Source organism: Rhizobium sp. WSM409, from assembly GCF_057653825.1.
The window spans coordinates 3,251,733-3,307,833 of the sequence record NZ_CM172794.1 but is presented as its reverse complement, the minus strand read 5'-3'; the positions used below and the strand labels follow the sequence as shown (position 1 = coordinate 3,307,833).

Below are 56,101 nucleotides of genomic sequence, written 5' to 3'. Positions count from 1 at the left end.
CGAGACCGAAACGACCATCCAGCAGGAAATCATTCCCGAAGAAGTGCAGCCTGACACGATCCAGCCGACGCAAACGGCGGAAGTTCAACCGGAAACCGTGCAGCCGACCGAAGTTTCGCCCTTCGAAGCGCAGGATCCTATTCAGCAGGCGCCGGCACCGGAAGTGACGCGCGTTTCGCCCGAAACGGCCGCGGCCGTCGAGCCGGAGATTCTGGTGTCCGAGGTGCCGGCGGAGGAGTCCGTCGCGCAGCCAATGTCGACGGTTGTTCCCGAACAGCAGCAGGTGCCGCTCGACGCAGTGCCGCCATCCGAGGTACAGCCGACTGCGGTCCAGCCGAGCGAGGTGCAGCCTGCGGAAACCCCGGCGGAAGTCGCGGAGGAGACTCCACAGGGGGTGAAGCCCATAGAAACGGCAGAAATCCAGCCGAAACCGGAACAGCCGCCCGAGGTTGTAACGCCGACGCCAAAGCCGAAAGTGGCACAGGAGAAGCCCAAGCCGGTCGAGAAGAAGCGTCCGCCGCAGAAGGCCGCTGGCGACAAGGGGGAGGGGCAGCAGACTTCAACGCGTGGCGTTGCCGAAGGCAATTCATCGGCGCAATCCGACAACAGTTCGCAGGCCGCCAACGGCAATAACGGGGTGGGGACGGCCGCGACCGCAAACTATAAAGGCAAGGTCCGTAGCCGTATTCGGCGTGCGATCAGGAAGCCCCGAGGTGTCGAAGGCAGCGTTGTTGTCACCTTCTCAGTCAACGGCGGCGGCGGCCTGACCTCCGCTCGTGTCTCGCGTGGGTCCGGCGTTCCGGAGATCGATCAGCTTGCTCTCGATGCGGTGCGTCGTGCGGCACCCTTCAGCCCCCCGCCCGGTGGGCAGGCGATGACCATGTCAGCGCCTATCGAGATCGTGCCATGATAATATGATAAAAATAATCAACTTTATACTTTACTCTAAAAATCAAGTTTAATAAGGTCCACCCGCACACGCAGGAATCGTGTGACGATCAACGAGCGAACGGGTGGCATATGGCTCGCAAGGGCAAGAAGGGTTCGAACCGGGATGTCCGCGATAGCGTGGGCGAGGACGCTGGTCAGGCATCCCTCGGACGGTCCAAACTGGATGGCCGCAGTTTCCTCTATGTCGGTGGCCGTGACTGCCAGGTGGCGCATCTTCGCCAGATCTGCAGCAATTTCGGCGCTGAGCTCATCCACCATGATGGCGGTCTGCGCGAAGCGGTTTCCCGCATTGATACTCTGCTTCCCTCGGTCGACTGCGTCTTCTGCCCCATCGACTGTATCAGCCACGATGCCTGCCTGCGTGTGAAGACCGGCTGCAAGAAGTTCAGCAAGACCTTCATCCCGCTTCGCAACGGCAGCAAGTCCAGCCTGGAGCGTGCGCTGCAGACGATGAACGAACGAGACAATTCCCGATGAACGACCAGCGCCCCGACGGCTTCACCATGATCGGCCTGCATAAGCTCGCCGCGCAGACAGGCGAGGGCCTCGTGCCCGAACTCTACGAACTTTTCCAGCAGCATGCCGAACGCCAGCAGATCTACCAGAATGTGACGCTGTTCCCGACCTGGGAAGCGCGCATGCCCGGGGAAGCGACAACAAGACCGCTTGGCCCAGCAGCGGCAAACGGCGATAATGTTCTCGCCTTTCCCTTGCGTTCTGCAAGGGCGGGCAAGAGGAAGGCGTAGGGAGATTCCATGTATATCGCAATCAACCGCTTCAAGGTTGCAACCCGGAGCGAAGGCGATTTCGAGACGGTCTGGCGCAACCGCGATTCCAGCCTGCCCGAGGTGCCCGGTTTCGTCGAATTCCGCCTGTTGCGCGGCAAGGTCAACGACGAGGAAGGCTATACGCTCTATTCCTCGCACACGGTCTGGAAGAGCGAAGCTGATTTTCAGAACTGGACGAAGTCCGAGAGCTTTCGCGCGGCGCACCGCAATGCCGGCGATCACAAGGCGATCTACAAGGGGCCGCCGGTCTTCGAGGGCTTCAATGTGGTCGATGGGATTTGAGTTCTGTTGATGCGTTTTTCGCCCTCCTGTTTGGTGTGAAGGACAGGTGAGGCTTGCTCCCTCTTCTCCCCAGCGGGGAGAAGGTGGCCCGAAGGGCCGGATGAGGGGGCCACACGGCACAACATTCATGTTGCCCTTCACTCGCGGTCCGTGCATTCGCGGCTTTGCCGCTCACTCCCTCATCGCCTGCCGGCACCGACCGGGGTCGAGCCACGGGTCTCGACCCGTCCTTCGGACCCCCGCTGGGGAGAAGAGATGCGTGGTAACGTCTTCGCCCTCCTTCTCCGTCGAGTGAGAAGATCGGAGCTGTTCGTTGAGCAACGCTCCGAACCGTCGTCTCAAGTCCTGACGCGGAAGACAGCGCCTGCCGCAACGGCCAGCCAGCCAAGCATCATCGCCCAGCCGCCGGTCGGCGCGGCATAGGGGAAGAGGCCGGAGCCGGAAAAGCGCAGGGTGACGAGATCGCCCGCAAAAAGCAGCGTTCCGACAATCATCAGCAAACCGGCCAGCCAGGCGGTTCTGAGCCTGACGTTGCCGAGAGCCAATGCCAGCAGGGCAGGGGCGTGGGCAAGGCACATGGCAGATGCGGATGCCGCAAGATTGGCCTCGCCGCCGCCATGGGCAGCAAGGGCGGCAAGCGCCACGCCGGCTACGCCAAACAGGCCGGCAAAGAGATAGAGCACCGGCTCCAGACGCGCGTTCAAGCTCATGGTTGTTCCTTGTCGTCAGGGGCCTTGTTCTGCATGTGATAGGCGAGCCGTTCGACCGGTGCCCAGATGAGATCGCGCAGCTCCTGGCTCGATATCGTCTCGTCCAGGGCGCGGCGAAAACAGAGCAGCCACTCGTTGCGCTCGACAGGGCCGATCTCGGCGACGAAATGGCGGCTGCGCAGACGCGGATGGCCGCGCTTGTCGGTATAGAGCGGCGGGCCGCCGAGATAACCGGTCATATATTCGTAGAATTTCTCTTCGCTGCCCTCAAGGCTCGGCGGGTGCACGGCCCGCACGTTGCTCGCCTCCGGCAGCCTGTCCATCAGTTCGTAGAAGCGGTGCGTCAGTGCCCGCACGACAGGATCGCCGCCGATCGCCTGATATAAGGTGGTGACCTTCTCCGTCACGAAACCATCCCCATTGCCTCAACCATTCCCCGGCCTCTTCATGCACCGGTCGGAAAATGATCGCAACTGTCATCAAGTTGCCGCGGCATTTCGCGCATAATGCCGGCACGGCAGGGGTTGCGGCCGATTCTCCTTGACAAAACCGTCCGGACGGTATCTTTTATCTGCATGTCGAACGCTCATCATCGCAAGAAACAGCCCGTGCTCGTGCGCCAGCAGTTGCTGGAGGTCGCCGCGCGCCTTGCTGCCAGCGACGGCATGGCCGCCGTCACGCTCGATGCGGTTTCCGCTGCGTCCAGCGTCAGCAAGGGCGGGCTGCTGCATCACTTCCCGACGAAGAATGCGCTGCTCGATGCGCTGTTCGAGAGCCTGCTCGAAAAGTTCGACGCCGATATAGAGGAACTGATGCGCGGCGATCCGCTGCCGCAGGGGCGCTTCACCCGCGCTTATCTGAGGGCGGTATCCGGTCTCAAGGAGCGTCCCGACGATTCCAGGAGTTGGACGCAGGTGACGATCGCGCTTCTTGCCGAACCCCGGCTGCGTCTTCGTTGGCGCCAATGGGTGCAGGCGCGGGCGGAGGAATATATCGGCACAGACTCCTCCCTCGACGCGCAAGTCGTGCGTTTCGCCGCCGACGGTCTTTGGTTCGCAGATACGTTGGAAAGCCATGATATCAACGGCGTTGTGAGGCGGGATCTTATCGATCGCCTTGTCGAACTGACCGGCAAGTAATTCGAAAAGGAATTCGCCATGAGCCAGGCCGCCGTCTACGGGCTGCTGTTTGCAGCCATCGTGCTCGAGGTCATCGGCACGACCGCACTGCAGCTGTCGCAGCAGTTTACCCGCATCGGGCCGACGGCACTCGTCGTCGCCTGTTATGCGGCCGCCTTCTATTGCCTGTCGCTGACTCTGAAAAGCATCCCGGTCGGTATCGCCTATGCGATTTGGAGCGCTTTGGGAATCGTGCTGATTTCCTCGGTCGGCCTGGTGTTCTTCAAGCAGCGCCTCGACCTGCCGGCGATCGTCGGCCTTGGGCTGATCATATCGGGCGTTATGGTCGTCAATCTGTTCTCGAAGTCCGTTTCGCATTGATATTGCTGTGATATTGGCAGGCGGCTTCTCCGCCTTCGGCCGATAAATTTTCCCCTTTGTCAAAATACTGACAAAGGTCTATGTGTTCCTTGGACGTGGAGGAGACGAGGCGCAGCCAGCGCCGTTTTCCAAAGCGCTTTGAATCCTGCCTTCCCGCCTATCGATATTTCCAGGTTCTACAGGAGCACATCATGGCCATTCGCACCGTCGTCTGGGGAGAGAATATTCACGAGACTACCAATGAGATCGTCCGGGGGATCTATCCCGAGGGCATGCACACGACGATCGCCAATGCGCTGAACACCGATCCAAGTATCTCGGCGACGACAGCGACGCTGCAGGAGCCGGAGCACGGCCTCAGCGAAGCACGTCTTACTGAGACCGACGTCTTGACCTGGTGGGGCCACAAGGATCACGGCGCGGTCTCCGATGTGGTTGTCGAGCGTGTCGCCAAGCGCGTCTGGGAAGGCATGGGCCTGCTTGTGCTGCATTCCGGCCATTTCTCCAAGATCTTCAAGCGGCTGATGGGCACGCCCTGCGCGCTGAAGTGGCGCGAGGCGGGTGAGCGCGAGCGACTGTGGACGATCAACCAGCGCCATCCGATCGCCGCCGGTATCGGCGAGCATTTCGAGCTTGAGAACGAGGAAATGTATGGCGAGCAGTTCTCTGTGCCGGAACCGCTCGAAACGGTGTTCATCTCCTGGTTCCAGGGCGGCGAAGTGTTCCGCTCAGGCCTGACCTGGCGCCGCGGCGCCGGCAACATCTTCTATTTCCGCCCCGGCCACGAGACCTATCCGACCTATCATGACGTCAATGTCCAGAAGGTGCTGATCAACGGCGTGAAGTGGGCCTATAATCCCGAGGGTGCATTGAAGAGCATTACCGATGCTCCAAATGTGCCGGTAGAAAAAGCACTGGAGCCGATCGTCGAACGCGGCCCAAGACTGCACCAGGCCGGCGAAGCCGGTTACCGCTGAGGAGCATCCATGCGACTACTCGTTCTTGGCACGGGGGTGATGGCGAAAAACCAGCTCGCCCGCTTCCCCCTCATCGACGGCGTGACGGTGGTCGGCGCCGTCGACACCGATCCCGAGCGGCTTTCGGCCTTTGCCGACAAGTTCAACATCGAAAAGCGATTTCTTTCGCTGGAGGAGGCGATCGCCTGGGGTGAATTCGATGCGGCGACAAATGTCACGCCCGACCGCATCCATCACCCGACGACGATGGCGCTGATTGCTGCGGGCAAGCATGTGTTCTGCGAAAAGCCGCTGGCGGAGAACTATGCGAAGGCGCTGGAGATGACGGAGGCGGCCGAAAAGGCCGGCGTCATCAACATGGTCAACCTCACCTATCGCAACGTCGCGCCGCTGCAGCGCGCCCGCGAGATGGTGCTCGCCGGCGAGCTCGGCACGATCAGACACGTGGAAGCCTCCTATCTCCAGAGCTGGCTGGTGTCGCGCGCCTGGGGTGACTGGCGCACGGAATCGACCTGGCTGTGGCGGCTTTCCACCGGCCACGGTTCGAACGGCGTGCTTGGCGACGTCGGCATCCATATTCTCGATTTCGCCGCCTATGGCGCGGCGACCGACATCGATCACGTCTTTGCCCGGTTGAAGACGTTCAACAAGGCGCCGGGCGGCCAGATCGGCGAATATCTGCTCGATGCCAATGACAGCTTCACCATGTCCGTCGATTTTGCCAACGGTGCGCTCGGCGTCATCCATGCCAGCCGCTGGGCGACAGGGCATCTGAACGAGTTGAAGCTGCGCATTTATGGCGAGAGGGGCAGCCTTGAGGTCATCCATCGTCCCAGCGGTTCCGAGCTGCATGGCTGCCTCGGCGAGGATGTCGAAACCGCCACCTGGACGAAGATCGAGGTTGAACCGGTGGCGACCAACTACCAGCGTTTTGCCGAGGCCGTGGCAAGCGGCATCCAGCCGGACCCGAACTTCCGCCACGCCGCCAACCTGCAGAAGGTGCTCGACCTCGCGATGGTGACCGAACGCGAGCGCCGCGAGCTGAAGGTCTGATCCTGCGTCACTGACAAGCCGCCGTTCCGACGGCGGCTTTTGCAACGCATCAGCGCGTCATCGGCTTTCAGTTTGCGAGAGTTTCACGCTATGCTTCTGCATGGGCAGCTCGAGGCTCTCCTTCGGTCCGTTCGTTTACGATCCCGTGACAGGAAGCCTGTGGCGGGAAGGGAAGTCCGTTGCGACGGGACCACGGCCGGCGGCTCTGCTCGGCATGCTGCTGGAGGCTGAGGGCCGCGTCGTCACCAAGGCGGACCTGATGGATCGGGCCTGGCAGGGGCTTGCCGTGGAGGAAGGCAACCTCACGGTTCAGATTGCAACGCTCAGGAAGATTCTCGGTGCAAGGCCCGATGGCACGGAGTGGATCGTCACGGTTCCCAGGGTTGGTTATCGCCTGCCGCGCCAGGAGGATGGCGGGATGGCGCCTGCGGCGTCGCGCCCGCCTTCCGTCGCGGTTCTTCCCTTCGTCAATCTCGGCGGTGACGCCGACCAGGATTATTTGCCGATGGCGTGGTGACGGAGATCATCACCGCCCTTGCGCGTTTCCGCTCCTTTTCCGTTGTCTCGCGCCATTCCGCCTTCGTCTACAAGGGACGCAGCATCGATGTGCGACAAGTGGCTGGGGAACTCGGAGTGCGCTACGTGCTCGAAGGCAGCATCCGGCGGGAGGGCGGGCAGGTGCGTATCAATGTGCAACTAGTCGACGGTGTGACGGCGACCAATCTCTGGGCCGATCATTTTGAAGACGGCATAAGCCACATCTTCGCCTTCCAGGACCGTATCACTGAACGCGTCGCCTCGATCGTCGAGCCGGCGATCGAGATCGCCGAGATCCAGAGGTCACGACGCGACAGGCCGAACAGTCCTGCTGTCTACGATCTCTATCTGCGTGCCCTTGCCGCGATCATCGACGAGTCGATCGAAAACAATGCCGTCGCCTATGCCTTGCTGCAGGAGGCTCTCGCCATGGAGCCGGAAAATGCGATGCTGCTTTCGCATGCCGCCTGGGCGCTCGAACATCGCATGACCATGGGTTGGCCGCGGCTCGGGAAGGACGACAAGGCGGAATGCATCAGTCTTGCCCGTCGCGGGCTTCAGCATTCGGCAGGTGATCCCCGCGTAATGGCCCATTGCGGCATGGCATTGCTGCAGACTGGCAAGGATTATGAAGGCGGCATGGCTGTGCTGGAGGCCGCCGCTGCCGCCAATCCCAACGATCTTCTGGTCGCGGCCTGCTCCGGCATTGCGGCCTTGCACTGCGGCGATATCGAACATGCGCTCGAGCGCCTGCATCGCGCCGTGAAATTGGGACCCCGCGATCCGGATGCACGTTTCTCGCTGACCGGCATCGCCATGGCCGAAATCTTCCGCGGCAATTACGAGGCTGCAATTTCACACGCGTCACGTTCGCTGGCACTGAACGCCCATTTCGACCCGACCTACTGGATGCTGATCGCCGCACACGCGCATCTCGGCAATATGGAGCAGGCGCGCCAGTTCCTGCATGCGCTCGAGGCGATTGCACCTGATGTGACACTGGAAGGCATTCTGGCGGGTCAGCCGGCAAAGGATCCACAGCGTTTTGCGCCGGTTCTGGAAGGGCTGGCGCGCGCCGGGATGCGTCCGCGGCCATAGGCTTTTTGCAAGTTTTTGCAGCTTTTAACCGGAGCTTTAAGGACCCAGCCTCGTCGCTTCGGCCACGCTGATACCATCAATCAGGATGGAGGATCGGCTCATGCTTTCCAGCATGCATATTCTATCGCTCAAACAGGGCAAGCTTTACGGCGACCGAATTCCGATAGAGGCGCTGCCGCAGGGGGTCAAGCTGCCACAGCCCCTTGTCGTTCTGTTCTCGCTGATCGGCAGGTGGCGCGAGCGCACGAAAAAAGGCCCCGCCGAAGCGGGGCCGGAAGTTGCCGAGCCGCAACAGGCGGCTTCGGTTGCCTGATTATTCTATGACCTGCACCACACGGTGGGTGCGGGGTTCGACAATCACGCGTTGATTGTTGATGACCGTATAGGCATATTTCGGATTGTCAGGCACCGGTGTTACGACGACGTCTGCCGGAAGCGGCTTGCCGACGACGATCGGTTCCTCGACCACCACGGAGGCGGTCGGGGCCGGCTGCTGCTGGACATAGGTGACGACCTCGCGCGGCGGCGGATCCACAACGGCACCGGCGACACCGCCGGCCACGCCGCCAATGGCAGCACCCACGGGGCCGCCGACGATTGCGCCGGTGATGGCGCCACCGGCTGCACCGGTCACGGCTCCATCAGCGAGCGCATTGGTTGCAAGTGACGACAGCGCAAGGGCGCTGGAGACAAGTAGGACCTTGTACATTTTGCTTCTCCTCTGCTGGGGTTGCGTTTGGGTAACGACCACGCCAATCCGAGGTTCCAGCAGGAGAGAGTCACGCTTTGGAAGGCCGGTTCACATTATGTGAGGCGGCTGAAGCCTGAGTCGGGAGGCATTATTCCAGCCGCCGGCGGAAGAGCCAGGCGGCGGCGCTGAGCGTAACAGTGGCGATCAGCGCCAGCGGGATCGTCTGGTTCACCACCTCGCTCAGCGGAATATCCTTCAGGAAGACGCCTTTGACGATCACCAGGAAATAGCGCAGCGGATTGATCAGGGTCACCGGCTGCAACCATCCCGGCATGTTCTCGATCGGCGTCGCAAAGCCTGAGAGCAGCATGGCCGGAACCATGAAAAGGAAGGCGCCGAGGATCGCCTGCTGTTGCGTCATCGACAGCGCCGAGATGAAGAGGCCAAGGCCGGCGACCGAGCCGAGATAGAAGATCGCGCTGCCGTAAAGCAGGAAGAGCGAGCCGCGCAGCGGCACCTCGAAGAGGAAGACGGCGGCCAGGATATAGACGGTGATGTGGAAGAGGCCGATCATCATCGGTGGGATCAGTTTGCCGATCAGGATCTCGTGGATGCGCAGCGGCGAGACCATCAACTGGTCGAAGGTGCCGAGTTCGCGCTCGCGGGCGATCGACAGCGCCGTGACGATGAGACCGATCAGCAGCGCGATGCTGGCGATCAGGTTCGGCACCATGAACCATTGATAGGTCAGGTTCGGGTTGAACCAGTTGCGCGGCACTGTCGAGACGATGTCGGCGCCGGCACGTTTGCCGGCCGGCGTCTCGGCGGCAAGCGCCGCCCCGATCTGCGAGAGATAGCCCGCGACGATCTGCGAGGCGTTGGAGCGGCGGCCGTCGAGCACCACCTGCAGGTCGGCCGGCGCTCCCGCCTCAATATTGCGGGAAAAGTCCGGGCCGATCTCAACGGCCGCAATGGCCGTCTGGTTGTCGATCGCCACCCGGACCTCCGCCTGGCTTCCTGCAATCTCGATTTTCCGGAAGGTTGGCGAGCCATCGATGCGCTCGATCAGTTCCTGGCCCCAGTGACCGTTGTCGCGGTTGAGGATCATCACGTCGACATTGCGGACTTCGAGCGTCGCCGCATAGGAGAAGACGAGAAGCTGGACGATCGGCGGGCCGATCAGGATGGCGCGGCCCTTGGGATCACGCAGGACGGCGAGCAGTTCCTTGACGATCAGGGCGTAGAGCCTTGTCCACATCTCAACCGATCCTCTTTCTGGTGCTGCGGGCTGCAAGCACGAACATGATGGCGCCGATCGTCAGCATCACGCCGATCGCCTGCAGAAACATCGGCCAGATATCGCCGGCCAGGAACACCGTCTGCAGGCTGGGGATCAGGTAGCGCGCCGGCACGATGAAGGTGATCCACTGGATCACGGTCGGCATGGAATTGATCTCGAAGAGGAAGCCAGACAGCAGGAAAGCAGGCAGGAAGGCCGAGATCAGCGCCAACTGCGAGGCGAGGAACTGGTTCTTCGTTGCCGTCGAGATCAACAGGCCCTGGCCGAGCGCCGGAATCAGGAAGGCGGCCGACAGTGCATAGAGGGCTGCGACGGAGCCGCGGAACGGCACGCCGAAGAGGAAGACCGCAAGCAGCACGCAGAGCGTCATCGAGGTGAGGCCGAGCAGGAAATAGGGCAGGATCTTGCCGGCGAGCAGTTCGACCGCCGTCACCGGTGTCGCCATCATCGCTTCCATCGTACCCCGCTCCCATTCGCGGGCGACGACGAGCGAGGTCAAAAGCGTGCCGACCAGCGTCATGACGATGGCGATCGAGCCGGGCACGAGGAAATTGCGGCTGGTCAGTTCAGGATTGAACCAGAAGCGCTGTTCGACCGAAATGGCGGGACTGTGGGAGGCGACGTCCGCCTGCCTCTGCCGCTCCCAGTTGGCAACGGTGCCTTGGGCATAGTTCTGCACGAAATTCGCCGTGTTCGGTTCGGAGCCATCGACGATCACCTGGATATCGGGGCGGTTGCCGGCGGTGTAGCGCGTGGTGAAGTCGGCGGGGATGACGACGATGCCGCGCAGCTTGCCGAGCACGAGGTCTTCCTCGAACAGACGCCGGTCGCGGCCGATGGCCACATCGAAATAGCGCGAGGCCTGGAAACTGGCCGAGAGATCCTGCGTCAGCGGCGTCATCTCCTCGGTCACGAGGCCGATGCGGGTGCGGGTGGTATCGAGCGAGACGCCGTAGCCGAAGAGAAAGAGCAGGATCAGCGGCAGCACGAAGGCGATGAGGATGCTGCTCGGATCGCGGATCGCCTGGAAGCTTTCCTTGCGCACGAGGGCCAAGAGACGTCGCATCCGGCCGGAAGAGGTGCTCATGCTGCATCCTCCTTCTCGGATTGCTGCACCAGGGCGATGAAGGCATCCTCCATTGTCGGGTCAGGCAGCTCCTTGGTCGCGACGCGGGCCTTCAATTCATCGGGCGAACCAAGCGCGATCGAGCGGCCGCGATAGATCAGCGAGATGCGGTCGCAATATTCCGCCTCGTCCATGAAATGGGTGGTGACGAGCACGGTAACGCCCTTTTCGACCAGCGCGTTGATATGCGTCCAGAATTCGCGCCGGGTGATCGGATCGACGCCGGAGGTCGGTTCGTCGAGGAAGAGGGCGCGTGGCTCGTGCATGACGGCGCAGGCAAGCGCCAGGCGCTGCTTCAGGCCAAGCGGCAGGTCCTTGGCCGGCTGGCTGATATGGCGGCCGAAATCGAAGATGCCGGCCATCAGGTCAATGCGCTCGCGCCGGTGTCTTCCGCGAAGGCCATAGACGCCGGAGAAGAATTCGAGGTTCTGCATGACGGTCAGATCGCCATAGAGCGAGAATTTCTGCGCCATATAGCCAAGCTGGTTGCGGGCTTCGGCGGCATCGCGACGAAGGTCGAAACCGGCGACGCGGCCTTCGCCACCGGTCGGCTTCAGCAGGCCGCAGAGCATCTTGAAGGTGGTGGATTTGCCGGCGCCGTTCGGGCCGAGCAGGCCGAAGATTTCGCCGCGACGGATATCGAAGCTGATATTGTCGGCAGCGGTGAAATCGCCGAAGCGCTTGGTCAGCCCCTTGGCCTCGATCACCGGCCGGTCGTCATCGCCTTTCGTCGGCCCTTGGGCCTCGGCCAGTCTCGATCGGCCGCCAGGACCACCACCCAGCATGTCGATAAAGGCATCCTCAAAGCGCGGCGGGGCAGGGGTGAGCGTCGCGCCATCGCCGGCCGCGCCGATATCCGGTTTCTTGTCCCTGGCGGCGACGAGGCGGATCGCTTCGCCCTGGATCACGCCGTCGATGACGCCATCGGCCTGCAGAAGCCCGGCGAGCACCTGCCGGCGGCGCCCTGTCATGCCCGAGACGCGGAAAACCCGGTCGCTAACACGGCCGGTCATGTCATCAGGTTTTCCCGAAAACAGCAGCTTTCCCTGGTTCAAGAGCAGCACATGGTCGCAGGCTTCAGCCTCGTCGAGATAGGCGGTCGACCAAAGCACGCCGATGCCTTCCTTCGTCAGGTTCTCGACCATCTTCCGGAGGTCGCGGCGCGAGATCGGATCGACGCCGACGCCCGGCTCGTCGAGCAGCAGCAGGCGCGGCTTCTTCAGAAGCGCGCAGGCAAGACCAAGCTTTTGCTTCATGCCGCCGGAGAGCTTTCCGGCGAGCCTGCCGGTGAAACGCTTGAGGTCGGTAAAAGTGAGCAGTTCGTCGAAGGCGCTTGCGCGTTCGCTTTTCGGCAGGCCCCGCAGATCGGCATAGAGATCGAGGTTTTCCTGCACCGAAAGGTCCTCATAGAGACCGAAGCGCTGCGGCATGTAGCCGATCGCCGCCTGGATGCCGGCGGGGTTCTTGCGCGTGTCGAAGCCGAGAACCTCCATCGTTCCCGTGTCGGGCAGCATCAGGCCGGTCATCAGGCGGATCAGCGTCGTCTTGCCGGCGCCGTCAGGGCCGACGAGACCGGTGATTGCGCCGCTGCCAATCGTGCCGGAGACGGCGTCAAGGGCGGCTGGCGCATCGCCGAAGCGCTTGGTGACACCGTCGATCCGGACGAGCGGCTTGTCGCCCCGGCCGGTCTCGGCGGCGGTCATTGTCCGCCCGCCGTCGGCGTGGGAAAACGCACGGTAACCGGCATGCCCTGGCGCAGATCCGGGCCGGGCTTGTCGATGACGATCCTGAGGCGATAGACGAGGTCTGTCCTCAGTTCCGGCGTTTCCACCGATTTCGGAGTGAATTCGGCAACCGGCGAGATGAAGCCGATCGTGCCTTCATAGGGTTTGTCGGGCGCCGTATCGGAGGTGACCGCAACCTTCATGCCGGGATGGATGAGGCCGAGATCGGGTTCGGCAACATAAGTGCGCACCCAGACGGGTTCCGTCAGCGACAACACGAAGACGGTGTCGGCGGGGGAAACGATAGCGCCGTTCTCCCGCACACGGGAGAGCATGACGCCGTCGTTTGGCGCGCGCAGTTCGGTATCATCAAGCGAGGTGCGGGCCGAAGCGAGCGTTGCCTCCGCCGCCTTCAGCTGGGCGTCGGCAGCGGCGATATCCTCGACGCGGGAGCCTTCCAGCAGTAGTTTCAACGCCTCGTTGGCGGAGTCGGAGCGTGCGGCGGCCATCGCCCTTGCAGCGGTCGCCTGATCAAGGCTCGCCTCGGAAATCGTGCCCTGCGGGCGCAACTGGCGGGCGCGGTCATAGGCGAGGTTGGCATTGCGGAGATCGGCAATACTTTCGTCATAGGCGGCGCGCGCCTGGGCGATCTCGGTCGGCCGCGGACCGGCCTTCAGCTTGTCGAGCGTTGCCTGAAGGGCTGCGACATTGGCTTCGCCCGAGCGGACCGCGAATTCATAGGGTGCGGCATCGAGCTTTGCCAGAACCGTTCCAGTTTTGACGAGGTCGCCTTCGTCGGCATGGAGTTCGGCGAGGCGGCCGCTGACGCGGAAGCCGAGCGAGACCTGGCGGATATCGACATTGCCGTAAAGGACGAATTCGCGGCTGGCCTCAGGCAACCAGCCGAGCTTTTGGGGCAGCGCGTACCACCAGGCGGCGGCACCCGCAGCAACGAGAAGAAGGATGACGAGGGGAAGGACGCGTTTCATGCTGCACTTCCTTTCGGCGGGCCGATGGCATCGACCAGCTCTGCGGCAAGGCCCCGCACGGTTTCCACCTGTTCCGGGCCGACGCCGTCCCATTCCATCTGGGCGAGCACGGCTGCATGGGCGACACGAAAGACGAGGATGCTGCCGAGAAGGGTAAAGGTGCGCAGGCGCACATGTTCCGAGGCGGGATCCTCATGAAGGATGGCGCCGATCAGCCGCCGGCCCATCTCGATCATCGGCCGCATGAGGCCCTGATAGACCCGTGTGAAGGCTTCGGTCGGTTCCATCTGCTCGCGGATCAGGAAGCGCGCCCAGGATTCGGATTCCTTGCCGACGAACAGCGTCACCATGGTCTGCAAAATCTCGGTCAGGAAATGGCGAGCCTCCGCTTCACCGAGCGATTTTCCCGCCGCGTCGAGCGCCAGCAAATGCGCGCCCACGCGCGCCCTCATGTCACCGACATGCGTATTGATCCTCATCATCAGATATTCGGCGGTGGCGATGTAGAGACCTTCCTTGCTGCCGAAATAATAGGGGATTGCCTGCAGGTTGACGCCGGCCGCTTCTGTGAGCTGGCGTGTCGAGGCGCCGTCGAAACCATAGCGGCCGAAGACGTCGAGGGCGGCGGACAGCATCTTCTGGCGCGCGATATCGGCACGGGCGGAGGCCGGTGACTGGCTGTCGTGTTCTTTGATCATGACAGCTTTATAACATTGACGACAAAATAAGTCAATCGATTGATATATTCTGAGAGCAGATGTTGTCGACCGATGCCTTTGCTGATGCGAAGGTGACATCGCTCATGGCTGGATGCTTTGCCTGATTGGGGATCGAGATGTGCCGTTCAGCGGTTCAGCGTCAATTCGGACCAGGCGGTCTCAGCTGTTCTGCAATGTCCGGAAAGAAGGCAAAGAGGCCCGTGGGAACGGGCCTCTCAGGGTTCTAGGGGTAGGGAAGATGAACCAAGCCTCGGGGTCGGCTGCTAAACAGGTAGCGATACAGTATCGCTAATTTTCACGACACTAATGTGTCTGGCGCCAACCGACTGCGAAACAAAAAGCCCGCCACTTTTTCGTGATTCCTGTGACCATGTTTTGACACAAAACTGCCTTGCTCGTTCCGTATCGCCGGTTCGATGCGTATTCAGATTTATATCATCGCGCTACTGCTCAGCGCCATCATGTGGTCGATCTCGTTCGATGCGGCCCGCGAATCCTATCATGCCGCGCAAAGCGCGGGAGTGATGCCGAACCTTCATATAAACAAGAAGCTGGATCGCATTTTGTAGACTGCGATACAGCGTCCAGGTCATTGCCGATGTTGCATTCCCGGCTCGCGGCCGGGATCTATTTCCTTATGCGTTCCGAGCCCTTCCGGACAGAAAATCAAATTTCGTAAAATTTGACCGATCCGCTTAAAAGCCCTGAAAATACTGATGTGTAGAGTGGTCTCATGAAAGCGACCGAAGCGTGGACAGACGCGTCGATCGTTTGGAGCCGGGCAAACCGAACGCCCGCCGATCCGCAAACGGGGACTTCGACATGCACAGAACTTTTGCCGCCATCGCCTTGAGCCTGACCATCACTGCCGCTGCCGAGCCGGCATTCGCCATCGGCCCAGCCAGCCTTGCCCGTGACCTGATGTACACCTCCGCCATCGGCCATTCGCCCGAGGTTCCGTTGACGACCCGCGCCGGTTTCGTACGCCCCGGCGTTCCGTTCGTCCTGCGCAGCCCGGCCGAGATCGAAGGCGAGGGTTACCGGCTCAAGACCTATTCGCAGAGCCTGACCGTTGTTGTCGACTACGTGTTTTCGACGGCGGTCGAGGCGGTACAAGCGGTTGCGTTTCTGCGCTGACACCTGACTAGATTCTAGGCCGATCCGGCCTAGAATCATCCTGATCTAGGCGTCGAGTTCGCTGCGTACGTCGAGATACCAGTCGACGAAGGCCTTGACGCCGACATCCAAGGTCGTATCCGGCTTGTATCCGGTCAGCGCGACCAGCAGATCCGGGGCTGCGAAGGTGCGCGGCACGTCACCCTTCTGCATTGCCAGCATCTTGCGAATGGCAGGACGGCCGAGCGCCTTTTCCACCGTTTCGACGAAATCCATCAGGCTGACCGGCTGGCCTCCGCCAATATTGACGACACGGAAGGGCGCCTGGCGCGAGAGCGTTTCGACAGCCGTGTTTTCGAGGCGATTTTCCTCGGACGGGACGACCGCCGATAGCCTGACGATCGCCTCGATGAGATCGTCTATATAGGTGAAGTCACGGCTCATGTTGCCTTCGCCGTAGATCTCGATCGGCTGGCCTTCAAGCATGTTCTTGGTGAATTTGAACAGCGCCATGTCGGGCCGGCCCCATGGGCCATAAACGGTGAAAAAGCGAAAAGCCGTGGTCGGAATCTTGTGAAGATGGGCATAACTGTGCGCCATCAGTTCCATCGATTTCTTCGTCGCCGCATAGATGGTCAGCGGCTCGTCGGCGCGATCGGTCTCGTGAAAGGGGACGGTCGCATTGGCGCCATAGATCGATGATGTGGAGGCCAGCATCAGATGGCGGATTTCGACGCGCCGCGCAATTTCCATGATGTTCCACGAGCCTTCGACATTCGAGCGAAGATAGGCCTCTGGATTTTCCAGGCTGTAGCGCACGCCGGCCTGCGCGGCGAGATGAATCAGGATATCGGGCTTGGCCGCCAGAACCGCCGCTTCCAGCGCTGGCCGGTCCTCAAGCATTGATATGACGGGTCTGAAGGCCGGAAACTGGGAGAGTGCGGCATGGCGCATCTCCTTGAGCTTGACGTTGTAATAGGGAGTGAGTCCATCAAAGCCTGTGACGTCATGCCCTTCCTGCAGCAGGCGCCTGGCCAGATGAAAACCGATAAAGCCGGCAGTCCCTGTAATGAAGTAGCGCATTCCCACCTTTTCTCGGCTCCCTGCCGACGGCAAAGAGCCGATTCCGTATCAAGTGACCCCACTTACAAGATAAAAAGAGGCCGAGTCGATAGGCCTTTGAAAGAGAAGGCCACAGCACTGTCCCTACTGCCGGCCGCCTGTCCGCCGCTGCCTTGCCGGATGAGGACGAGACTATCGATATCGTCTGCCGGTCAGCCGCAACTCTCTGCCGTTATGCTGCGTTGCAACATGATTGCTGGCATGTTATGGCCGGCCGGTCGTCTGCAAGCAGGTCAGGATCGATGAGAGATATAGTTTATTGGATTCTCTGCGCCTTTCTGACCGTTGCCATCGCCATCGTGTCGTTACGCTATGTCACGAACTTCTGGCTTCTGTCCTTCGTCTACAGCTTTCAGGTTCACCTCGGCGTCGTGTTCGTCGCCGCCAGCCTCGTCATTCTGGCCATCAAGAGACAGATTTACGGCTTCATCCTTCTGCTTGCCTCGCTTCTTCTCGTCGCTCACGGCGTCATCATGCTGCGCGAGTTCTCGGAGGGCGACAGAGGCACCGACAGGCTGCCGCTTTTTCGTCTGATGTCGTTCAACATCGCGATCGACAACTGGAAAAACTCGACTGAAATCACCCATATGGTGATCGCGTCGAATGCCGACGTCGTCAATCTGCTCGAAGCCAAGCCGCTGACGTTCCACCTGCAGCAATTGTTCAAGGCCTATCCCTACCATATCGGTTGCGATGCCGGGAAGGATACATGCGATACGCTGGTGCTCTCCAAACGCCCATTCGTCAGCCGTCAGGTCGCAAGTATGGGTAGTCTTCGAAAAAACAGGCTTGTTATAGCAAGCGTCGACTTCGGCGGCGAAACTATCAATCTGGTTTCGGCGCACCTGACCAAACCATATTTCGACGATTTCCAGATGGCTGAATTGGAAGATCTCGGCAAAGCGCTTGGCTCGATCGACGGCCCTCTGGTGCTGTCAGGTGATTTCAACTCTTCGGCGATCGCCCCGAGCATCCAGGTTTTCCTGCGCGAGCAAAAGCTGAAAACGATCACGCCAGAACCAGCAACATGGCCGATCGGCGCCGGCGCGCTCGGGATCGCCATCGACCACATATTTGCGCGCGCGCCGCTTCAGCTGACATCGCTGAAACGTCTCGATGATAATCTCGGCTCGAACCATTCGGGCCTGGTCGCCGACTTCGTTCTCGACAAGGACGGCGAAACTTCACCGGCAAAATGATGTTGCCTGGGCACGGAAATCTTGCCGGGGCCACAAATCAGAATCTGGTTCGGCCGCCTTTTTTGTCGATCATCTGAAACCTCTTGCCGTCGGTCTTCACGTTGACGCAATCGGTCTTCTTGCTGGGGAACAGGACGCACACCTGGCCATTGGTTATCTTGTAGCCATTCTTATTGCCGTCGCGATATTCGTAGCCGTTCTTGGCTTCTTTCAGTTCGGACGTACCGGGCAGGTGCTGGCGAATTTCCGACTCGTTTGCGGTTCGCATGCTTGCCGTTTCGGCAAACGCCATTCCCGGCACCATGATTGCAAGGAATCCGGCGAGGACGGGCAAGGTACGCATCAGGGGGATATCTCCGGTCATGTCTGTCGGTACATCCATTCTACGAGAACCCCAAGAGGAAATTCAACAGTGAGGAAGGTCGCGCCGGAAAAGGCCCGACCATCGCTCCGGCTGCGATTTACGTTCTTCCAAACTCATCGACGATACGGATGATGTCGTCCTCGCCGAGATAGGAGCCCGTCTGAACCTCGATGAGCTCGAGAAGAATCTTGCCGGGGTTGGCGAGGCGGTGGACTTCGCCGAGCGGGATGTAGACGCTTTCGTTCTCGCGCAGCATCCGCACGTTCTCGCCGACCGTCACCTCAGCCGTTCCCTTGACGACGATCCAGTGTTCGGAACGATGGTGGTGTTTTTGCAGCGAGAGCTTCTTGCCCGGCGTGACGAAGATACGCTTCACCTGGAAGCGGTCGCCGTTGAAGATCGAGGTATAGCCGCCCCAGGGTCGATAGGATGTCGGATGGGTTTCGGTGAATTTCGCGGTAATGGAAGAAGACGCCAGCATCTTGACCAATTGTCCGACATTCTGGCTGTCTTTGAGCGGTCCGACATAGACGGCGTCCTCGCTGGCGATAACGGCGACATCCTCCATGCCCTGGACGGCAAGATGCACACCACGGGTCATGACGAGCGAATTGCGGGTATTGACGACGGTGGTGTTTGCGGCGGCGACATTGCCGTTGTCGTCGCGGGCGCCTGATTTCCAGACAGAATCCCAGCTGCCCATGTCCGACCATTTGAACGGCGAGGGGACGACGGCTGCCTTGGAGGTCTTTTCCATGATCGCATAATCGATGGAGATATCGGGGCTCTTGGCGAAATGGTCGGCGTCGAGACGGGTGAAATCAAGGTCGCGGCTCGCCTTCGAAACGGCCTTGCTGGCCGCCTTCAGCACATCGGGTGCATATTCCTGCAGTTCGGCGATAAGTTCCGTCACCGGGAACATGAAGATGCCCGAGTTCCAGTAGAAGCCGCCGTCGGCGAGCATCTGCTCGGCCTTCTCAAGTGCCGGCTTTTCGACAAAGCGCTTGACCTTGTGCGCACCGTTTTTGAGGGCATCGCCGATCTCGATATAGCCGTAGCCTGTCGCCGGCTCAGTCGGGTTGATGCCGAAAGTGACGAGGCTGCCGTCGGCAGCGGCATCGCGGGCGATGCGGATGCAATCGAAATAGCTCTTGTCGGCGAGAATTTCGTGATCAGAGGCGAGCATCTGGATGATGGTGCCCTTGCCGAACAGCTCGCCAGCGAGCGTTGCAGCGGCGGCCACTGCTGCGGCTGTGTTGCGGGCGACCGGTTCGAGCAGTACGGCAGCGAGCGGGATGGCAAGCTCGCGTGCCTGCTCGGCGACCAGGAAGCGGAATTCCTCATTGGTGACGACGATCGGGGCTTCATAGAGCTCGGGATCGGAAACGCGTTCAAGAGTTTCCTGAAACAACGTCTTGTCGCCGACGAACTGGATGAATTGTTTCGGTGCGGTGGCACGGGAAAGCGGCCAGAGCCGCGTGCCTTTGCCGCCGGCCATGATCACGGGAACGATTTTCTGCGTCATAGGCGGGTTCCTTGAAGTAAACGGCTTGTTGGTCGCATGTTACCGGGCGCCTGCCCAGTCTGTTATTCGATTGAGCCCTGTATTCAGCAGCTCCAGGGCTGCAGCTTCGCTGCCGGCCTCCGTGTAGCAGCGCATTTCCGGGGCATTGCCGGACGGGCGGAAATGAATGATGCCGCCATCTCTCAGCGTCACCCGAAGTCCGTCGATGTCGGATTTCGTCGCTACCTCGCCGATCGGCTGCAGGAAAGCCGAGAGATTTTCGTCCGAAGCACGCAGATGTTCCATCAGTGCGGCACTCGTCTCCAGCGGAAAATTCTCCAGGCGGTCGGCGGCGGCAAAGGGCAGCTGATAGGAGGCGGCAACGGCCGAAAGCGGCTGCTTGCGGATGGCTGCGAGCGACAGGATCGCGAGCATCGGGATAAAACAATCGCGTGTCGGCAAGGCACGCACGTTCCGGCCGTTGATATCAAAGGCGGTTGCGGTCAGCAGCCCGCCATTGGCTTCAAAGCCCATGACATGATCCTTGCCAGCCGCCACGGCCTCTTCCATGCCTGAAATGACGAAGGGTGAGCCGACGCGGGTGCGCCGCACGGCGAAAGAGCCCGCGGCCTCGATGCCGGAATTGGAGGTAACCGGTGTCACCACCGTGCCGGCGTCGAGGAAATTGGCTGCCACAAGGCCGAGAAGGTCGCCGCGCAACGGCGTGCCGGTTTCGTCTGCGACCAGCGGACGGTCGCCGTCGCCATCGGTCGAGACGATCGCATCGAACTTGTGCTCGGACACCCAGCGCTTCATCAGCGTGATCGTCTCGTCTGAAACGGCTTCGGTGTCGACGGGAATGAAACTCTCCGAACGTCCAAGAGCGGTGATCTCGGCGCCGTAATGGGCGAGAACATCAACCAGCAGGTCGCGGGCGACGCTGCTGTGCTGGTAGACACCGATCTTCATGTCGGACAGCGCGCCCTGCGGAAGCAGGGCTGCATTGCGTTCGAAAAAGAGCTGCCGGCAGATCGCTTCATGCTCCTCCGTCTCGGCTGGCGCCTGCGCCACCGTTTCACCGGTTCGCTCGATCTCGGCCGCCAATGCGGTGATAGCAACCTCGTCCGATTTGTCGATCTCACCATCCGGGCGATAAAACTTGATGCCGTTGCGGTCCGCCGGAATATGCGAGCCCGTCACCATCAGGCATGCGGCCTTGCTCTCGAGACCATAGAGGGCAAGGGCGGGTGTGGGGACGGTGCCACAGTCGAAGATCCGGAAGCCGAGGGCGGCAAGCGCACCGGCACAATTTCCCGAGATTTCAGGGCTTGAATCGCGAAAATCGCGGCCGATCAGAATGACGTCGCCGGCCCGCGCCTTGCCGGTCTGCAGCAGATATTTGCCGAACGCGGTGGCGTAGAGGGCAGAGGCGCGTCCCTTGAGGTCGACGGAAAGTCCGCGAAGGCCGCTCGTGCCGAATTTCATGGGAAGACATGGCTCCGATTTCACCATCAAAGTTCTACTCAGGCCGCCTGCCGGCGTAAATACCAAAGCCATCATATAGTTAAATACGGACGACGATGCCTCGGACAGCCTCGCAATCTTCTCTCACCGAATTCTGAGGGTGTAGACCATTGCCGAGCCGGCAGGCATTGCAGCGTAGATCGATTTTGTTAGAACCGTGTGTCCGTTGTTTCGTCATATGCGAAGGATTTTCCTAGATGAGCGATACATCCATCAGTCTCGAGGGGAGCTGGAAGGCCGCGCTGGAGGGGGAGTTTTCGAGCCCCTACATGCAACAGCTCAAATCCTTCCTCGTCACGCAGAAAGAGGTCGGCAAGCGGATTTTCCCCAAGGGCAGCGAATATTTCCGCGCCCTCGATCTGACGCCGATCTCCAACGTCAAGGCCGTCATCCTCGGCCAGGATCCCTATCATGGACTTGGGCAGGCCCATGGGCTGTGTTTCAGTGTCCGGCCGGGCGTGCGCATACCGCCCTCCCTGGTCAATATCTACAAGGAGATGGAGACGGATCTTGGCATAGCGCCGGCACGTCACGGTTTTCTCGAACATTGGGCAAAGCAGGGCGTACTCCTGCTGAACAGCGTGCTGACCGTCGAGGAAGGGCAGGCGGCTGCTCATCAGGGCAAGGGGTGGGAACGCTTCACCGACGCCGTCATCCGCAAGGTCAACGATGAATGCGAATCCGTCGTCTTCATGCTCTGGGGTTCCTATGCCCAACGCAAGGCCGCCTTCGTCGACACGACGCGGCATCTCGTGCTCAGAGCGCCGCATCCCTCGCCACTTTCGGCCCATAACGGGTTTTTCGGCTGTGGGCATTTTTCGAAGGCGAATGCCTTCCTGCAGTCGCGCGGCCGTGCGCCGATCGACTGGCAATTGCCGGCCGATCCCCATGGGGCCTAAGCGGGACGCAATCTTTCAGATTCGCTGCTGCACACTTTTGCGCGACATGCTTTAGTGTGAACACAAGTCGATGTTCGTTCACTAAAAGAAGACAATGCGTTTTGCTCTGCGGGTCTGTTATACGGGCGCTTCAGCGCGCATCTTAGCCTCATCGAAAGCCCGCAACGGCGGGCATGAAAGGGGTTTGACATGCTCGATCAGATCAAGGGTCTGCACCACGTCACGTCGATGGCGCAGGACGCCCGCACCAACAACCAGTTTTTCACCCATGCGCTCGGCCTGCGCCGCGTCAAGAAGACTGTCAATTTCGACGCGCCTGATGTCTATCACCTCTATTATGGTGACGAGACCGGTGCGCCCGGCACGGTCATGACCTATTTCCCGTTCCCGAAGATGGCGCAGGGCCGTCCCGGCACCGGAGAGGTCGGCACGACGGTGTTTTCCGTTCCCAAGGGTTCGCTCGGCTTCTGGAGCGATCGCCTTGCCGCGCTTGGTGTCGGCGGCCTGAAGGCCGAGGAAAGTTTCGGCGAAATGCGGCTGAATTTTTCCGGCCCCGATGGCGATGGCTTCGCCCTCGTCGAGGTCGAGGATGATACCCGCCAGTCCTGGACACATGGCGGCATCAGCGAGGACCATGCCATTCGTGGCTTCCACTCCGTCGCCATGCGGCTGAGGGACGAGGGCGCAACGGCCGAACTCCTGAAGTTCATGGGCTATGAGGTCGCCGAGGAAAGGGACGGCGTCAGGCGGCTGATCATGCCCTCCGGCAATGGCGCGCATCTCATCGATCTCGAGACCATGCCGAACATTGCCCGCGCGCTTCCCGGCGCCGGCTCCGTCCACCATGTCGCCTTCGCCGTCGAAAACCGCGAGAAGCAGCTCGAAGTGCGCAAGGCACTGATGGACACCGGCTATCAGGTCACGCCGGTGATCGACCGCGATTATTTCTGGGCGATCTATTTCCGCACGCCGGGCGGCGTGCTGTTCGAGGTCGCGACCAATGAACCTGGCTTCGACCGCGACGAGGATACGGCTCATCTCGGCGAAGCCCTGAAACTGCCGCAGCAGCACGCCCATCTTCGCGCGCTGCTCGAGCAGCACCTGCAGCCGCTCGAAGCGTAAGGAGAGGCGATATGACCGAAACCGGATATGTGCACCGGCTGCATGCCGGTGCACCTGATAAACCCATCCTGCTGGTGCTGCACGGCACGGGTGGCGACGAGAACCAGTTTTTCGACTTCGGTCGGCACCTGCTGCCCGAAGCGACGATTCTCTCGCCGCGCGGCGATGTTTCCGAACACGGCGCGGCGCGGTTCTTTCGCCGCACCGGGGAGGGGGTCTACGACATGCCCGACCTTTCCCGGGTGACGGAGAAGATGGCCGCCTACGTCAAGGCATTCGCGGACGAGTACCAGGCTTCCAATATTCTCGGCCTGGGTTTTTCGAATGGCGCAAATATTCTTGCCAATGTCCTGATCGAGAAGGGTATCTTCGATGCCGCGGTTCTGATGCACCCGCTCATTCCGTTTCAACCCGAAGCCCAGTCGCCGCTGGCGGGAAGAAAGGTGCTGATGACGGCCGGGCAGCGAGACCCGATTGCGCCTGTCTCCATGACCGAGGCGCTGTCCGAACATCTGAAAAACCGAGGGGCGGAGGTCAGGACGGTCTGGCATCCCGGCGGTCACGAGATTGCGCCGCTCGAGATCGATGCGGTCCGCGATTTTCTCGGCCGTTATTGACGTGTGCACCGCCGCTCGGCGGGAAAATGATTGCGGGACCGGGAATGCCGGTCCCGCATCTTTGCTGGAACAATGATCCTATCGTCGTGATCGATAGGACATTAGGGGCGAGGAGGATATTTGCCCCTGATTGCCTTCATGTAGAAATTTCCCGGTGATTCCGCCATCGTCAACCCGACGACGACGCCCTTGGGAACGCCTTCATATTCTCGCCTCTGACCGTTGGTCAGATAGACCCGTAGATGCCGGCTGTCTTCGTCGTAGGTGATCGCCTCGATAAGTTTCGAATCAACCGCAGTTTCCACTTTGCACCCCGCAGTTTTGGATCTGAGATTCCTGATCAAGAAATGTCATTCACACTCGCAACGCGCCATCATCATGCTGCGCCGCGGGGGCGTCAAGCATCATCTTCTTTAACGTTTATTTTTCCCTGATGGCTCTCGTTATGGTTGATTTTTGCAGCTTTTCCGAAGGTCTCGCCTGTGGATATCCGATACCCGTGGCTCCTCCATTTGGGGAATATTAGCCGATAACGTCGCGAGAAACGCAATAATCGCCGGTTTAACGTCGGATTAACCATCATATAGCAAACTATAGCGTAATATTAACCGCAGCACCCTCCCAAGTATGAATGATTACATCCGCAAGACCTCGCCGCTGCAACGACCAATATCGGTGTTGCCGAGTCGCAGGCGCTGCGCGCTCAAATGAAGACCACGCAGGAGACTCTTGCGCTTTCAATCGGGAGCCACAAGGATGGACGATCATCCTTGCTTGATGTGCTTGATGTGCTTGATGTGCTGGATGCGCAGCGTTCGGCCGCGACCAGTCAGACCAACCTGCCGCAGGCGGTGCAGCAAATGGCGAAGGACTATGTCACTCTGAATGTGGCAATTGGTTCCGGTTACAACTTCGGTGGGCCGCGATCAGGCCAAATTCTTATGAACACTGAGCCTCATGCCGTTGCAGCGATGATAAGAGATGGATTATTTCCGACAACCCGCCATTCGGTCGGGTCTCATAAATGGGTTCCATGTTTAACTATCTAGGGCCATGGCGACAACAGATACAGATACTGGCTGGCAACCGTAAAAAACGCGCTCGGCTGACGTTTGCCGAAGGCGAATTCGCTGCGGTCTACGCGATGAGCGATGTTCACGGCTGTTATAATGAACTCGTTGAGGCACATCGCCGCATCGAGCAGGATGCCGCGCGCATTCCGGGACCGAAACTCATCGTCATGCTCGGCGATTATGTCGATCGCGGGCCCGATTCGAGCGCGGTGCTGGAGTTCCTGAGCAAGACCCCGCCGCCGGGGTTTCAACGTCTCGTCCTGTGCGGCAATCATGACGCGGAACTGGTGAAGCTCTATCGCAAACCGGCGAGCATTCTCGAATGGCTCGGCTTTGCCGGAACGGAGACGCTGCACTCATACGGTATCGATATCGAGCATCTGCTGCAGTCGGCGGCTGGAAGCGAAACAATCGCCCGCGTCATTCGCAACATGATACCCGAACGGCATATCCAATTCCTTGAATCATTGCCGATCATGGTGCGGATGGGAAGGGTCGTCTTTGTTCATGCGGGCATCAAGCCGGGCATCGACCTCAAGAAGCAGAAGGACAGTGACCTCATGTGGATCCGTCAGCCCTTCCTGAATGAAGGGCCGCAGCTTCCTGTCCTGGTGATCCATGGGCACACCCCGGCGCGAATCCCGACATTCGGTCCGCAACGCATCGGCATCGACACTGCGGTTTCGGCGACGGGCCGGCTGACCGTGCTGACGATAAAGGGAACGCGGGTCGGAATTCTTTAAGTCGGCGAGCATGGTGTCGTCCGAAACGCTTGCACTTTCGGCATCATGCTCAAAACCAAACGCCGCGGTTTATGCTCCGCGGCGTCAGGACGATCAGATATTCAGCAGGCTATCTCAGGCGCCGGTCACGTCCTGATAAAGGTTGGTGCCGATGCCGGTATAGGTAAAGCCGTGTTTGCGGACCTCGTCGCTGCGGTAGATATTGCGCAGATCGACCAGGATCGGAGCGCGCATCGACTGCTTCAAGCGATTGAAATCGAGCGCGCGGAACTGGTTCCATTCGGTGACGATGACAAGCGCATCCGCACCAGCGGCTGCTTCATAAGGGCCGCTCGCATATTCGATGTTCTCGATCACCTTACGGGCGTTTTCCATGCCCTCGGGATCGTAGCCAACCACTTCGGCTCCGTTGTCCTGCAGGGTCTGGATGACTGCGATCGCCGGGCTGTCGCGCATATCGTCGGTGTTCGGCTTGAAGGTCAGGCCGAGGATCGCGATCTTCTTGCCGCGAATGTCTCCGCCGACGGCCGAAATGACTTTGCGTCCCATTGCCCGCTTGCGGTTGTCATTGATCGAGATCGTCGTCTCGATGAGACGCATCGGCGCGTCGTAATCCTGCGCCGTCTTGGCAAGGGCAAGCGTATCCTTGGGGAAGCACGAACCGCCGTAACCCGGGCCGGCATGCAGGAACTTGGAGCCGATACGGCCGTCGAGACCGATTCCGCGCGAAACGTCCTGGACGTTTGCGTCGACCCGTTCGCAGAGATCGGCGATCTCGTTGATGAAGGTGATCTTCATTGCGAGGAAGGCATTGGCCGCATATTTGATCAGTTCCGAGGTGCGGCGGGTGGTGAAGACCAAGGGGGCCTGGTTGAGATAGAGCGGGCGGTAGACCTCGGTCATGGTTTCGCGCGCCCGGTCGTCGTTCAGCCCGATGACGATACGGTCGGGCCGCTTGAAGTCTTCGATCGCCGCACCTTCACGCAGGAATTCCGGATTGGAAACGACGGCGACATCCGCCGCAGGATTGGTTTCGCGCATGATGCGCTCGACCTCGTCTCCCGTGCCGACCGGCACGGTCGACTTGGTGACGATGACCGTGAAGCCTTCCACATAGGTGGCAATCTCGCGTGCAGCGGCATAGACATAGGAAAGGTCTGCGTGGCCGTCGCCGCGCCGGGACGGCGTGCCGACTGCGATGAACACGACATCGGCGCTGCGGACACTTTCGCCGACATCCGTCGAAAACGACAGTCGGCCGGTGCTGGTATTTTCGGCGACCAATTGTTCCAGACCTGGCTCGTAGATCGGAATGCGGCCTTCGCGAAGGGCTTCGATCTTACTCAGATCCTTGTCGACGCAGATGACGTCGTGGCCGAAATCCGCAAAGCAAACGCCTGAAACGAGGCCGACATAGCCTGATCCAATCATCGTGATGCGCATATTTCCCTCAAATCATTAGAGTAGAACGTCATGCTGCGTCGCAGCATGAGTTCGTCATAGTTAATCTGGACGAAAAGACAATACCGAAGATCGCCTGGTACCCATATCGGAAATCGAACTCCGGGCACCGCAGCTTACCGCGCGCTGCCCCGTCGATAGCCAAAACATAGGTTTGTGTGGGCGATATGACAAGTCGAGCGGCTCGTCAGAGCAGGCTCGACTTCAATCCGGAAACTGGATCAATCAGTCTATGTCGCTGCCTCGGCTGTTATAGCCGATACCAGACGTAGGGGTCTGTTCCCGATTGAATCTTGTCCCAGCGCAGATCGGTATCGCGCCAGTTCTTGATGCTACTTTTCCGGTTGTCGAGGACGAGATCGCCCCTGTCGGTCCTGACGACGAGGACCGCATGTCCTTCACCGGAGGGCGTATATGCCGTCGCGATCCGCAAAGCGCGCGACGACCAGCCCATCGCGATTAGCCGGCTGCGCTTGGTCAACGCGAAATCTTCGCAGTCGCCGCTGCGTACATTTACCTTCCAGACGTCGCCATTCAGTTCGTTGCGGGAGTCGTTCCGGCCGACCATCGTGCGATTGACGGCGGTGTTGACGTCATTCAGTTGCAGCATTTGCTTGTCGGTCATCGCAACGACCGCCAAACCGTTGTTGTCGCGGCATTCGGTCGGGTTCTGGGCGCAGAACAGCACCTGGGCGAAAGGCGGAATGATCTTGCCTTTTTCAGAGATATAACTGACCGCCGAATTACCGGTCAGACCGCGGGCAAAACCTGCGGGACCGGCGGCAAATGCCGAGCACGCATTGCCTGCTGTAAGGGCCAGTGCCAGAAGTGTAACGAATGTTTTCTTCATCTCTTAAATCCCTGTCAGGACAACCGATTGAGATCAGGCTTGCCTTTTTTCTCGGTCAATGGCATGGCGATCTGATGATCTGCCAAGTATTGGGCGCAGAATATCTGTCCCGTTTCTGCTGCTTGGAAGGAGCATAGCCGGGCCTTGTCTCGATTGGCTTAAACCTTTCGCGACAATTTTAAACGATGTGGAATTCTGTTACACTTTAGCACGCAAGTGCTTGATGTTCAACTTATGTTAGTACGAGTAAATTAATCTCTTTGGTTGCAATGGCTTTGGTCGCTGCCTACTCTGGTAAACGAATTCACATGTTCTCCAACCTCATCAATAAGCGGGTCTTGCGAGAGGTTTTGCTTTTTGCCTTCATCGGCCTCGTTATATTGACGCTCATACCGTTCGGGAGCGTTACACCCTTTCCCTTCGCCTTCGCCGCGATCGGGATGTTTGTCCTCGCCATCATTTCGGGATTGCTGTTTAGAGAGCCGAGACAAAGCAGATGGGTTTTCAGTATCGCTTTGTTTCTACTCGTCGTCCTGGCGGGCTGGGCGTTCATCCAAACCACCGAACTGCCCGCCAATTGGTTGGCGAATCCCGCCTGGAATGCTGCGCGTGACCTTGCAGGTGCCCAGTCCGCGGCGATCTCGGTCGAACCGGCCGACACGCTCGCGTCGATCCTCTGGGTCGCGCTGCCTTTCGTCACGTTCCTGACCGGGCTTCTCTTATGCGATACCGATCAGCGCGCGAGGAAAGTGCTCACCGGGCTCGGGCTTACGGCGGGTATCATCGCTGTTTTCGGCCTGATGCAGTTTTTGCTGTTTCCCAAAATTTTGATCGTCGTCGAAAAACACGCCTACCTCGACAGCCTGACTGCGGTCTTCGTCAACCGTAATACTGCTGCGACCTTCCTCGGGCTTGGAACGCTGCTGATGCTGACCTTGGTCAGGGATATTACCCGAGCCTATTCGAAGTATCCGCCCGGCGAGCCGGGCCGAAACGCTCTCCTCTTGAGATCGTGGATCTATATCCTGTTCTTATGCGCATGCTTCACCGCGCTGATGCTGAGCCGCTCGCGCGCCGGGATATTTGCGACCTTTGTTGCCGCTCTCGTCTATTTTCCATGGCTTGTCATTAATTGGAACGGCTCGAGGCGTCATCTGAGACCGGCGCCAAGATGGCGTTCGCTGCTGAAGCTCCTCTCGGCGATTGCTTTCGTCGTACTGTTGCTGACCGTGTTTGCGGGCCAGGCGATTTTGCGTGCGCAAGAGCGGCGACTCGAGGATGACGATCGGTTTTGCATTCTGCCGGGCATATGGCGTGCCGTCTCGGATCATTGGTTGACGGGAACGGGGCTCGGAACCTTCCGGACCGTGTTTTCCGCCTACCGCGATCCGGCTTGCGGTATTTTTGGAGTCTTCGACCGTGCGCATAATTTCTATCTCGAAGGATTTCTGGGCCTCGGAATATTGTTCCCGATTGCGACAGTCCTTGCCTTGTCGGTGCTTGCCAGAGTGTTCTGGCACGGGCTCGCCCAAAGACGGCGTCTCAGGCACTATGTTCTTCTTGGCCTAGCGGCGACCGTTTTGGTCGCCCTTCATGCGGCGGTCGATTTTTCGCTGCAGATACCGGGTTTTGCTGTGTTTTACTCCGCCTTCCTGAGTGCGGTTGTCGCGATATGTCTCGGGCGTAGCAACGGAGAGGCGGACATGGCATATGAGCGGCCGTTAACCACGTAAAGTTTAAATGGATGGATTTTAATAAGATTTTCGGAAAAGATCGATTGTGCAGGTGCGAACGGTTGACTCTGAAACCCAAGAAATTTTATAGCGGGTGCAGCCTTCGGATTGTTGCGACGCAAGAAAAGTCGGGCCGAAGTCGTTTTTCGCTTCCTAAGGGGCTCGGCGTTGCCAGCCTGCCACAGTTAGGGGATTGTTAATCGGCTTTCAGTGTTATTGATCGGGGATTGTCTTGTATTTTGTCAGATCGCGGGGCAGTAGCTTCAAGGGCGTCAACACAGGGTATTCTATGGGTTGTTCTCGTATCGGTAGTACACGCGTCGCCATTGTTGTAGCGCTGACGACTATATTGGCAAGCTGCACGTCGTTACCAAGATCCGGTCCCGATCACAAAGACGTTGATCGAGATGCAGCGGTGAAAGTGACGACGAAGGAACGTCGTGTCGGTATCGACTACGCCCTGGTTGATCTCAGCAAGAACGTTCTGTCGTATTTTACCGCTCCCCAGCCGACCTCGTTCAAAGGGTTTGGTGGTGGCCGAGGCGGGGCGCCCGAAATTCCACTCGGTTACGGCGATGTCGTTTCGGTTGCCATCTTCGAAGCTCAGTCCGGCGGTCTCTTCATTCCGTCCGATGCAGGTAGCCGACCCGGCAATTACATCTCGCTGCCAGAGCAGACCATCGATAGAAACGGAACGATCACAATTCCCTATGCGGGTCGGGTTCCGGCTGCCGGTCGCCTGAAGGAGACCGTAGAGCAGGACGTCGAGGATCGCCTGGCGAGCCGCGCGATCGAACCGCAGGTAGTTATTACGACAACGACAAGCCGCTCCAGTCAGGTTGCCATCCTCGGCGATGTCAACAATCCGCAGCGCGTTGAGATCAGCCCGGCGGGTGAGCGTGTTCTCGATGTCATTTCCGCCGCGGGCGGTTTGACGACCAACAATATCGAAACGAATGTGACGCTGCAGCGCCGCGGCAAGACGGCAACCGTCGCCTACACCACGCTGTTGAAGAACCCGGCCGAAAATATCTATGTCGCACCGGATGATACGATCTCGATCGATCATGAGCGCCGTACCTTTCTTATGCTCGGCGCCGCAGGCACCAGTGGCCGCTTCGATTTCGAAGAGTCTAACCTGACCCTTGGAGAGGCAATCGCCAAGGCGGGCGGCCTGCGCGACGACCGCGCCGATCCGGCTCAGGTCTTGCTCTATCGTCTTGTCCCGAAGAAAACGGTTCAAGCGATGCACGTGGACACGACGAGATTTGCGAGTGAAATGGTTCCAGTGATCATCCGTGCGAACATGCGTGACCCGGCAACCTTGTTTGCTGTTCAGCAGTTCAAGATGGAAGACAAGGATATTATCTATATTTCCAATTCGGACTCTGTTGAACTGGTCAAGTTCCTTGACATCGTGAACTCGGTATCATCCACTGTTTCCGGAGTGACCGACGATGCGAATGATACCCGTAACGCGGTACAGGATCTTGGAAATTGATTGAAATAGGTCGCCGGCATCGGTCTGAATGATCGATGCCGGAGGCTTATAGCGGATTTGATGAAGGAAATTGTGGTTATGGCAAGATCGGCTGTTTATCGTAAGCTTGCATATAGCGGAATTGCCGTCGCGATGTATGTCGGCATGAATTCAAGCGCCTTTGCGGCAGCCTGCCTAGGACCGGCAAATCTGACATCCGTCGATATAAGCGGGTTTACGGCTAGCCCCGCCGTCCTGCTCGACATGTCCGATCCGTTGGTTCTGTCCTCGCGTGTTCGCGCGCTGGTCGGAAGCAGTAATGATGCGCTGTCGCCGGTGATCGAGCAGGCCAAGAAGGCTAACGCCGTACAGATGGCGGCGATCGGCTCCGGTCTCGGGCGGGCTGCAAACAGCTGCCAGGTGACGGATCCGCAATTCAAGCTAGCGATCGAAAAGGCTGTTGCCGACGCGGCGAGCGCTGATCCGAACCTGGCGCCGCTGCTTGCAGCCTTTGCAAAGGTCCTTGCCGAAGGCGGGACCGCGGCGCTCGGCCCGGGTGCAAGTGCCGCCGCCGCATCGGGCATTGGCAATGACGGGCAAGTTGGACAAACCGGGCCTGGAGCGGACGATGGTACGCCGTTCGACGGCGCTGCGACGACTGCGGGTACGCTGAAGGTTTCGAATGCCGGCTCGGATGATTCATCGTCGACTTCAACGACGACGATCGTCAGCACCGGAGCGGGAGGCCAGTCGTCTACCGACCCGACGGAGTCGACGAGTCAGAGTGTCCCGGTCATACAATAGCTGGAATTGCCCTTAGATCTTAGCGCTTGACGCCTTTGTTGGAGATCGAAATTGCTATCGCCAGATAAACTTACGCCGCGTATCGACCCCTCCCGCGATACCGGAAATGATGCTGATTTCATCGATTTCGACAAGCTCATCGCAATCGCCCGCCGACAGTGGCGGATGGTTGCGGCGTGCGGTTTCGCCTTTGCCATTCTCGGCATTGTGTATGTCTTGACTTCGGTGCCTGTCTACACCGCCGACACCAGCGTGCTGATCGACCGCAGCGATAGTCAGGTGATCAACCAGCTGGCGGCGTTCGGCCAGATGGACGATGACGAAGGTACTGTCCTCAGTCAGGTCGAGCTGTTGAAGTCCGACACCATCGCCTATGCTGTTGTCGACAAGCTGAAACTCGTCGACAATCCGGAGTTCATGGGACCGAAAAGCTCGCTTTTTTCTGTTTCAACGTTGAAATCCTTTATGAATTTTCGGTCGTGGTTTGCCGATGACGCAGCCGTCGCACCTGATCCGGAAATGAGGCGGCGAGGCGCTGCCGAGACTGTCGCAGGCAATATCGATGTCGAACGCGTCGGCCGCTCCTACGTCCTCGATGTCAGTTATACAGCGCAGTCGCCGGACCTAGCGCGTGATATCGCGGCTGGGATCGCCGACGTCTATCTGGTCGACAAGCTCAATTCGAAATACGAGGCGACGCGCCGGGCCGGCCAATGGCTGCAGGAGCGCATCGAAGAACTCCGGCAGCAGGCGCTGGACACCGACCTTGCGGTTCAGAAATTCCGCGGCGAGCATGGGCTTGTCGAGGCCGGATCCGGTACGCTGATCAGCGAGCAGCAGCTTTCCGAGATCAATACGCAATTGATCAATGCGCAGGCCGAGACGGCAAAGGCCGAGGCACGGTATGCGCGCGTCAAGTCGATCATCGACGCCAAGCAGACCGATGCGATCGTCACGGATGTGCTCGACAGCTCCATTTCCAACGACCTGCGCAAGAAATATCTGGAGGCTTCCAAGCTTGAGACCGAAATTGAGGCGCGGCTCGGTCCCGATCACGTCCAGGCGGTTCGGCTTCGTGCGGAAATGGAAGAATATAAAAGGCTCATGTTCGATGAGTTGAACCGCATCGCCGAGAGCTACCAAAGCGAGCTGCAGGTCGCAAAATCGCGGGAAAACTCTTTGCGCGACAGTGTTACACAGGCGACGGGCGTAGCCGCAACGGCTGGCGAAACGCAGGTACAGCTTCGCGAGCTCGAGCGCACGCGCGATACCTACAAGAATCTCTATCAGAGCTTCTTGACGCGCTACCAGGAAGCAATTCAGCAGCAGAGCTTTCCGATTACCGCTGCGCGCATCATCACGACGGCGGAGACGCCGACGAAGCCGAGCGCTCCGAAGAGAGCTCTCGTTGTTGCTTTCGCGATGTTCGTAGGATGTGCATTTGGCAGTGGTATAGCGGCCTTCCGCGAATTCCGAGATCGGTTCTTCCGCACCGGCGATGATGTCCGGGACGTGCTTGATGTCGAGTCTCTCGGGGTCATGCCGCTGATTGAAAATAACGTCGACGATCCGACGCTCGTTGATCCCAGCAATCCGCGAAGCATCGCCAGGGGCGGAAAGACGACGACCTATGTCGAGGAGCATCCACTCTCGGCATTTGCCGAGACGCTTCGAAGCGCCAAGATTGCGATCGACCTCAGTGCTGCCGATCAGCGCTGCAAGGTCATCGGCGTCGTGTCGAGCTTGCCTGGCGAGGGGAAGTCGACGACATCCATCAATTTCGCCAAGCTTCTGGCAATGCAGGGTGCGCGTTGCCTGCTTATCGATGGCGATATGCGCAATCCCGGTGCCACCCGGGCGATCGGCCGCCATGCCGAGGCCGGCTTGCTCGAGGCGATCGTCGACAGCCGTCCGCTCAAGGACCTGATCCTTCTCGATCCCAAGACAAAGCTGGCATTTTTGCCGACGGTGGCAAGGTATCGTGTTCCGCATTCGTCGGAACTGCTTGCCTCACGCGGCATGGATCAGCTTCTTGAAACGGCGCGTCAAAGCTTCGACTATATTATCGTCGACCTACCGCCCTTGGCGCCGGTCGTGGATGCGCGCGCTATCAATTCGAAACTCGATGCGGTGGTTTTCGTTATCGAGTGGGGAAAGACATCGCGCAAGGTCGTGCAGTCGACCCTGCTGTCCGAGCCGGAACTCTATGCGAAGTGCGTCGGTACTATCTTGACCAAGGTCGACCCGTCGCAGATGAAACTCTACCGGACATTCGGTTCGAGCGAATACTATTATAAGCGTTATTCGCGATACTATACCGAAAGCTGATGTTCCGCAGTCAGTCCGTTTCGATTACCAGGATCGCCTTCGTTATCGTCAGCGTCGTCTTGGTGGTGCTGGCCGGTCGAGAGCTCTACGCTTCGATAAGAACGGCCAGCATCTCGATCGTCGCCGAAAGGATCGAGCGTGGCGAGACCGTTGCGGATGATGTCGTGACCAAATATGCGTCGCGCAGTGTCGACGTCGTTGACGGACACTATTGCCGATCCGACATCGTGGCTGCTGGCGTAACCCTCGTTCTGGCGCAACTCGATCGGCAGAATGTCAATGTCAATTACGACGGCTGGGCCGCTGCGGCCTCGAGTGCGCGCCAATATCTGCGGCATGCGCTTTCGTGTATGCCGACGAACAGCAATTTTTGGCTTCGTCTTGCGGCTGTGCAGTCGACAATTGCGGAAGAGCCGGCCTCGATCGCGGGAATGATGAAGCGTTCGGTTGCGCTTGCGCCGTATGACCAGGTGATGATCCTGACGCGATTTTATTTCTGGAACGATTTCACCAATGCAACACTCGCCGCGGCAGCGCGCGCGCTCGATAGCGATCTCATGACCATGCTGAAACGGGGCGATCGTTGCAGGGTCAATGCCACGATAAGAGAGATCAGCCCACAGCTTCGCCCGATCTTCGATCGAAGCTGGACGAGCGTTGGAGAGGCCGCGACGGCGCGGTTCCGACAGCGCTGCAGCAAGTAAATCATCGAGACAGGTTTTTAAAGACTGTTCCGAGTTCGTTGCCAACAGGCTGAGCACCCATGGCTCTTTCTCTTGACGCGACTCAACTTGCACAAAACAACGCCCGCCGTCTTCGCTGCGGGCGTGTTTTTGATTGGCTATTGACGATCAGACTTCTGCGTCCGCGCCATTGATGTTGAGCGTCAGAACACCGGCGTCGGTGTGGCCTTCGCCGTCGGAGATTTTGTAGAACTGGATGGTTTCCGTGACGTGATCGCCCGGAGCAACATCTACTGCCAGATCATAGGTGAATGATCCATCCGCTTTTACATGGAACGTGCCATAGGTGCCGGCGACGTCGGTCGTTGCGCTCGGGTCGCCGTTTACGGTCGTGGTGCCGAACTGACGGAGGAAGAGATGACCATTGTCGCCGGCAATGTCGTTGTCCAGAGCGTTGCCGCCGATGGCGTCGCCTTCGGTGAAGCTGTAGTGGTCGTCGACCGCGATCGGCTTTACCTGGGTTACGCCCTGAATGTTCAGGGTGAACAGGCCGACATCGGTATGACCGCTGCCGTCGGAGATCTTGTACGCGACTTTCTCCTGGAGCAACTCACCATTGGTGAAGTTGACCTTGGCAGCATCGCTTAGCACATAGGTGTAGCTGCCATCGGGCTTAACGAAGAAGGTGCCGTAGTCGCCCTGGATCTCGGTGACCTGGCTGTTGCCGCTCTTGGCGCCTACGCTCGCGCCGTCGAAGGCGCGCAGGAACAAGTGTCCGTTATCGGATGAATCGTTGGAAAGCAGATTTCCTGAAATGGCGTCGGTTTCCAGGAATGTTGCACTATCGTCGGTTGCGTGAACAGCCATCAGTTCTCTCCTTGAATTATTCTTTGCTAAGTCAATTCTGACCTTTAGCGAGCTGGTCGATTAAGGATATCTTAATACAGAGAGTCAAGGGTGCAGTTAACAGCAAGTGAACATATTCGGGTGTATAGTACAATAATGACACACCTGTAACACGCATAAGGCGATGAAACGCATGGTAATTATTGCGTTAATAATAAGTGAAAGTGCAAATGGCAGATGCGGACCTCTGTTTCTTCAGAGGAGAAGAATGTTTATTCAGGGGCAATTTATAAGAATACGTTGCGGTTCTGATGCGCAGATGAGATGTTGATATAATCACTATGGGTTACAGCGTGAAAACTCAATCTTGCTTCGGCTCCCGCACCGGCGCCTGCTTTTCGACGAAGTAACTGGTGCCATGATTTTGTAACATTTGTTTATCAAGTAATGCTTCTCTCGAGGCGCAATTGGCGTAAACTAATACGCGATGCGTGGAGAGTAATTTTATTTACACTAGAGATATTTGGTAACATCGCACCTAACTGTGCGACGCAATTTTGTTGCAATGCAAAATATTCAAGAAATGAAGATGTTTTGTGGTCAGCTTAAGAATTATCGCGAGATAGAACGCATTTTAGTGTTCCATTTTAGCAGGCAGAGAGAGGTCCGCGGTTAAAAGATTTTCCAGTATCTTTGGGAGATCACGGCGTGACCGTCTACTATGTAAATTCGGCAACAGGATCCAATCAGAACAGTGGAGTGAGCGAGCAGTCGGCTTTCGCGACGCTTTCCGCTGTCGAATCCCTGAGGCTAAAGCCGGGAGACAGCGTGCTGCTTGCCGCCGGAAGCGTGTTTAACGAGCAATTCGACCTGAAATACTCCGGCACTGTCAGTTCTCCGATTACAATTGGCAGTTACGGCGTTGGCGATGCGCCGGTTATTCACAGCAGCAATGACGGTATCCACGGCTCGAAGGCTTCAAACATCATCGTGGAGAACATCAAGATTGCTGATACCGGGGGTGCGGCGATATATGCGGGAAATGTCTCCAACTGGACCGTCCGCAACGTCGAGGTCGAAAATACCGGACTTGCCGGCAAGCCCGGTTCCGTCAATTTCCAGAGCAGCCAGAACATTACCATCGAGAACAGCAAGATTTCCGGGGTAAATGGAGACGGCATCTGGATGGATAAAGTGATTGGCGTTACCATCGTTAATAATCTGGTCATCAACAGCCAGGGCGCTGCGGCAGACGCCGTTCAGTTGAACGACAGCAGCAATATCCTGATCAAGGGTAACCACCTAGAGCAGACGGAGACCAATAGCGCAAAGGGCGTCCTGGTGCTTGTTCGGGCTGTGGATGCAGCGGTCGAGGACAACACCGTGATCGGCGGCGGTTTCGGGATAGGTGCCAACGCGGGCACGAATATCGCCATCCACGACAACGACATCTCGGGATACGGCGGCTATAGTTGGTCCTACGGTATCGGCCTTGGCGATCAGGGCAATGCGACAAATTACGATATCAGTGGAAACTATATCCATGACGGCGTCTGGGGCGTGTCGATCAGCGCTGCAGGTTACCCAAGTTATACACGCACCGATATCGATATTTATGGTAATGTCTTTGACGACCTGTCGTCCTCGGCGCTGAAGGTCGACAGGCCTGCATCCGGCTCTTTCTATGATAATATCATCGACAGCGCGGTGTCGACGTTGACGATGCCGGTCGCAATTGTCCTCCAGAGCACCTTCTCGATCAACGACAATAAGACGCTGGAGCAAGCGCAGGCCGAAGTCGACGCTGCGACTGGCAACACCCAGTCCAACAATGAGCAGACGCCTACCACGCCGGTTGTGGAGCCGTATGTCGAACCGTCAACACCGACGCAGACAAGCACTCCGGCGCCCGCGGCCGAAGCGCAGGTTCCGACCGCACCCACCGTCGCCGTTCCCAGGATTGTCGCAGCCCATGACAGCCTGAAAATCTCCACGGACACGGGCAGCGCCTATCATGGCAACCTTCTCGAAAACGATAGCGCAATCAATGGAACCGTGCTGCTTCGTCGCTTCGGTGACAGTGCAGTGGATAAGCATGGCCTGACGCTGACCGGGAAATACGGCGTCATCCACGTGGAGAGCGATGGTGATTACACCTATACCGTCGATGCGGTGAAAATCGCCGGTCTCAGCGGAAAGGTCAGTGAATCCTTCCAATACAAGATTTCTGACGGCGCTTCTCACATCGATACCGACTCGCTCGGCGTGTATATCAATGTGGACGCGTTCCATAGCAGCCAAGCGTCGCACCTGCTGGTTTGAATCACGCCAAATTTAGAGAGCGCCGGCCCCGCTGTTCAACACTTGAAAGCTTGATGATGAAGGGGTGTCGGCGGTCGAAGGCCGGGGAGATGCGGATAAAAAAATATTTCCGCCGTTCATAGGAAAAATGAACTATAGATTGAATTTATAGTTAATGCCTCAGTAAACGTCGCCCATATGCGCGCCACGCGTTCATTCCTCTGCGCCGTTGTTGGGCAATTTGCGATTTTCACTTGCTTAGGTTGGTATATTTAGCGTAGCGTCAAGTCAGAATCCCTGAAACCGCTCGTTATAAATTGGAATTTTTGGTCACTTTTTGGTTGGATTCATGTAATAGGTCGTGGGCTTGCAAGCGGGTCCGGCGCCGTGTCGGGGTCCAAGGCAGTCGTGTCATTGATCGGGCGTGATGGACCCGGAGCTAGAGTGTGCGCGGGCATATTTGCTTTCGTGCGATGCGGTAAGAGAGGGATTACTTCGTGTTTCAGAGTTCAGCAGCTGATGTCAGCGAGCCATCCAAAGCATTGAGGAAATGCAAGGGGGGACTTGTCTTCATTGGAATAGCAAGCGCGCTTATCAATATCCTCTATCTTACAAGTTCATTTTTTATGCTTGAGGTGTATGACCGGGTCATCCCCAGCAAAAGCATACCCTCGCTGGCGGTCCTGGCAATACTTGCATTAATGCTTTACGTCTTCCAAGGAGCGTTCGAGGTTCTGCGAAGCAGGATGCTCGTGCGTGTTGCCGGCGCGCTTGACGAGATGGTAAACGGACGTGTGTTCCGGGCGCTGATCAAGGCTCCGTTGAAGGTCAAGATCGGCGGCGACGGGCTTCAGCCGCTGCGCGACTTCGACCAGATCAGAACCTTCCTGTCCGGCATGGGCCCGACGGCGATGTTCGATCTGCCCTGGTTGCCGTTTTATATCGTGATCTGCTTCCTCTTTCATCCGGCGATCGGATATATCGCGATCGGTGGATCGCTGGTTCTCGCCATTCTGACCTTCCTGACCAATCAGGGAACGCGTACGCTCTCAAAAAAGCAGTCTGACTCCGCCAATATGCGAAATGCCTTTGCGCAGACCTCGATCCGCAATTCCGAGGTCATTCACGCCATGGGCATGGCGGGTACGATGGCCGAGATCTGGGACCGCAAGAACAGTGAATACCGGACGATCACCCGGCAGGCATCGGATGTCGGCAATGGGTATGCCACCTTGTCGAAGATTTTCCGTATTGCTTTGCAATCGGGAACGCTCGCGACCGGCGCAATTCTGGTCATCCAAGGACAGGCTTCTTCGGGAATTATCATCGCCGGCTCGATATTGACCTCTCGCGCCCTGGCGCCTGTCGAAGCGGCGATCGGAAATTGGCGTGGTTTCGTTTCTGCCCAGCAGAGTTGGGCGCGGCTTTCGAGCCTGCTGAAAACCATTCCTGAGATTCCAGCCCCCCTTGCGCTCGCGGCTCCCACCAAGCAAGTCACCGTCGAGGGCTTGGCAAGCGGACCGCCAGCGGGCCAGCGCCTGGTCATCTCCGATGTCAGCTTCGGCTTACGGGCAGGGAGCGCGCTTGGGGTCATTGGTTACAGTGCCTCGGGTAAGTCGTCGCTGGCGCGGGCGATGATGGGCATCTGGCCGACAGTCAGAGGATCCATTCGCCTCGATGGCGCGGCACTCGACCAGTGGGACGGTGACGCACTTGGCCGGCATATTGGTTATCTCCCGCAGGATGTGGAGCTTTTCTCGGGGACCGTCGCGCAGAATATCTGCCGTTTCGCGAAGGAAATGTCGCCAGAGACGGTGGTTGCCGCAGCGAGGGCGGCGCGTGTTCACGATCTCATTCTTCGTCTGCCGAACGGTTATGAAACCGAAATCGGCGAAGGTGGTGCCGCGCTTTCAGCCGGCCAGAGGCAGCGTATCGCGCTTGCAAGAGCGCTTTACGGCGAACCATTCCTCGTCGTGCTCGACGAACCGAACTCCAATCTCGACGAGGAAGGCGAGCGGGCGCTGAGTGCCGCGATCATGAGCGTGCGTGCACGCGGCGGCATTGTCGTTGTCATCGCACATCGGTCCGGCGTTCTGGCGGTCTGCGACTTCGTGCTGATGATGCAGGATGGCCGCATGATCGCGTTCGGTCCCAAAGAGGAAGTTCTCGCAAGGGTCAGCCGGCCGGAAGCGGCGCGCACGCCGATTGCCGAGCGCGTGGCTCAGCTTAAAGTCGTGGTCGACGGCATGAATGCGGCCGAATAGGCCAGAGGGAAGATTGTGAATAAAGTTATCAGTGAATCGAAACGCTCCCTCAATCGGCATGTTGCCGTTGTCGGTGTGTTGTCGATAGCCCTCGTTTGCGGCATTGGCGGTTGGGCGGCGACGACAGAGCTTTCGAGCGCAGTCATCGGCGAGGGCGTGATCGTCGTCGACGGTGATGTCAAGAAGGTCCAGCACCTGACAGGCGGTATCGTGTCGGAATTGCTAGTCTCCGAAAACGACCATGTGACGGCAGGGCAGGTGCTGATACGGCTCGATGGGACGACGACAAGAGCGAACCTCTCGATTGTCGAAAGCACGCTCGCTCAGCTTTATGCACGCCGCGCCCGTCTGAAGGCGGAACGAATCGGCGCCGATTCGTTCGAGGTCGAGGAAAACATCAGCGATCTGACTTCCAGCACCTCCGCGGCGAAGCTTCTCGATGGCGAGCAGAAGTTGTTCGACAGTCGCAGGACGGCGCTTATCGGAATGAAGAGCCAGTTGGCATCGCGCAAGGACCAACTGGGCGAGCAGGTAAAGGGGTTGGTCGTTCAGATCAATGCCACCAACGATGCCTTGGGCTTGATCGAACAGGAGCTCGAGGGCATTGATACGCTCTACAAGAAGGGGCTCGTCACGCTTCAGCGTTTGAATACGCTCAAGCGCGCCCGCGCCGATCTCCAGGGCAATAGCGGCCAGGAAATCGCAGCTAAGGCGGAGGCCGAGGGTAAGGCAATCGAGATCGATCGCCAGTCGATCCAGCTGGATGAGGATCGTCGTTCGGAGATCGCAAAGGACCTGACCGACGTCGAGGCGCAGATCGCCGAATATGAAGAGCGCCGCGGAACGGCGCTCGATCAGCTGCACCGTCTCGACATTACCGCACCGTTGACGGGGCGAGTTCACGAACTTTCGGTTCACACCGTCAATGGTGTCATTGATCCCGGTCAGACGTTGATGCTCGTCGTTCCCGAAAATAACGAACTTATGGTCGAGGCGAAAGTCGCCACCCGCGATATTGACCAGGTTCACGTCGGCCAGTCCGTCGATGTGCGTTTCAGCGCTTTCGATCAACGCACGACGCCTGATGTGAGCGGTGAGATTACCTCGATCGCGCCCGATATCGTCAAGGATGAGCGCACAGGCATCAGTTACTATCCGCTGCGCGTCAAGCCGAAGGCTGAAAGCATTGCCAGGATGAAGACGATAAAGCTCTATCCGGGCATGCCGGCCGAGGTCTTTATCAAGATCGGCGACCGGACCGTAATATCCTATCTGACGAAGCCGCTGACCGATCAGATGCAGCACGTATTTCGCCAGGAGTGATTGGCGGCTGTTTCACGTCGTTAATATCCTCGGCGTCCCAAAGCAGCCATCCGCCAAGGTGAGGTTGGATAGTTTCGCCTTGCTCGAAAGGGCATGATCGGCCGTTTCACGAAATTGTCACAAGCCTGCTGCAAGGTCTCCCCATGATGTGTTTGCTGCCTTGGCGAGCCGGGCCGACTGCGAGGCGACCGGTTTATGGATTGGTTCTGTTTCTGGCGTGTCTGGTGATGTTTTCAGCGGTCAAAAGCGGCCATGCCGATAGTCCACAACCGCTGAAAATAGTGGCTTTCGGAACATCCTTGACGGCCCGCGGGGGATGGCAGTCCGCTCTTGAGACAGGGCTTTCAGCCTGCCTGCAAAGGCCCGTGAAAGTCGAGAGCGTTGCAAAGAGCGGCGAGACGTCACTATGGGGCCTTGCCCAAGTTGATCGCGTCATTGCCACGCAGCCGGATATCATCCTGATTGAACTCTATGCCAACGATGCGACATTGCATCGGTTCGTGTCGCTTGCGCAAAGCCGAAAGAATATCGGCGATATCCTCGACCAGCTCCGGCAGCGCCTGCCGCAAGCGCGGATCATTGTCATGGCCATGAATCCATTTTCAGGATTGCGTGGGCTGATCCGTCCCTTTGTCGACAGTTATGTCTCAGCCCATCAGGCAGAGGCGGAAAAACGTGGTCTGGAGTTTGTCGACCACCGGCCCAACTGGGAGCGTCTGACGCCGGATGATCTGGCCACGGCGATTCCTGATGGCGGGCATCCTCAGCCCGACATGGCCTCCAAAATCATCGCGCCTGAACTCATCAAACGTATCGCCGGCAAAAATTGCGGAGAATGAAAATATTCGCTCGTCAGCGTCAAAGTCTATGACGGCTCTTGGGGGTCAGACTGTCGTAATATAGTTTTTCAGGTAGGTGACCAGCGAAGCCCGACCGGCTTCCGACGAATCTTCGTGAGATGGGCTATCCAGCTCTTCGAGCAGATAGTTCCGGAGATCGTCATCGGTGTTTGCGACATAGATGCCCGGCCGGCCCACGAGCTGGCTCACCGTGGCGAGCTGATGATCGTTTCGGTGTTCGCCGAGAGCCGCCTGGCGAGGAACGAGAATGATCGGCTTCCCAAAACGCTTGGCCGTAAGCACAGTGCCAATTCCCGCATGAGAGACGATGACACTTGCATCGCGAAAGACGTTATCAAAGTCTTTGGGCTCGATATTCTTGATCCATTTCATATTCTGTGGCGTGTAGGTGCCCTTGCCGATCTGCGCCAGAACCGGTTTCGACAGTTCGTTTGCGAACGTGTCGACAGCCTTGACGAGGCGATCAAACGGCAGCTGCGTTCCAACGGTGACAAGGATCAAAGGACAGCTCCTGCGTAATGGGGGCCATCCGGCCTCGACAGATGTTGCCATTGCGTGAGCCAGAGCGTCGCAATATGGCCGGCCAATTTACCCGATAGGGACAGCTTCTCGACATTGGCGACGCTATCGATCCAGATCGTCCGCTTGCCCGTCAATTTGCCGGCCAGCAGGCAAAAAAGGCCGGGTGCGGCACCGGTCGAGATGATGACGTCGGGCCTCTGCTTGATGACGATGGAGAAGGCGGTGAAAAAGCACCGGATCGACATGGCAATCGAGTCGCGGCTGCAATCGGGAAGGACTAGTCCGCCCCGAATGTCGTATTTTGCAAGCAGTCCGGGGATGGTCGTTGCGAAGACGATATCGCAGCCCTCGAATGCGCCGCGCATGGCCATCAGCTGTTCCCAGTGACCGCCTCCCGACGAGGCAGCGAGAACCTTCAATTTTTTCTCAGTCATAGACAGGCATCTCCTATATTTGACCGATGGATAAGGGCGAAAGCCGTTCTGTTCGAACAGCGATTGTGTCACGATAGTTCAATAGAAGTGTACCATTTTTGGCCCGGTTGATTGAAGCCTTGAAGTTCATGGACAGCCAATCACTTGTGATGTTTCAGCTGGAAGATAATAAGGGTCAGAACTCTTCCAAGGGCGCGGGCGCTAACAATATCAGAGAGCGGCATCGGGCTTGTATTCCTGGTATGCATGTCCGAGAATCCCATTAACCATGCCCGCGCCGCGTAAAACGTGGGTGAGGGCTCGCATGCCCCAATAGGGTGAAATCAAGATCGAGGGTAGCATGAAGAGCCCAAGCATAACTCTCGAGGCGCCATAGGCGCCGCGATAGATCCGGCGCTTGAGGTTGCCATGCAGGACCTCGCTGACTGCGAAGGTATTGCCGAGGCGGTATTGTCTTTGCAATACCCATTTCCAGGTCATCCGGCTAGCCGGAACGATATCATGGACAAGCGCCTTGTCAGCCCAGAAGACCTGCATGCCCCGGCGGATGGCTTGGTTGAAGAAAAGGTAATCCGTGCCCCCGGTGAAGCGCATCTTCTCTTCAAAACGCAGATTCCATGAGCGGATCAGAGGATAGTCGAACATGACGTTGTTCGATGCCGCATAAGAAATGCGTTGACCGTCCTTGTTCTTCTTGCGCTCGAACACCCTTGCCTTGATGAAATATTCCGGCGGGTTTTCGGGATAGACCGGTTGGACGGGGCCATAGACGCAATCGGCGCGGTTTTTCTCCCGTGTCTCCAGCATCGCATCCAGCCAGCCGTCAACCGGCCATTCGTCATCGTCGAGAAAGCAGAAGAGGTCGGTGCCGGGAGGTGCCGAATCCAGTGCGCGATTGCGTGCAAAGGGTATGCCCTGGTTTTGTTCGATGACGTAGATCAGGTCGTAGGCACCTGTTTGGCCAAAACTCTCTACCGTGGCCCTTGCACTGCCGGCCGCATCATTATCCACGATCACCATGGTAAGATGATAGGGGCGACCCGGATGCCTGACCTGGCGCGTCATGACGTCAAGCAGCTTGGCAATCCCGTCGAGGCGGCGATAGGTCAGCACGCCGACGGCGATCTTCAGCGGTGCGGCGCCTGCTTCTGTGCTGACGGATGAATGCGGAAAAGTCTCTTGCTGATTCATGACTGTCCTCTCCGCAGCATATTTCCCAAACGCTTACGCGCCGCCATCAAGGCCACTTCGGTCGCGGCAGCATCGCCGAACGGACCGCCAGCCACCGTATTGCGAGCTTCGCCCCGGAGCTTCAGCAGCGACGTCGTTTCGGCAATTCCGCCGGCCACCAGGCTCTTACCTAGTGCCTGCAGCCCATCATAGCGGCGTGCCAGTTCCAGCCCTGTCGCGATCATGATCCGCGGGCGCAGCATTTTTGCTCGGCTTGTGCCGGTGTAGCGGTTCGACTCATGAATGCGCTGAAACGTCAGCGGTGTTTCGACGATGGCGCCGCGGCCGAGAAAGGCAGCAGCAAACTTGATATAATTGTCGCTGAGGACGACGTCTGTCGCGACGGACATCGGCAGTATCTGGGACAGCAGATTGCGGCGGAAGCTCAGGCCCGATGTCGGAACCGGAAGCGAGGGAAAGCCACCCCTGCGAAGCGTGTCCCGCTTGTCGAACAGCGTCACTTGCAGCTCTGCGGGAGGCTGGTCGCTTTCCTCGGTCGTCACCCGGTCGAAGCACCAGTCGATTTCGTTGCGATCGTAGATCTCGGCGATACGAGCGAGTTTGCCCGGCAAAAATGCATCATCGGCATCGAGGAGAAAGAGGATATCGCCGCTTGCGGCCGCAAAACCCGCATTGAAGCTCGAGGCCTGGCCACCATTTTCCTTCAACACCGTCAGGATCTGTTCCCCGTAGGAGGCAAGGATCTCACGGGAATCGTCCGTCGATCCGTCGTCGACCACCACCACTTCGAAGTCGGGATAGGCCTGCGACAAAACGCTGTCGATGCATGGACGCAAAAAGCGACCATAATTGAAATTGTTGACGAGCACCGAGAGTTTCAAATTACTGCCTCCTGGGCCAATCGATCACCGCGCGAGCGTCTGGGGCGCATATCGGCGAATTCCAGCACGATATCCACGCATGTAGTAATATTTCCAGATAGCCCAGAAACGCTTCTTCGATTGCGGCAAGAGATAGAGCATGGCTGCCCGAAATGCCCACTGCGCGCTTTCGATCCAGATCGGTAGCGGAACTCCGCTCAGCCTCACCCCTGCAGGCACCTCGTCGGGAAAAAGCGCCGGCATGCCATAGCCAAGCCGTTCACCTCGCTTCTGTACCCAATCCTCGGTGACACTTGATGCCGGTATCCAGTGATGAACCACGGCCTCTGCGCATCGATAGGATTTGGCGCCATTTGCGGCCAGACGAATGATGATTTCCGCATCTTCGCCCATGGCAAATATCTTTCCTGGAAGAGGGCCGATATCTTCCCGGTAGCGGACGCTCGTTCCGAGCAACTCTCGCCGAATGATCGTGTTGGGACCCCAGACTTTCGTCGGGTCACACGGTCCGCTTTGCGTTTCATCGACGATCGCAAACGTGGATCCCATGGGAATCCAATCGATAAAGCGGCCCTTCGGCTCCTTTTCCCAATCGGGGACGATTCTGCCTCCGAACACGCCATAACCCGGATGGGCGATGGCGCAGTCGACGATCGCCTGCAGCCAGTTGGGTTCCGCGCGGATGTCGTCGTCCGTAAAGACAACGAGATCGCCCTTGACCCGATCCAAAGCAAAATTCAGCGCGCCGGATTTTCCGGGCTTGCGCTGCTGCAGGATGGTGATGGGAAGCTTCTCGCTGTACGATTTCAAAAGATCAAACGTATCGTCATTGCTATTGTTGTCGACAGCAATCAATTCCCATCGATCGTGGGGAAGCTCCTGGCGCACCAAGGAATCCAAAGTGTGGCGCAGCCGGCGGCTGGCGCCATTGTAAGATGCAAAGAGCACGCTGACGAATAGATCCGACATCAGTTACCAACCCTCTTGGTGAAGTCGAAAGAGAAAAGCTTCATATTTTGACTGCCTGTGCGATGTTCGAACGATCGGCTCTTACGCGGGGTTCGACCGTGTCTTGCCGAAAAACTCGCGCCTGTGACCCTCGCCGACTACCCTCAGCTTACGAAGATTGCGCAACCACCGCCGCGGTTTGGTGAGTACGCCGCGGTTGAGGAAATACTGCCGCAGCAGGCTCGGTGCCTGACTATGCGATCCGCCATGGGCGACCCGATAGACCGCCCCGCGAAAGGGAAGCTGCGTGAGCGGTGCTCCCCGTTGCGCAAGAATATCCGCTATGCGGACGTGGCTGCCCAGCATCGACTTGATCCAGTCGAGCGAAGCATCTTCAAACCGGGTCGGCAGTTGGTAGAGATCGGCGCGAATAATCAACGAGGTACCGCAAAGATGACTGAAGTCGTCGTGGCCAAACAGGAAACTACCGCCATCGTCCCAGATATAACCATGGTCGATCGTCCATCCGTTGGCGTTTCGATTCTCGGACACGTGTTGAACGATCCGAGAGCTGACAAAATCGTCGTCATCGACAATCATGAAGAAGCGACTGTCGGTGGCGGTCAACATGCCACTTAGAACGCGACGGCCTTTGTCTGCCCGGAAGGCATCAAGGAAGTCTTCCTTGCTGCCCTTTCCAAGCTCATGCAGGTCGTTCGGCGGAAAGGTGACACGCACGGCAGAGAATTTTTCCGGCAGGTCTGGCAGATCGGCGCCTTCGTTGGCCACGATGATGCCACGCCAGTCCCCATTGGTCTGGTTGGAAATTGAGGCCACGGTCTGGGTCAGATTTGCCTTCAGCCTGCTCCAGTCGCGGGCATTGTCCTGATGTCTAACCGGGATAATGAAGGTGACAAGGGTCATCGGATTACCTCCTGATCCTGCAAGCGCGCAGCGTCTCAGTCATCCGCGAGCTCCTTGCCCGGCCTGGTGACGCGCCCATTCGATTCCATCTTCAAGCGACGTTGCCTTGTAAGAAAGGTCCGTCCCGCCGGAGAAGGCATTCATGAAGCGGCGGATCTTTCCGTAGCTGTTGTCCAATACGGCATGCGGCCGACCAAGCAGCAGCGAGCAGATATGAACGTGCAGGCGATCGGTGACGATGGCGCGGGCGCGTGAAATCTGGCTGATGCCGCGCTCGAAGCGGTTGTGCGCCGCCGCGTCCAGCTTGCGCAATGCCACTTCGCTCGGCTTCAGTGCCAGGAAAGCCGAAGCTGCCCCCAATTTCTTGGCGATATCAACCTTGCGTTTCGACTCGGTGATCCAGTCCTCCACAGGAATATCAGAAGGGATCTTGCGATCGGTGCCGCCAACCCGTTCCGCATCCTCTCGCAGCATGGCGAGGACGGAAATCTGCGTTGCCCTGTCCGGCAGCGGCCCGATGGCGAAGGCCATGTCGGGGCATAGCCGTACGGTGCAGTCGAAGTGCTTCTCGGAAAATTCCTTCGATTCTTCGTCGCGCACGAGCAGCACGAAATTCTTATGACGCGCGATTGCGCGTGCGGATTGCTCGATGCGCTCAGGTGAACTGTAGTGAATAGACTGCGGAAACTGGACGATCTGCCGATCCGGGAAACGCTCCATGATGGCTTCGCGGAAATCCTGGTGGGAAACCCAGATGTCGCCGAAATTGCCGCCACCATGAATGAAAATCGGACCGGTCGGCACGCGCTTTTTCAGCTCATCTGCGGAGAAGTCCGTCGTTCTCGAAACATAGTCCGGGCGTTTGCCGAAGCGATCCTTCAGATAGGCCATTTCGCCCATCCAGATTGCGGAGTCGCCGCAATTGCGGATGTCGGGAAAATCGAGGATCGCAAGCGGTTCATCGCGTGAGACATAGTCTTTCAGGCAATCGTGGATCATACCATTAAGTTTTGCGATCAGCTCCGTTCTGGATTGGCTGGTCATTCTGCCTCGCTTGTTGATGTTCGTTTAGCTTTTAGGCCGACTTGGGTACGGCCATACGTTTGGCTTTTGACAGGAACTTGACAAAGATACGCTGAACTTCGGTTTCCGGGCCATTTGGCTTCTTCATCGCGAGCCAAAGGACAAAGCTGGAACCGAGATAGAGAATGCCGCCGGTGACGACGAGGATGGCCAGGTGGAGTGCCAGCGCCAGCTTGTCGGTAGGGGTGTTCAGAAGATGCGACAATCCCCAGACGCCGGCAGCCATCAAGGCAACGCTGGCAAGCGCGCGGAAGTTTGCCGCGAGCTGCTGGAAGAATGGCAGATTGATCAAGCGCTTGACCAGAAGCATGTTGACTACGGTGGAAATCAGACCCGTCAACACGCGGGCATAAACGACGCCCGGAAGCCCGGCCATCATCAGACCGGCGATGATGATGGGCACGCGGACCACCAGCATCTGCGTGTCGCGGATGAACAGCATCTTGGTATGGCCCTTTGCCATGCCCAGCGGTTGGACGAGCGAACCGAGGGTCTGCAGAGCGAAAACCGATGCGAGTGCCTGTACGATGAAGATGGCGGGAACCCACTTTTCCCCCAAGGCAAGCCGCATCATCGGATCAGCTACGACTGCCATCCCGATTCCGGCCGGAAGCGCCACCGCCGCCAGAAGCGCCTGTGCACGCTGATAGGCGGCGACAAGCCGGACCGGGTCGTTGCGGACTTTCGAAAAGCCCGGGTAAATCGTCTGGTTCAACGGCGCCGTCGCCTCGCGCGTCGGCAGAGTCGAAAGGGTGTTGCCGACGGTATAATGGCCGAGCTGCGTGGCGCCCAGCATCTTGCCAATTAACAGATACTCGACCCGCCAGTTCAGGGTGTTGACGATCTGTCCGGCCGTCAGCCAGAGCGAGAACGAAAACAATTCTCGTGCATGCCGGAAGGTCACCCGTGGCCAGAATGGCAAGACGGTGTAGGAAACGATGATATTGGTAATCTGATAGGCGAGGGTACCAAGAACGAGAGCCCAGTAGCTCTGGTAGATGGCAGCGATTGCCACCGTCACGACAAAGCCAACCAGCTTTTGCGACACGTTGAGAACGAATTCTTGCCAGAAGATCAGATCACGCTGGAGCATGACGCGACGCGGATTGGCGAGACCACTCAGGAGCAAGCTGAAACTCAAAGCAAGCATGACGCTTGTCAGCCGGGGCTCGTTATAAAATTCGGCTATTGGATAGGCACTGGCGGCAAACAGCAACGCCAAGATCGCACTTCTTGTGACGCTCAACGTCCAAACCGCACTGAAATGAACCTCGCTCGGCGCCTCGTGACGAATGAGCGCCTGGTTGAGTGAGAGTTCGGTGACGGAGCTCAAGATGACCTGGATCGTCGTTGCAATGGCAACGAGACCGAAGTCGGCCGGTGCGAGGTACCAGGCGAGAACGAAGGTGCTGAGCGCCGAGAGCCCGTTGACGATGGCGCGGGATAGGCTCAGCCACATGCTGCCTTGAATCAGTCGATCGGTAACACTGCTCATGGTCGAACGGCTCCGCACGTCAAGGATACTGACCGTCTAAGCGGGCCGAGCGCCCATCCAAAGTGCTTGCCCCCCTTGCGGGAGGAGGGAGTGTTGGTGGAGTTTGAAAGGATCATGCCTTATCGCCTCGTCATGAATCCGGTTTGCATCATCACAGGACGCTTGCCGTTTTCTTGGAAAAATCCTGCTTCAGCCGATCCAGCTCCAGCAGCATTCTGTTGTGCGCATTTATCATGGACTCGTCGGAACTCAGCTGTCCTGGTTTCTCCGCCACCCGCTGCAGCGTCTTGACCGTCGACCCGAAGACATAATTGCCAGTGAGCTGACGGATGCGGCGGTGGCGGAACGTTATGTTCTTCAAAAGGTAGGTGTTTTTCCGTACCAGTGACGCTCCTGCTTCGACGAGGTTTGACGGGCCAATCGCGTCGAAGTCGATCTCGAGATCAAGCGCACTTGCCCAATCGTACCATTTGGCTCGATTCCCCGGCGCGATCGGCCGGATAGCCCGCCAGGGAACGCGCAGCGCGTCTGAGATGATGCAGCCATGCATCGCCTCGGACACCACTTTATGCGATGCGCTGATTTCGGTCAGAACCTTTTCCACCGGCCAGCGCGGATCGATATAGTGTATGCCTGCGAGTTCGCAGGCCTTATCCCAGCTGCCGTACATGGCGCTTTCGTAATGCGGCATGAAGGAGACCGGATAACGCTTCTCGATGCTTTTCGCATCCCAGCAGCTGCGCGTGAGGATGCCCGAATCGCCGATGGCGTAGCTCGGATCGATGCCGAGGATTTCGGCTGTCTTCTTTCCGCGCACGAAATAAAACGTCCAGTTGCGATCGACTTTCGGCGGGTTGGTGTAGCCGCCATAACCCGAGCCAAAGACAATCTTTTGCATGTTCGGGTCGAAATTGTCGTAGAGGATCGAGCCGATGCCGAGAAAGAGCTGACCTTCGTCGTCATCGAAGAAGCCGGGCAGCAGACGCTCCCAGAGCCAATGGTTCAGTTCGTCGCCAAAATTCTCGTGTTTCCCCCGGTAGGCAAACATCTTCATCGTGCTTCTCCAGTCGGCAAGTGCGTCACGATCTGCGAGACCGTCTCGTCTTCGCGTGCCATGCGTCCGTAACGCGAAATGATCTTGATGTCGCTGCGGATTATCTTTGCCGGATTGCCCGCGACGAGCGAGCGCGGCGGCACGCTCTTGGTCACCACCGAGCCCGAGCCGATGACGCATTCGTCGCCGATCTCGACGCCGGGCAGAATGATGCTGCGGGCGCCGATAAAGCAGCGCTTGCCGATCCTCGTGTGAAGATAGAGCCCGCGCGTGAGATCGTGGGTCAGAATCGCCGCCTCAAAGGCGACGTAAGTTTCCGCGCCGATATGCAATCCCTTCGGGTTGGTCTTGTCGAAACGCACGCTCAAGGAAAAGCTGGCCGTCGGATCGATGTCCATTCCCCAGAATTTCGTATAGTAGAGCCACTTGGCCTTCACAAATCCGTTCCGCAGTGGCCGAAATACATTCAGTCCCCACTTCGGCTTTTTTCCTGTCTGCACCATCAAGTCCGACCCCGGCTGGAAAATTCGTCTAGCACGGAACTGTAATAGTCCTCGAGCGTCCCCGTCTGACGACGTAAGTCGAAGCGTTCGGCCACCAGAAGCGGTGCCCGCGCGCTAAAGGCTGTCCACAGAGCCTGGTCGTTGAGCAGTCTTCCGACCGCCTCCGCCATTCCTGCGACATCCCGCTCCTCCACGAGATAACCAGTTTTCCCCTCTTCGATCGCTTCGCCGACGCCTCCCGAGCGAAATGCGACGACCGGAGTACCGACGGCTTCCGCCTCGAGATTTGCGAGGCCGAAAGCTTCGGCGTGACCATTGTCGAGGGTCACGCTTCCATGGAGATAAAGCTCCGCACTGGCGAGCAGATCTCTTATCTCAGTCTGCGACAGATTTTCATGGATCGTGACGCTTGGCAAGGAACGACGCGCCAGTGCTTCGATTTCCTCCTTCAAGGGACCCTGGCCGACCATGACGAATTCGACCGGAGTGCCGGCGGCGGCCACACGTGAAAGCGCATCGATCATGAAACGATGGCCCTTATAGTCGACGAAGCGGGCAATTGAAACCACGCGCCCTTTTTTTCGTGGACGAGGCTCCATTTTGAAGAGATCGAGATCGATGCCGATATGATGGCGATAGACGCGTTCGGCCGGAAAGCCGAGTGCCAGCAGCCGATCTCGGATGAAATCGGAAACGGCGATGTTCCAACTGTTCCAGCCGGCCATCTCGTTCCGGCCCTTGGCGAAGAAGCGCACCTGATTGAAGCCGCCCGGCTTTTTCGGGTCGCCGCGATAGGTGGCGTCGAAGCCGTGGAAGGTCGTGATCAGCGGCTTGCCGGCGGCCCGGGCCAACGGGCCGATGACATACCCGTTCTTGCCAAAATGGGCGTGAACGAGATCGGCTTTGCCGATCGCAGGAAAGAGGAAGGGAAGGCCGATCTGCGGGATTTTCAGTAGCAGTTCACCGGCCCGCGCAATGGGAGACCGACGGATGTCATGAACCGGAACAGTGGATTTTTTTGTATGCGCCGAAGAAATTCGCGAGCCGGCAAGAATTTCAGCTTCGAAAGAACGAAACGCTACCGCCTGGTTGAGAACAAATGCCTGGCTGGCAGGCAAAAATTTTTCCACATAAATAACGGCTTTTTTCATGAATCTGTTTGCGTCTCCGTTGTCTTGTGCATCACATCGCCTCTATTGCCCGGCGGATACCGTCGATCGCACTTCTTGGCGCATTATTTTCGTCGTAAAGATTAACGCGCTTCGTGCAAGCCGCAGCGGGATCGGCCGCTTTCTCATCGCGCTCGCCGTATTTTTCCGACATGCCCCATACTGTCACGCCTTTCAAGTCGCCATGTTCGGCCGCCACGGTGATCACGTCACTGAAAATATCGGCGTAGGATGCCGGCGTGAAGGCTTTGTCGCGGTTCAGGAAGTGGCAGGACGCGTCCAGTTCGGTGATGAAAACGCCGACACCCATGTCCTTCAGCGCCGCGCAGAAGCGCCCCATTCCTTCCGGATCGATCCGGTCGAGTCCGGGGCGGAAATGCGCCTGCAGACCCACCGCATTGATCGGCGTTTTTTTGGCGACGAGATCCTCGACGATTTTCAGGATACGCGCGCGCTTCTGTTCGAACACGTCGGATTTTTTCTCCAGATGCGTTTCGTTGAGCACCAGCGTCGCGCCGGGATTGGCCTGGTGCGCCATGTCGAAACTCATACGGATATAATCGTCGCCAAGAAGGCGTCGGAAAACACAATCCCGCAGATCCGGTGCATCATACTCCAACGGTTCGTTTACCACATCCCATGCATCGATTGAGTTCTTATAGCGAGTGACAACCTGTTTTATATGACGGTTCATGGCCGCCTGAATGGTCTTTGCGTCGTTGATGTCAGACACCCAGCCCGGGACGCGATACCAGATCAGCGTATGGCCATAAACCCTCATGTTGTTTTTGCGCGCAAATGCAACCATGCGGTCGGCGCTGCCGAAGCTGAAAACACCCGGTCTCTTTTCCGTCGAATTCCACTTCAACTCGTTTCGCGGCGTTATTGAATTGACGTTGTCGATGTAGATCTCGGCAGCGGTTGGATCGTTGATGTTTTGCAGGTCGATTGCCGATCCGAATCGGAACGACTTCCTGTCGGCAAGGACGCGCAGCCCTGCGGAGGCAGGCACCTGCGCGAGGGCCTGGCCCGCACGGACATACAACAGGGCGAGCGGAACCGAGGCGAGGAAACGTCTTCTATTCATTCTATCTCTCACTGTTAGCTTTTTTCATGTCCGCGGTGGAATTTGAAAGGCCGGGCTCGTCGGCACCGATCCATCACGGGGCCTCGCGTTCAATTCAGCAGAGTAATACAACCTCAAATATACTTTCCCGGCAGGGGATATTGTTCGCGTCTGCTAGACTTTTCAGCATATTCCAAGATATAAACCGCTCGGGGAGGGCGCTCGTGATGGAAGATTGGTCCAGCTATCTGATGAGCTATTTTCACATGGCATTTCAAAATGCCGTTTTTTTTATGGCGGCCGTTCGAAACGGTCTGTCTGTTCTCGATGACTGGCAGTTCGCAGTCCTTGTTCTCGGCATTATCGGCATCATTTTTTTCCCGTTCGCAGCGCTGGTCAGAATGTCGTGGCGGTTGCGCCGATCGGAGGTCGTCATTCGCTCGCTGAACGAAGACCTTGCGCAAGTCACGCAGGACCTCAATGTCGAGCGTGTCTGGCGTCTGGCGGGTGGGGACTGTACCGAACGGCCGAGTGCGGACAGTTTGAAAGAGCTCTACAAGATAATGGCCAGACATCACGACGATGCCAGTCACATGGCGTGATCAGCCGACGCGTGGCATGAAGCCGAAGAACCTAATGCCGATGTTCCTGACTTTCAGCCGGAGCCTGGGTATGGGGAGGCTTGGAGACTGATTCCGGTTGTGGGCTGTCGGTCTCGACTGCGGGATCCGGCAACGGCAGCCATCTTCTGCCGGAAAAATAATTTCTGGTTCTTTTCTGAGGTCCTGAAGTTGCATCCAGCGAGAGCGTGAAGTTGTAATTCCCGGGATTGAGAACCTCGCGGCTGAAGCTGATACCGGCTCCGAAGCCGTCTTCCTTGATGTCCTTCAGATTCGTGATCGCGTTCAGGGTTTCGTGAAAATCGAGCCATTGCGGCTGGCGCAGCATGATTTCGAAAATTCGCAGAATGCCGGGATCGAGCTGGCCATTTTCATCGGTCTCGGGATTGATGATTTTCACGCGCATATTGTTGATCGTGCCGGCGGCGTCGCCGCGAACGATGACGAAGATAGAGCTCGAGAGCTGATCCTTCTCGCGCTTGCCGCTCCGCTCGAAAAAGCATTCGAACGTATCGGCGTTGAAGCTCGCCGCCGCCCAATCGCTGGTTTCGATGCCGGCATTGCGCAACGCCGCACACATTGCGGCGCCGGATATCCGCCATGTCCGCAGGAAAGTCGACGCGGTCTCTACCACGGGCGGTTCGATGACATGCAATGGAAGCGTGAAGGTGGCCGGTGGTGTCGGGCGGGGAAGGGCTTTGGGGGGAGGCGGTGTGACCTCCTGGGGGAAGAGATCGAAGCCAAAATAATGGCTGACCGTCTTTAAGTGTTTCATGTTGTTGGAAAGCAGCACCGTTCCCATGATCAGCGAGAGGGAAATCGTCAGCAGCAACCAGAAGACCACGGGAATCCGCGGTTTTCCCACAGGCTGTTTCGCATATGCGGACGACGAATTATCGGGCAAGCTTGTCTTCTCCGGCGCGAGAAGGGTTTCGATCGGGCTGTCTAAATCCAGCAGTATACATTTATCCGTTAAATATCTTTGGCTTCTTGTCGGCAATTGGGCACCTTTGTGCCTCGCCATCAGGCAGGGGCTACAGATCTCGGCGCCGCCGCCGTAACACCATTTCAATCGGCAATCTCCAATGTAACTGCGGGAAATCGCAATGGCAGATAGCGGATGATCTTGCCATTCAGCCTATGAATCGTCCGCTTTTGCATAGATTTTGTTCGCTCTCATTATGGATTCCGTTGAATTTTCTAGGGTATTCCTTGGTATTATTAGGTAAAATGCCAAACTATATTATTATGTATCATGTTTATAAATAACATTAACGCAAAAGTTTTATTTTGCACTATAAAACTATAGATTATATTCTGACTATCCTTGTGATTTGGCGGATTTCAATCAAATTTTCGACGTATTCTTCGATAGGGTTGCCGCGCAATCGCCGAGGGGAGGAACATGTCCGTCGAGCTAGACGCAACCACCTATGTTCATGCCAAACCAACAACCGCGCACGCCTATATCTTGCCCGCGGTGGTCGACGTGCTGGAGAGCCATTTCGACGGTTCTCTCGAGAACGACGTCTTTGATTTGGGATGCGGTAC

At 58.2% G+C, this 56,101-nt stretch carries 55 protein-coding genes and 2 pseudogenes (2 of these 57 only partly in view); 28 read left to right on the top strand and 29 right to left on the bottom strand.

The window, feature by feature from the left end:
* From AC25BC_RS16535 to hmuQ, 4 genes are all read left to right on the top strand, one after another.
* Positions 1–910, top strand: partial view of an energy transducer TonB family protein gene (locus tag AC25BC_RS16535; RefSeq protein ID WP_012758647.1) — the 3' portion only. 446 nt of this gene lie to the left of the window's left edge; only the last 910 of its 1,356 coding nucleotides appear in the window; its start codon lies off the left edge, out of view; the stop codon is at positions 908–910.
* A gap of 110 nt (positions 911–1,020) precedes the next feature.
* On the top strand, positions 1,021–1,428 hold the full coding sequence (locus tag AC25BC_RS16530) for a DUF2325 domain-containing protein (RefSeq protein WP_012758646.1): 408 nt from the start codon (positions 1,021–1,023) through the stop codon (positions 1,426–1,428).
* Positions 1,425–1,697 carry a hypothetical protein gene (locus tag AC25BC_RS16525; RefSeq protein WP_003542206.1) on the top strand — a complete coding sequence of 91 codons (273 nt, stop codon included), beginning with the start codon at positions 1,425–1,427 and terminating at the stop codon, positions 1,695–1,697. The genes AC25BC_RS16530 and AC25BC_RS16525 overlap by 4 nt, the downstream gene beginning before the upstream one ends.
* A 9-nt stretch (positions 1,698–1,706) precedes the next feature.
* On the top strand, positions 1,707–2,021 hold the full coding sequence (gene hmuQ, locus AC25BC_RS16520) for a heme-degrading protein HmuQ (protein ID WP_012758645.1): 315 nt from the start codon (positions 1,707–1,709) through the stop codon (positions 2,019–2,021).
* Positions 2,022–2,359: 338 nt separating this feature from the next.
* Here hmuQ and AC25BC_RS16515 read toward each other — a convergent pair whose 3' ends face one another.
* Both AC25BC_RS16515 and AC25BC_RS16510 read right to left on the bottom strand, forming a co-directional pair.
* Positions 2,360–2,731 carry a DUF423 domain-containing protein gene (locus tag AC25BC_RS16515; protein WP_012758644.1) on the bottom strand — a complete coding sequence of 124 codons (372 nt, stop codon included), beginning with the start codon at positions 2,729–2,731 and terminating at the stop codon, positions 2,360–2,362.
* Positions 2,728–3,138: a group II truncated hemoglobin gene (locus AC25BC_RS16510; protein WP_011653148.1), complete on the bottom strand. Its 411-nt coding sequence runs from the start codon at positions 3,136–3,138 to the stop codon at positions 2,728–2,730. The genes AC25BC_RS16515 and AC25BC_RS16510 overlap by 4 nt, the downstream gene beginning before the upstream one ends.
* A 168-nt stretch (positions 3,139–3,306) precedes the next feature.
* Here AC25BC_RS16510 and AC25BC_RS16505 point away from each other — a divergent pair, with 168 nt between their 5' ends.
* The 6 genes and pseudogenes from AC25BC_RS16505 (at position 3,307) to AC25BC_RS16480 (ending at position 8,208) form a co-directional block, all read left to right on the top strand.
* Positions 3,307–3,870, top strand: coding sequence for a TetR/AcrR family transcriptional regulator (locus tag AC25BC_RS16505; protein ID WP_012758642.1), 564 nt, complete (start codon positions 3,307–3,309; stop codon positions 3,868–3,870).
* A gap of 18 nt (positions 3,871–3,888) precedes the next feature.
* On the top strand, positions 3,889–4,230 hold the full coding sequence (locus AC25BC_RS16500; protein WP_003542195.1) for an SMR family transporter: 342 nt from the start codon (positions 3,889–3,891) through the stop codon (positions 4,228–4,230).
* A 191-nt stretch (positions 4,231–4,421) separates the two neighbouring features.
* Positions 4,422–5,207, top strand: a complete 786-nt coding sequence (locus AC25BC_RS16495) for a ThuA domain-containing protein (RefSeq protein ID WP_012758641.1) — start codon at positions 4,422–4,424, stop codon at positions 5,205–5,207.
* Positions 5,208–5,216: 9 nt separating this feature from the next.
* Positions 5,217–6,260: a Gfo/Idh/MocA family protein gene (locus tag AC25BC_RS16490; protein ID WP_003542190.1), complete on the top strand. Its 1,044-nt coding sequence runs from the start codon at positions 5,217–5,219 to the stop codon at positions 6,258–6,260.
* A 100-nt stretch (positions 6,261–6,360) separates the two neighbouring features.
* Positions 6,361–7,895, top strand: a pseudogene (locus tag AC25BC_RS16485) (winged helix-turn-helix domain-containing protein).
* A gap of 100 nt (positions 7,896–7,995) precedes the next feature.
* Entirely contained in the window at positions 7,996–8,208 is a 213-nt protein-coding gene (locus AC25BC_RS16480) for a hypothetical protein (RefSeq protein WP_012758640.1), read from the top strand.
* Here the strand turns inward: AC25BC_RS16480 and AC25BC_RS16475 are convergent, their stop codons facing one another.
* The 6 genes from AC25BC_RS16475 to AC25BC_RS16450 form a co-directional block, all read right to left on the bottom strand.
* The gene (locus tag AC25BC_RS16475; protein ID WP_012758639.1) at positions 8,209–8,604 is read right to left on the bottom strand and encodes a DUF1236 domain-containing protein; all 396 of its coding nucleotides are present in this window, start codon (positions 8,602–8,604) and stop codon (positions 8,209–8,211) included.
* Between the two features lie 130 nt (positions 8,605–8,734).
* Entirely contained in the window at positions 8,735–9,844 is a 1,110-nt protein-coding gene (locus AC25BC_RS16470; protein ID WP_003542186.1) for an ABC transporter permease, read from the bottom strand.
* 1 nt (position 9,845) lies between these two features.
* The gene (locus AC25BC_RS16465; protein WP_012758638.1) at positions 9,846–10,973 is read right to left on the bottom strand and encodes an ABC transporter permease; all 1,128 of its coding nucleotides are present in this window, start codon (positions 10,971–10,973) and stop codon (positions 9,846–9,848) included.
* Positions 10,970–12,715, bottom strand: coding sequence for an ATP-binding cassette domain-containing protein (locus AC25BC_RS16460; protein ID WP_012758637.1), 1,746 nt, complete (start codon positions 12,713–12,715; stop codon positions 10,970–10,972). The genes AC25BC_RS16465 and AC25BC_RS16460 overlap by 4 nt, the downstream gene beginning before the upstream one ends.
* Entirely contained in the window at positions 12,712–13,725 is a 1,014-nt protein-coding gene (gene hlyD, locus AC25BC_RS16455; protein WP_012758636.1) for a secretion protein HlyD, read from the bottom strand. The genes AC25BC_RS16460 and hlyD overlap by 4 nt, the downstream gene beginning before the upstream one ends.
* Positions 13,722–14,423: a CerR family C-terminal domain-containing protein gene (locus AC25BC_RS16450; protein ID WP_012758635.1), complete on the bottom strand. Its 702-nt coding sequence runs from the start codon at positions 14,421–14,423 to the stop codon at positions 13,722–13,724. Before AC25BC_RS16450 ends, hlyD begins: the two co-directional genes overlap by 4 nt.
* 843 nt (positions 14,424–15,266) lie before the next feature.
* Between AC25BC_RS16450 and AC25BC_RS16445 the strand changes: the two genes are divergently transcribed.
* Complete coding sequence (locus AC25BC_RS16445) at positions 15,267–15,581, top strand: hypothetical protein (protein ID WP_012758634.1); 315 nt, start codon at positions 15,267–15,269, stop codon at positions 15,579–15,581.
* A 45-nt stretch (positions 15,582–15,626) separates the two neighbouring features.
* On the opposite strand, the gene AC25BC_RS16440 is transcribed toward AC25BC_RS16445, so the two are convergent.
* Positions 15,627–16,643 carry an NAD-dependent epimerase/dehydratase family protein gene (locus AC25BC_RS16440; RefSeq protein ID WP_012758633.1) on the bottom strand — a complete coding sequence of 339 codons (1,017 nt, stop codon included), beginning with the start codon at positions 16,641–16,643 and terminating at the stop codon, positions 15,627–15,629.
* Positions 16,644–16,924: 281 nt separating this feature from the next.
* Between AC25BC_RS16440 and AC25BC_RS16435 the strand changes: the two genes are divergently transcribed.
* Positions 16,925–17,881, top strand: coding sequence for an endonuclease/exonuclease/phosphatase family protein (locus tag AC25BC_RS16435; RefSeq protein ID WP_012758632.1), 957 nt, complete (start codon positions 16,925–16,927; stop codon positions 17,879–17,881).
* Positions 17,882–17,918: 37 nt separating this feature from the next.
* On the opposite strand, the gene AC25BC_RS16430 is transcribed toward AC25BC_RS16435, so the two are convergent.
* The 3 genes from AC25BC_RS16430 to AC25BC_RS16420 form a co-directional block, all read right to left on the bottom strand.
* Entirely contained in the window at positions 17,919–18,224 is a 306-nt protein-coding gene (locus AC25BC_RS16430) for a hypothetical protein (RefSeq protein WP_026157454.1), read from the bottom strand.
* 118 nt (positions 18,225–18,342) lie between these two features.
* Entirely contained in the window at positions 18,343–19,770 is a 1,428-nt protein-coding gene (locus tag AC25BC_RS16425; RefSeq protein ID WP_012758630.1) for a mannose-1-phosphate guanylyltransferase/mannose-6-phosphate isomerase, read from the bottom strand.
* A gap of 39 nt (positions 19,771–19,809) precedes the next feature.
* Complete coding sequence (locus AC25BC_RS16420; RefSeq protein WP_012758629.1) at positions 19,810–21,234, bottom strand: phosphomannomutase; 1,425 nt, start codon at positions 21,232–21,234, stop codon at positions 19,810–19,812.
* 236 nt (positions 21,235–21,470) lie between these two features.
* Between AC25BC_RS16420 and ung the strand changes: the two genes are divergently transcribed.
* The 3 genes from ung (at position 21,471) to AC25BC_RS16405 (ending at position 23,911) form a co-directional block, all read left to right on the top strand.
* On the top strand, positions 21,471–22,172 hold the full coding sequence (gene ung, locus AC25BC_RS16415; RefSeq protein WP_012758628.1) for a uracil-DNA glycosylase: 702 nt from the start codon (positions 21,471–21,473) through the stop codon (positions 22,170–22,172).
* 189 nt (positions 22,173–22,361) lie between these two features.
* Positions 22,362–23,294: a VOC family protein gene (locus AC25BC_RS16410; RefSeq protein WP_012758627.1), complete on the top strand. Its 933-nt coding sequence runs from the start codon at positions 22,362–22,364 to the stop codon at positions 23,292–23,294.
* Between the two features lie 11 nt (positions 23,295–23,305).
* Positions 23,306–23,911 carry an alpha/beta hydrolase gene (locus AC25BC_RS16405; RefSeq protein WP_012758626.1) on the top strand — a complete coding sequence of 202 codons (606 nt, stop codon included), beginning with the start codon at positions 23,306–23,308 and terminating at the stop codon, positions 23,909–23,911.
* 101 nt (positions 23,912–24,012) lie between these two features.
* Here AC25BC_RS16405 and AC25BC_RS16400 read toward each other — a convergent pair whose 3' ends face one another.
* Entirely contained in the window at positions 24,013–24,255 is a 243-nt protein-coding gene (locus tag AC25BC_RS16400) for a KTSC domain-containing protein (protein ID WP_012758625.1), read from the bottom strand.
* Positions 24,256–24,603: 348 nt separating this feature from the next.
* Between AC25BC_RS16400 and AC25BC_RS16395 the strand changes: the two are divergent.
* Together AC25BC_RS16395 and AC25BC_RS16390 are read left to right on the top strand one after the other, a co-directional pair.
* Positions 24,604–24,840, top strand: a pseudogene (locus AC25BC_RS16395) (TolC family protein); the annotation flags it as partial.
* Positions 24,841–24,935: 95 nt separating this feature from the next.
* The gene (locus tag AC25BC_RS16390) at positions 24,936–25,727 is read left to right on the top strand and encodes a metallophosphoesterase (protein WP_041935568.1); all 792 of its coding nucleotides are present in this window, start codon (positions 24,936–24,938) and stop codon (positions 25,725–25,727) included.
* Between the two features lie 114 nt (positions 25,728–25,841).
* Here AC25BC_RS16390 and AC25BC_RS16385 read toward each other — a convergent pair whose 3' ends face one another.
* Together AC25BC_RS16385 and AC25BC_RS16380 are read right to left on the bottom strand one after the other, a co-directional pair.
* Complete coding sequence (locus AC25BC_RS16385; RefSeq protein WP_012758623.1) at positions 25,842–27,170, bottom strand: UDP-glucose dehydrogenase family protein; 1,329 nt, start codon at positions 27,168–27,170, stop codon at positions 25,842–25,844.
* A gap of 268 nt (positions 27,171–27,438) precedes the next feature.
* Positions 27,439–28,038 (bottom strand): transglutaminase-like cysteine peptidase, encoded by a 600-nt coding sequence (locus AC25BC_RS16380; protein WP_012758622.1) that lies wholly within the window; start codon positions 28,036–28,038, stop codon positions 27,439–27,441.
* A 308-nt stretch (positions 28,039–28,346) separates the two neighbouring features.
* On the opposite strand from AC25BC_RS16380, the gene AC25BC_RS16375 reads away from it, so the two are divergent.
* From AC25BC_RS16375 to AC25BC_RS16355, 5 genes are all read left to right on the top strand, one after another.
* Complete coding sequence (locus AC25BC_RS16375) at positions 28,347–29,771, top strand: O-antigen ligase family protein (protein ID WP_012758621.1); 1,425 nt, start codon at positions 28,347–28,349, stop codon at positions 29,769–29,771.
* A 289-nt stretch (positions 29,772–30,060) separates the two neighbouring features.
* Complete coding sequence (locus AC25BC_RS16370; RefSeq protein WP_050563528.1) at positions 30,061–31,272, top strand: polysaccharide biosynthesis/export family protein; 1,212 nt, start codon at positions 30,061–30,063, stop codon at positions 31,270–31,272.
* A gap of 78 nt (positions 31,273–31,350) precedes the next feature.
* The gene (locus tag AC25BC_RS16365) at positions 31,351–32,055 is read left to right on the top strand and encodes a hypothetical protein (protein WP_012758619.1); all 705 of its coding nucleotides are present in this window, start codon (positions 31,351–31,353) and stop codon (positions 32,053–32,055) included.
* A 51-nt stretch (positions 32,056–32,106) separates the two neighbouring features.
* Positions 32,107–34,383 (top strand): polysaccharide biosynthesis tyrosine autokinase, encoded by a 2,277-nt coding sequence (locus tag AC25BC_RS16360; RefSeq protein WP_003561870.1) that lies wholly within the window; start codon positions 32,107–32,109, stop codon positions 34,381–34,383.
* Positions 34,383–35,087: a hypothetical protein gene (locus AC25BC_RS16355; RefSeq protein ID WP_012758618.1), complete on the top strand. Its 705-nt coding sequence runs from the start codon at positions 34,383–34,385 to the stop codon at positions 35,085–35,087. Before AC25BC_RS16360 ends, AC25BC_RS16355 begins: the two co-directional genes overlap by 1 nt.
* Positions 35,088–35,234: 147 nt before the next feature.
* Here the strand turns inward: AC25BC_RS16355 and rapA2 are convergent, their stop codons facing one another.
* Positions 35,235–35,933 (bottom strand): calcium-binding lectin RapA2, encoded by a 699-nt coding sequence (gene rapA2, locus AC25BC_RS16350; RefSeq protein WP_012758617.1) that lies wholly within the window; start codon positions 35,931–35,933, stop codon positions 35,235–35,237.
* 687 nt (positions 35,934–36,620) lie between these two features.
* On the opposite strand from rapA2, the gene AC25BC_RS16345 reads away from it, so the two are divergent.
* From AC25BC_RS16345 to AC25BC_RS16330, 4 genes are all read left to right on the top strand, one after another.
* On the top strand, positions 36,621–38,234 hold the full coding sequence (locus AC25BC_RS16345) for a right-handed parallel beta-helix repeat-containing protein (RefSeq protein WP_012758616.1): 1,614 nt from the start codon (positions 36,621–36,623) through the stop codon (positions 38,232–38,234).
* Positions 38,235–38,710: 476 nt separating this feature from the next.
* Entirely contained in the window at positions 38,711–40,477 is a 1,767-nt protein-coding gene (locus tag AC25BC_RS16340) for a type I secretion system permease/ATPase (RefSeq protein WP_012758615.1), read from the top strand.
* A 15-nt stretch (positions 40,478–40,492) separates the two neighbouring features.
* Positions 40,493–41,800 (top strand): HlyD family type I secretion periplasmic adaptor subunit, encoded by a 1,308-nt coding sequence (locus AC25BC_RS16335; RefSeq protein WP_012758614.1) that lies wholly within the window; start codon positions 40,493–40,495, stop codon positions 41,798–41,800.
* 143 nt (positions 41,801–41,943) lie between these two features.
* Complete coding sequence (locus AC25BC_RS16330) at positions 41,944–42,639, top strand: SGNH/GDSL hydrolase family protein (protein ID WP_012758613.1); 696 nt, start codon at positions 41,944–41,946, stop codon at positions 42,637–42,639.
* A 45-nt stretch (positions 42,640–42,684) separates the two neighbouring features.
* Here AC25BC_RS16330 and AC25BC_RS16325 read toward each other — a convergent pair whose 3' ends face one another.
* The 12 genes from AC25BC_RS16325 to AC25BC_RS16270 all read right to left on the bottom strand — a co-directional run bounded on the left by AC25BC_RS16325 (position 42,685) and on the right by AC25BC_RS16270 (position 53,951).
* Positions 42,685–43,161, bottom strand: coding sequence for a glycosyltransferase (locus tag AC25BC_RS16325; RefSeq protein WP_003561862.1), 477 nt, complete (start codon positions 43,159–43,161; stop codon positions 42,685–42,687).
* Positions 43,158–43,616, bottom strand: a complete 459-nt coding sequence (locus AC25BC_RS16320; RefSeq protein ID WP_012758612.1) for a glycosyltransferase family protein — start codon at positions 43,614–43,616, stop codon at positions 43,158–43,160. Before AC25BC_RS16320 ends, AC25BC_RS16325 begins: the two co-directional genes overlap by 4 nt.
* 210 nt (positions 43,617–43,826) lie before the next feature.
* On the bottom strand, positions 43,827–44,807 hold the full coding sequence (locus AC25BC_RS16315; protein WP_012758611.1) for a glycosyltransferase family A protein: 981 nt from the start codon (positions 44,805–44,807) through the stop codon (positions 43,827–43,829).
* The gene (locus AC25BC_RS16310; RefSeq protein ID WP_012758610.1) at positions 44,804–45,688 is read right to left on the bottom strand and encodes a glycosyltransferase family 2 protein; all 885 of its coding nucleotides are present in this window, start codon (positions 45,686–45,688) and stop codon (positions 44,804–44,806) included. The genes AC25BC_RS16315 and AC25BC_RS16310 overlap by 4 nt, the downstream gene beginning before the upstream one ends.
* 24 nt (positions 45,689–45,712) lie before the next feature.
* The gene (locus AC25BC_RS16305) at positions 45,713–46,657 is read right to left on the bottom strand and encodes a glycosyltransferase family 2 protein (protein WP_012758609.1); all 945 of its coding nucleotides are present in this window, start codon (positions 46,655–46,657) and stop codon (positions 45,713–45,715) included.
* An 81-nt stretch (positions 46,658–46,738) separates the two neighbouring features.
* Complete coding sequence (locus AC25BC_RS16300) at positions 46,739–47,560, bottom strand: hypothetical protein (protein ID WP_012758608.1); 822 nt, start codon at positions 47,558–47,560, stop codon at positions 46,739–46,741.
* 39 nt (positions 47,561–47,599) lie between these two features.
* Positions 47,600–48,604 carry a polysaccharide pyruvyl transferase family protein gene (locus tag AC25BC_RS16295; RefSeq protein WP_012758607.1) on the bottom strand — a complete coding sequence of 335 codons (1,005 nt, stop codon included), beginning with the start codon at positions 48,602–48,604 and terminating at the stop codon, positions 47,600–47,602.
* Positions 48,605–48,635: 31 nt separating this feature from the next.
* Positions 48,636–50,138: a lipopolysaccharide biosynthesis protein gene (locus AC25BC_RS16290; protein ID WP_003561854.1), complete on the bottom strand. Its 1,503-nt coding sequence runs from the start codon at positions 50,136–50,138 to the stop codon at positions 48,636–48,638.
* A 151-nt stretch (positions 50,139–50,289) separates the two neighbouring features.
* Complete coding sequence (pssM, locus tag AC25BC_RS16285; RefSeq protein WP_012758606.1) at positions 50,290–51,192, bottom strand: exopolysaccharide glucosyl ketal-pyruvate-transferase; 903 nt, start codon at positions 51,190–51,192, stop codon at positions 50,290–50,292.
* A complete protein-coding gene (locus AC25BC_RS16280) occupies positions 51,189–51,695 on the bottom strand; it encodes an acyltransferase (RefSeq protein ID WP_003561851.1) in 507 nt (168 codons plus the stop codon). Before AC25BC_RS16280 ends, pssM begins: the two co-directional genes overlap by 4 nt.
* Entirely contained in the window at positions 51,695–52,846 is a 1,152-nt protein-coding gene (locus AC25BC_RS16275) for a glycosyltransferase (RefSeq protein WP_012758605.1), read from the bottom strand. The genes AC25BC_RS16280 and AC25BC_RS16275 overlap by 1 nt, the downstream gene beginning before the upstream one ends.
* Positions 52,847–52,877: 31 nt before the next feature.
* Positions 52,878–53,951 (bottom strand): endo-1,4-beta-xylanase, encoded by a 1,074-nt coding sequence (locus AC25BC_RS16270; protein WP_026157451.1) that lies wholly within the window; start codon positions 53,949–53,951, stop codon positions 52,878–52,880.
* 206 nt (positions 53,952–54,157) lie between these two features.
* Here AC25BC_RS16270 and AC25BC_RS16265 point away from each other — a divergent pair, with 206 nt between their 5' ends.
* Entirely contained in the window at positions 54,158–54,532 is a 375-nt protein-coding gene (locus AC25BC_RS16265; RefSeq protein ID WP_012758603.1) for a hypothetical protein, read from the top strand.
* A 31-nt stretch (positions 54,533–54,563) separates the two neighbouring features.
* Here the strand turns inward: AC25BC_RS16265 and AC25BC_RS16260 are convergent, their stop codons facing one another.
* Positions 54,564–55,454 carry a DUF6030 family protein gene (locus AC25BC_RS16260; RefSeq protein WP_017994918.1) on the bottom strand — a complete coding sequence of 297 codons (891 nt, stop codon included), beginning with the start codon at positions 55,452–55,454 and terminating at the stop codon, positions 54,564–54,566.
* A gap of 501 nt (positions 55,455–55,955) precedes the next feature.
* On the opposite strand from AC25BC_RS16260, the gene AC25BC_RS16255 reads away from it, so the two are divergent.
* Positions 55,956–56,101 carry the beginning of a class I SAM-dependent methyltransferase gene (locus AC25BC_RS16255; protein ID WP_012758601.1) on the top strand. The gene runs 547 nt beyond the window's last position, so 146 of the gene's 693 nt are visible here — the first part of the coding sequence; its start codon is at positions 55,956–55,958; its stop codon lies beyond the right edge, outside the window.

What these genes read in the sequence shown, in the direction of transcription:
- AC25BC_RS16530 (WP_012758646.1), top strand. Translation starts at nt 1,021, where the DNA reads ATGGCTCGCAAGGGCAAGAAGGGTTCGAACCGGGATGTCCGCGATAGC.
- AC25BC_RS16525 (WP_003542206.1), top strand. Translation starts at nt 1,425, where the DNA reads ATGAACGACCAGCGCCCCGACGGCTTCACCATGATCGGCCTGCATAAG.
- hmuQ (WP_012758645.1), top strand. Translation starts at nt 1,707, where the DNA reads ATGTATATCGCAATCAACCGCTTCAAGGTTGCAACCCGGAGCGAAGGC.
- AC25BC_RS16515 (WP_012758644.1), bottom strand. Translation starts at nt 2,731, where the DNA reads ATGAGCTTGAACGCGCGTCTGGAGCCGGTGCTCTATCTCTTTGCCGGC.
- AC25BC_RS16505 (WP_012758642.1), top strand. Translation starts at nt 3,307, where the DNA reads ATGTCGAACGCTCATCATCGCAAGAAACAGCCCGTGCTCGTGCGCCAG.
- AC25BC_RS16500 (WP_003542195.1), top strand. Translation starts at nt 3,889, where the DNA reads ATGAGCCAGGCCGCCGTCTACGGGCTGCTGTTTGCAGCCATCGTGCTC.
- AC25BC_RS16495 (WP_012758641.1), top strand. Translation starts at nt 4,422, where the DNA reads ATGGCCATTCGCACCGTCGTCTGGGGAGAGAATATTCACGAGACTACC.
- AC25BC_RS16490 (WP_003542190.1), top strand. Translation starts at nt 5,217, where the DNA reads ATGCGACTACTCGTTCTTGGCACGGGGGTGATGGCGAAAAACCAGCTC.
- AC25BC_RS16480 (WP_012758640.1), top strand. Translation starts at nt 7,996, where the DNA reads ATGCTTTCCAGCATGCATATTCTATCGCTCAAACAGGGCAAGCTTTAC.
- AC25BC_RS16475 (WP_012758639.1), bottom strand. Translation starts at nt 8,604, where the DNA reads ATGTACAAGGTCCTACTTGTCTCCAGCGCCCTTGCGCTGTCGTCACTT.
- AC25BC_RS16470 (WP_003542186.1), bottom strand. Translation starts at nt 9,844, where the DNA reads ATGTGGACAAGGCTCTACGCCCTGATCGTCAAGGAACTGCTCGCCGTC.
- AC25BC_RS16465 (WP_012758638.1), bottom strand. Translation starts at nt 10,973, where the DNA reads ATGAGCACCTCTTCCGGCCGGATGCGACGTCTCTTGGCCCTCGTGCGC.
- AC25BC_RS16460 (WP_012758637.1), bottom strand. Translation starts at nt 12,715, where the DNA reads ATGACCGCCGCCGAGACCGGCCGGGGCGACAAGCCGCTCGTCCGGATC.
- hlyD (WP_012758636.1), bottom strand. Translation starts at nt 13,725, where the DNA reads ATGAAACGCGTCCTTCCCCTCGTCATCCTTCTTCTCGTTGCTGCGGGT.
- AC25BC_RS16450 (WP_012758635.1), bottom strand. Translation starts at nt 14,423, where the DNA reads ATGATCAAAGAACACGACAGCCAGTCACCGGCCTCCGCCCGTGCCGAT.
- AC25BC_RS16445 (WP_012758634.1), top strand. Translation starts at nt 15,267, where the DNA reads ATGCACAGAACTTTTGCCGCCATCGCCTTGAGCCTGACCATCACTGCC.
- AC25BC_RS16440 (WP_012758633.1), bottom strand. Translation starts at nt 16,643, where the DNA reads ATGCGCTACTTCATTACAGGGACTGCCGGCTTTATCGGTTTTCATCTG.
- AC25BC_RS16435 (WP_012758632.1), top strand. Translation starts at nt 16,925, where the DNA reads ATGAGAGATATAGTTTATTGGATTCTCTGCGCCTTTCTGACCGTTGCC.
- AC25BC_RS16430 (WP_026157454.1), bottom strand. Translation starts at nt 18,224, where the DNA reads ATGCGTACCTTGCCCGTCCTCGCCGGATTCCTTGCAATCATGGTGCCG.
- AC25BC_RS16425 (WP_012758630.1), bottom strand. Translation starts at nt 19,770, where the DNA reads ATGACGCAGAAAATCGTTCCCGTGATCATGGCCGGCGGCAAAGGCACG.
- AC25BC_RS16420 (WP_012758629.1), bottom strand. Translation starts at nt 21,234, where the DNA reads ATGAAATTCGGCACGAGCGGCCTTCGCGGACTTTCCGTCGACCTCAAG.
- ung (WP_012758628.1), top strand. Translation starts at nt 21,471, where the DNA reads ATGAGCGATACATCCATCAGTCTCGAGGGGAGCTGGAAGGCCGCGCTG.
- AC25BC_RS16410 (WP_012758627.1), top strand. Translation starts at nt 22,362, where the DNA reads ATGCTCGATCAGATCAAGGGTCTGCACCACGTCACGTCGATGGCGCAG.
- AC25BC_RS16405 (WP_012758626.1), top strand. Translation starts at nt 23,306, where the DNA reads ATGACCGAAACCGGATATGTGCACCGGCTGCATGCCGGTGCACCTGAT.
- AC25BC_RS16390 (WP_041935568.1), top strand. Translation starts at nt 24,936, where the DNA reads ATGGGTTCCATGTTTAACTATCTAGGGCCATGGCGACAACAGATACAG.
- AC25BC_RS16385 (WP_012758623.1), bottom strand. Translation starts at nt 27,170, where the DNA reads ATGCGCATCACGATGATTGGATCAGGCTATGTCGGCCTCGTTTCAGGC.
- AC25BC_RS16380 (WP_012758622.1), bottom strand. Translation starts at nt 28,038, where the DNA reads ATGAAGAAAACATTCGTTACACTTCTGGCACTGGCCCTTACAGCAGGC.
- AC25BC_RS16375 (WP_012758621.1), top strand. Translation starts at nt 28,347, where the DNA reads ATGTTCTCCAACCTCATCAATAAGCGGGTCTTGCGAGAGGTTTTGCTT.
- AC25BC_RS16370 (WP_050563528.1), top strand. Translation starts at nt 30,061, where the DNA reads ATGGGTTGTTCTCGTATCGGTAGTACACGCGTCGCCATTGTTGTAGCG.
- AC25BC_RS16365 (WP_012758619.1), top strand. Translation starts at nt 31,351, where the DNA reads ATGGCAAGATCGGCTGTTTATCGTAAGCTTGCATATAGCGGAATTGCC.
- AC25BC_RS16355 (WP_012758618.1), top strand. Translation starts at nt 34,383, where the DNA reads ATGTTCCGCAGTCAGTCCGTTTCGATTACCAGGATCGCCTTCGTTATC.
- rapA2 (WP_012758617.1), bottom strand. Translation starts at nt 35,933, where the DNA reads ATGGCTGTTCACGCAACCGACGATAGTGCAACATTCCTGGAAACCGAC.
- AC25BC_RS16330 (WP_012758613.1), top strand. Translation starts at nt 41,944, where the DNA reads ATGATGTGTTTGCTGCCTTGGCGAGCCGGGCCGACTGCGAGGCGACCG.
- AC25BC_RS16320 (WP_012758612.1), bottom strand. Translation starts at nt 43,616, where the DNA reads ATGACTGAGAAAAAATTGAAGGTTCTCGCTGCCTCGTCGGGAGGCGGT.
- AC25BC_RS16315 (WP_012758611.1), bottom strand. Translation starts at nt 44,807, where the DNA reads ATGAATCAGCAAGAGACTTTTCCGCATTCATCCGTCAGCACAGAAGCA.
- AC25BC_RS16305 (WP_012758609.1), bottom strand. Translation starts at nt 46,657, where the DNA reads ATGTCGGATCTATTCGTCAGCGTGCTCTTTGCATCTTACAATGGCGCC.
- AC25BC_RS16300 (WP_012758608.1), bottom strand. Translation starts at nt 47,560, where the DNA reads ATGACCCTTGTCACCTTCATTATCCCGGTTAGACATCAGGACAATGCC.
- AC25BC_RS16295 (WP_012758607.1), bottom strand. Translation starts at nt 48,604, where the DNA reads ATGACCAGCCAATCCAGAACGGAGCTGATCGCAAAACTTAATGGTATG.
- AC25BC_RS16290 (WP_003561854.1), bottom strand. Translation starts at nt 50,138, where the DNA reads ATGAGCAGTGTTACCGATCGACTGATTCAAGGCAGCATGTGGCTGAGC.
- pssM (WP_012758606.1), bottom strand. Translation starts at nt 51,192, where the DNA reads ATGAAGATGTTTGCCTACCGGGGGAAACACGAGAATTTTGGCGACGAA.
- AC25BC_RS16280 (WP_003561851.1), bottom strand. Translation starts at nt 51,695, where the DNA reads ATGGTGCAGACAGGAAAAAAGCCGAAGTGGGGACTGAATGTATTTCGG.
- AC25BC_RS16275 (WP_012758605.1), bottom strand. Translation starts at nt 52,846, where the DNA reads ATGAAAAAAGCCGTTATTTATGTGGAAAAATTTTTGCCTGCCAGCCAG.
- AC25BC_RS16270 (WP_026157451.1), bottom strand. Translation starts at nt 53,951, where the DNA reads ATGAATAGAAGACGTTTCCTCGCCTCGGTTCCGCTCGCCCTGTTGTAT.
- AC25BC_RS16265 (WP_012758603.1), top strand. Translation starts at nt 54,158, where the DNA reads ATGGAAGATTGGTCCAGCTATCTGATGAGCTATTTTCACATGGCATTT.